Annotated in this window: 55 protein-coding genes and 4 tRNA genes (2 of these 59 cut by a window edge); 34 read left to right on the top strand and 25 right to left on the bottom strand. The window is 66.1% G+C overall.

All coding sequences use genetic code 11. The features are described from left to right. Positions 1-2,341: the 3' portion of a BTAD domain-containing putative transcriptional regulator gene (locus tag AB0L82_RS28655; protein ID WP_364642888.1), read on the top strand. Its footprint begins 1,355 nt before the window's first position; the window shows 2,341 of its 3,696 coding nt (coding positions 1,356-3,696); its start codon lies off the left edge, out of view; the stop codon is at positions 2,339-2,341. Positions 2,342-2,391: 50 nt separating this feature from the next. On the opposite strand, the gene AB0L82_RS28650 is transcribed toward AB0L82_RS28655, so the two are convergent. The 5 genes from AB0L82_RS28650 to AB0L82_RS28630 form a co-directional block, all read right to left on the bottom strand. Beyond that, positions 2,392-3,261, bottom strand: coding sequence for a cytochrome c biogenesis CcdA family protein (locus tag AB0L82_RS28650; protein ID WP_364642886.1), 870 nt, complete (start codon positions 3,259-3,261; stop codon positions 2,392-2,394). Then, on the bottom strand, positions 3,258-3,998 hold the full coding sequence (locus AB0L82_RS28645; RefSeq protein ID WP_364642884.1) for a thioredoxin domain-containing protein: 741 nt from the start codon (positions 3,996-3,998) through the stop codon (positions 3,258-3,260). Before AB0L82_RS28645 ends, AB0L82_RS28650 begins: the two co-directional genes overlap by 4 nt. A gap of 74 nt (positions 3,999-4,072) precedes the next feature. Next, positions 4,073-4,462, bottom strand: a complete 390-nt coding sequence (locus AB0L82_RS28640) for a hypothetical protein (RefSeq protein ID WP_364642882.1) — start codon at positions 4,460-4,462, stop codon at positions 4,073-4,075. Between the two features lie 88 nt (positions 4,463-4,550). After that, positions 4,551-5,390, bottom strand: coding sequence for an ABC transporter permease (locus AB0L82_RS28635; RefSeq protein WP_364642881.1), 840 nt, complete (start codon positions 5,388-5,390; stop codon positions 4,551-4,553). Next, positions 5,387-6,397, bottom strand: a complete 1,011-nt coding sequence (locus AB0L82_RS28630) for an ATP-binding cassette domain-containing protein (RefSeq protein ID WP_364642879.1) — start codon at positions 6,395-6,397, stop codon at positions 5,387-5,389. Before AB0L82_RS28630 ends, AB0L82_RS28635 begins: the two co-directional genes overlap by 4 nt. A 280-nt stretch (positions 6,398-6,677) precedes the next feature. Here AB0L82_RS28630 and AB0L82_RS28625 point away from each other — a divergent pair, with 280 nt between their 5' ends. Beyond that, positions 6,678-8,237, top strand: coding sequence for a hypothetical protein (locus tag AB0L82_RS28625; protein WP_364642877.1), 1,560 nt, complete (start codon positions 6,678-6,680; stop codon positions 8,235-8,237). A 13-nt stretch (positions 8,238-8,250) separates the two neighbouring features. On the opposite strand, the gene menE is transcribed toward AB0L82_RS28625, so the two are convergent. The 6 genes from menE to AB0L82_RS28595 all read right to left on the bottom strand — a co-directional run bounded on the left by menE (position 8,251) and on the right by AB0L82_RS28595 (position 12,744). Next, entirely contained in the window at positions 8,251-9,387 is a 1,137-nt protein-coding gene (gene menE / locus AB0L82_RS28620) for an o-succinylbenzoate--CoA ligase (protein WP_364643003.1), read from the bottom strand. 106 nt (positions 9,388-9,493) lie between these two features. Continuing rightward, the gene (locus AB0L82_RS28615; protein WP_364642875.1) at positions 9,494-9,787 is read right to left on the bottom strand and encodes a DUF3349 domain-containing protein; all 294 of its coding nucleotides are present in this window, start codon (positions 9,785-9,787) and stop codon (positions 9,494-9,496) included. 81 nt (positions 9,788-9,868) lie between these two features. Continuing rightward, a complete protein-coding gene (locus tag AB0L82_RS28610; protein WP_364642874.1) occupies positions 9,869-10,138 on the bottom strand; it encodes a hypothetical protein in 270 nt (89 codons plus the stop codon). A 10-nt stretch (positions 10,139-10,148) separates the two neighbouring features. Beyond that, the gene (locus AB0L82_RS28605; RefSeq protein WP_364642872.1) at positions 10,149-11,375 is read right to left on the bottom strand and encodes an inorganic phosphate transporter; all 1,227 of its coding nucleotides are present in this window, start codon (positions 11,373-11,375) and stop codon (positions 10,149-10,151) included. A 75-nt stretch (positions 11,376-11,450) separates the two neighbouring features. Next, positions 11,451-11,837, bottom strand: a complete 387-nt coding sequence (locus AB0L82_RS28600; RefSeq protein ID WP_364642871.1) for a VOC family protein — start codon at positions 11,835-11,837, stop codon at positions 11,451-11,453. A 13-nt stretch (positions 11,838-11,850) separates the two neighbouring features. Continuing rightward, on the bottom strand, positions 11,851-12,744 hold the full coding sequence (locus AB0L82_RS28595; RefSeq protein ID WP_364642869.1) for a 1,4-dihydroxy-2-naphthoyl-CoA synthase: 894 nt from the start codon (positions 12,742-12,744) through the stop codon (positions 11,851-11,853). Positions 12,745-13,098: 354 nt separating this feature from the next. On the opposite strand from AB0L82_RS28595, the gene AB0L82_RS28590 reads away from it, so the two are divergent. Continuing rightward, the gene (locus AB0L82_RS28590; protein ID WP_364642867.1) at positions 13,099-13,542 is read left to right on the top strand and encodes a hypothetical protein; all 444 of its coding nucleotides are present in this window, start codon (positions 13,099-13,101) and stop codon (positions 13,540-13,542) included. A 91-nt stretch (positions 13,543-13,633) separates the two neighbouring features. On the opposite strand, the gene AB0L82_RS28585 is transcribed toward AB0L82_RS28590, so the two are convergent. Then, positions 13,634-14,461 (bottom strand): siderophore-interacting protein, encoded by an 828-nt coding sequence (locus tag AB0L82_RS28585; protein WP_364642865.1) that lies wholly within the window; start codon positions 14,459-14,461, stop codon positions 13,634-13,636. A gap of 88 nt (positions 14,462-14,549) precedes the next feature. Here AB0L82_RS28585 and menD point away from each other — a divergent pair, with 88 nt between their 5' ends. Further along, a complete protein-coding gene (menD, locus tag AB0L82_RS28580; RefSeq protein ID WP_364642863.1) occupies positions 14,550-16,184 on the top strand; it encodes a 2-succinyl-5-enolpyruvyl-6-hydroxy-3-cyclohexene-1-carboxylic-acid synthase in 1,635 nt (544 codons plus the stop codon). 56 nt (positions 16,185-16,240) lie between these two features. Here the strand turns inward: menD and AB0L82_RS28575 are convergent, their stop codons facing one another. Then, complete coding sequence (locus AB0L82_RS28575) at positions 16,241-16,438, bottom strand: hypothetical protein (protein WP_364642861.1); 198 nt, start codon at positions 16,436-16,438, stop codon at positions 16,241-16,243. Between the two features lie 144 nt (positions 16,439-16,582). Beyond that, a complete protein-coding gene (gene rox / locus AB0L82_RS28570; RefSeq protein ID WP_364642859.1) occupies positions 16,583-18,010 on the bottom strand; it encodes a rifampin monooxygenase in 1,428 nt (475 codons plus the stop codon). Between the two features lie 339 nt (positions 18,011-18,349). Here rox and AB0L82_RS28565 point away from each other — a divergent pair, with 339 nt between their 5' ends. Further along, the gene (locus AB0L82_RS28565; RefSeq protein ID WP_364642857.1) at positions 18,350-18,850 is read left to right on the top strand and encodes a hypothetical protein; all 501 of its coding nucleotides are present in this window, start codon (positions 18,350-18,352) and stop codon (positions 18,848-18,850) included. Between the two features lie 20 nt (positions 18,851-18,870). Here the strand turns inward: AB0L82_RS28565 and AB0L82_RS28560 are convergent, their stop codons facing one another. Genes AB0L82_RS28560 through AB0L82_RS28545 form a run of 4 tightly spaced genes read right to left on the bottom strand, consistent with a single transcriptional unit; the run spans position 18,871 to position 20,711 of the window. Then, positions 18,871-19,281: a hypothetical protein gene (locus tag AB0L82_RS28560; protein WP_364642855.1), complete on the bottom strand. Its 411-nt coding sequence runs from the start codon at positions 19,279-19,281 to the stop codon at positions 18,871-18,873. Between the two features lie 4 nt (positions 19,282-19,285). Further along, positions 19,286-19,735: a hypothetical protein gene (locus tag AB0L82_RS28555; RefSeq protein ID WP_364642853.1), complete on the bottom strand. Its 450-nt coding sequence runs from the start codon at positions 19,733-19,735 to the stop codon at positions 19,286-19,288. 48 nt (positions 19,736-19,783) lie between these two features. Next, positions 19,784-20,017, bottom strand: a complete 234-nt coding sequence (locus AB0L82_RS28550; protein WP_364642851.1) for a hypothetical protein — start codon at positions 20,015-20,017, stop codon at positions 19,784-19,786. 55 nt (positions 20,018-20,072) lie between these two features. Then, a complete protein-coding gene (locus AB0L82_RS28545) occupies positions 20,073-20,711 on the bottom strand; it encodes a TetR/AcrR family transcriptional regulator (RefSeq protein WP_364642849.1) in 639 nt (212 codons plus the stop codon). Positions 20,712-20,794: 83 nt separating this feature from the next. Here AB0L82_RS28545 and AB0L82_RS28540 point away from each other — a divergent pair, with 83 nt between their 5' ends. Further along, positions 20,795-21,829 carry an aldo/keto reductase gene (locus tag AB0L82_RS28540; RefSeq protein WP_364642847.1) on the top strand — a complete coding sequence of 345 codons (1,035 nt, stop codon included), beginning with the start codon at positions 20,795-20,797 and terminating at the stop codon, positions 21,827-21,829. A gap of 15 nt (positions 21,830-21,844) precedes the next feature. On the opposite strand, the gene AB0L82_RS28535 is transcribed toward AB0L82_RS28540, so the two are convergent. From AB0L82_RS28535 to AB0L82_RS28520, 4 genes are all read right to left on the bottom strand, one after another. Then, the gene (locus AB0L82_RS28535; protein WP_364642845.1) at positions 21,845-22,891 is read right to left on the bottom strand and encodes an alpha/beta hydrolase family protein; all 1,047 of its coding nucleotides are present in this window, start codon (positions 22,889-22,891) and stop codon (positions 21,845-21,847) included. A gap of 95 nt (positions 22,892-22,986) precedes the next feature. After that, the gene (locus AB0L82_RS28530) at positions 22,987-27,174 is read right to left on the bottom strand and encodes a bifunctional nitrate reductase/sulfite reductase flavoprotein subunit alpha (RefSeq protein ID WP_364642843.1); all 4,188 of its coding nucleotides are present in this window, start codon (positions 27,172-27,174) and stop codon (positions 22,987-22,989) included. Between the two features lie 116 nt (positions 27,175-27,290). Continuing rightward, positions 27,291-28,004, bottom strand: a complete 714-nt coding sequence (locus AB0L82_RS28525) for a demethylmenaquinone methyltransferase (RefSeq protein WP_364642841.1) — start codon at positions 28,002-28,004, stop codon at positions 27,291-27,293. A 9-nt stretch (positions 28,005-28,013) separates the two neighbouring features. Next, positions 28,014-28,445: a DUF3592 domain-containing protein gene (locus AB0L82_RS28520; RefSeq protein WP_364643001.1), complete on the bottom strand. Its 432-nt coding sequence runs from the start codon at positions 28,443-28,445 to the stop codon at positions 28,014-28,016. A 126-nt stretch (positions 28,446-28,571) separates the two neighbouring features. Between AB0L82_RS28520 and AB0L82_RS28515 the strand changes: the two genes are divergently transcribed. Continuing rightward, the gene (locus tag AB0L82_RS28515) at positions 28,572-29,075 is read left to right on the top strand and encodes a DUF2505 domain-containing protein (protein ID WP_364642837.1); all 504 of its coding nucleotides are present in this window, start codon (positions 28,572-28,574) and stop codon (positions 29,073-29,075) included. Positions 29,076-29,310: 235 nt separating this feature from the next. Then, positions 29,311-30,954 (top strand): hypothetical protein, encoded by a 1,644-nt coding sequence (locus AB0L82_RS28510; protein ID WP_364642835.1) that lies wholly within the window; start codon positions 29,311-29,313, stop codon positions 30,952-30,954. A gap of 18 nt (positions 30,955-30,972) precedes the next feature. Here the strand turns inward: AB0L82_RS28510 and AB0L82_RS28505 are convergent, their stop codons facing one another. Continuing rightward, the gene (locus tag AB0L82_RS28505; protein WP_364642833.1) at positions 30,973-32,247 is read right to left on the bottom strand and encodes a geranylgeranyl reductase family protein; all 1,275 of its coding nucleotides are present in this window, start codon (positions 32,245-32,247) and stop codon (positions 30,973-30,975) included. A 197-nt stretch (positions 32,248-32,444) separates the two neighbouring features. On the opposite strand from AB0L82_RS28505, the gene AB0L82_RS28500 reads away from it, so the two are divergent. Both AB0L82_RS28500 and htpX read left to right on the top strand, forming a co-directional pair. Continuing rightward, positions 32,445-33,467 (top strand): polyprenyl synthetase family protein, encoded by a 1,023-nt coding sequence (locus tag AB0L82_RS28500; protein ID WP_364642831.1) that lies wholly within the window; start codon positions 32,445-32,447, stop codon positions 33,465-33,467. Between the two features lie 78 nt (positions 33,468-33,545). Continuing rightward, positions 33,546-34,448: a zinc metalloprotease HtpX gene (gene htpX, locus AB0L82_RS28495; RefSeq protein ID WP_364642829.1), complete on the top strand. Its 903-nt coding sequence runs from the start codon at positions 33,546-33,548 to the stop codon at positions 34,446-34,448. A gap of 100 nt (positions 34,449-34,548) precedes the next feature. On the opposite strand, the gene AB0L82_RS28490 is transcribed toward htpX, so the two are convergent. Beyond that, on the bottom strand, positions 34,549-35,040 hold the full coding sequence (locus AB0L82_RS28490) for a YajQ family cyclic di-GMP-binding protein (RefSeq protein ID WP_364642827.1): 492 nt from the start codon (positions 35,038-35,040) through the stop codon (positions 34,549-34,551). Positions 35,041-35,179: 139 nt separating this feature from the next. On the opposite strand from AB0L82_RS28490, the gene AB0L82_RS28485 reads away from it, so the two are divergent. The 10 genes from AB0L82_RS28485 (at position 35,180) to rplA (ending at position 40,009) form a co-directional block, all read left to right on the top strand. Beyond that, positions 35,180-35,262 (top strand) — tRNA-Tyr (locus AB0L82_RS28485). A 234-nt stretch (positions 35,263-35,496) separates the two neighbouring features. Then, a tRNA-Thr gene (locus AB0L82_RS28480) sits at positions 35,497-35,569 on the top strand. A 73-nt stretch (positions 35,570-35,642) separates the two neighbouring features. Next, positions 35,643-35,715, top strand: a tRNA-Met gene (locus AB0L82_RS28475). A 46-nt stretch (positions 35,716-35,761) separates the two neighbouring features. Further along, positions 35,762-35,932, top strand: coding sequence for a 50S ribosomal protein L33 (rpmG, locus tag AB0L82_RS28470; RefSeq protein ID WP_029925945.1), 171 nt, complete (start codon positions 35,762-35,764; stop codon positions 35,930-35,932). A 257-nt stretch (positions 35,933-36,189) separates the two neighbouring features. Continuing rightward, positions 36,190-37,197 (top strand): fused (3R)-hydroxyacyl-ACP dehydratase subunits HadA/HadB, encoded by a 1,008-nt coding sequence (locus tag AB0L82_RS28465; protein WP_364642999.1) that lies wholly within the window; start codon positions 36,190-36,192, stop codon positions 37,195-37,197. A 174-nt stretch (positions 37,198-37,371) separates the two neighbouring features. Next, positions 37,372-37,444, top strand: a tRNA-Trp gene (locus AB0L82_RS28460). A gap of 31 nt (positions 37,445-37,475) precedes the next feature. Then, positions 37,476-37,850 carry a preprotein translocase subunit SecE gene (secE, locus tag AB0L82_RS28455; RefSeq protein WP_364642825.1) on the top strand — a complete coding sequence of 125 codons (375 nt, stop codon included), beginning with the start codon at positions 37,476-37,478 and terminating at the stop codon, positions 37,848-37,850. A 113-nt stretch (positions 37,851-37,963) separates the two neighbouring features. After that, complete coding sequence (gene nusG / locus AB0L82_RS28450) at positions 37,964-38,743, top strand: transcription termination/antitermination protein NusG (RefSeq protein ID WP_364642823.1); 780 nt, start codon at positions 37,964-37,966, stop codon at positions 38,741-38,743. A gap of 41 nt (positions 38,744-38,784) precedes the next feature. Beyond that, the gene (gene rplK / locus AB0L82_RS28445) at positions 38,785-39,219 is read left to right on the top strand and encodes a 50S ribosomal protein L11 (protein WP_364642821.1); all 435 of its coding nucleotides are present in this window, start codon (positions 38,785-38,787) and stop codon (positions 39,217-39,219) included. 79 nt (positions 39,220-39,298) lie between these two features. Continuing rightward, a complete protein-coding gene (gene rplA, locus AB0L82_RS28440; RefSeq protein ID WP_364642819.1) occupies positions 39,299-40,009 on the top strand; it encodes a 50S ribosomal protein L1 in 711 nt (236 codons plus the stop codon). Positions 40,010-40,085: 76 nt separating this feature from the next. Here the strand turns inward: rplA and AB0L82_RS28435 are convergent, their stop codons facing one another. Further along, complete coding sequence (locus AB0L82_RS28435; RefSeq protein ID WP_364642817.1) at positions 40,086-40,334, bottom strand: hypothetical protein; 249 nt, start codon at positions 40,332-40,334, stop codon at positions 40,086-40,088. Between the two features lie 385 nt (positions 40,335-40,719). On the opposite strand from AB0L82_RS28435, the gene rplJ reads away from it, so the two are divergent. From rplJ to AB0L82_RS28365, 14 genes are all read left to right on the top strand, one after another. Further along, positions 40,720-41,286, top strand: a complete 567-nt coding sequence (gene rplJ / locus AB0L82_RS28430) for a 50S ribosomal protein L10 (protein WP_364642815.1) — start codon at positions 40,720-40,722, stop codon at positions 41,284-41,286. 63 nt (positions 41,287-41,349) lie between these two features. Next, the gene (rplL, locus tag AB0L82_RS28425; protein ID WP_364642813.1) at positions 41,350-41,727 is read left to right on the top strand and encodes a 50S ribosomal protein L7/L12; all 378 of its coding nucleotides are present in this window, start codon (positions 41,350-41,352) and stop codon (positions 41,725-41,727) included. 350 nt (positions 41,728-42,077) lie between these two features. Further along, the gene (locus AB0L82_RS28420; RefSeq protein ID WP_364642811.1) at positions 42,078-43,136 is read left to right on the top strand and encodes an ABC transporter ATP-binding protein; all 1,059 of its coding nucleotides are present in this window, start codon (positions 42,078-42,080) and stop codon (positions 43,134-43,136) included. Positions 43,137-43,233: 97 nt separating this feature from the next. Further along, entirely contained in the window at positions 43,234-43,941 is a 708-nt protein-coding gene (locus AB0L82_RS28415; protein ID WP_364642997.1) for an ABC transporter permease, read from the top strand. Between the two features lie 105 nt (positions 43,942-44,046). Then, positions 44,047-44,811: an ABC transporter permease gene (locus AB0L82_RS28410; RefSeq protein ID WP_364642995.1), complete on the top strand. Its 765-nt coding sequence runs from the start codon at positions 44,047-44,049 to the stop codon at positions 44,809-44,811. Beyond that, positions 44,808-46,163 carry an MCE family protein gene (locus tag AB0L82_RS28405; RefSeq protein WP_364642809.1) on the top strand — a complete coding sequence of 452 codons (1,356 nt, stop codon included), beginning with the start codon at positions 44,808-44,810 and terminating at the stop codon, positions 46,161-46,163. The genes AB0L82_RS28410 and AB0L82_RS28405 overlap by 4 nt, the downstream gene beginning before the upstream one ends. After that, a complete protein-coding gene (locus AB0L82_RS28400) occupies positions 46,160-47,248 on the top strand; it encodes an MlaD family protein (protein ID WP_364642807.1) in 1,089 nt (362 codons plus the stop codon). Before AB0L82_RS28405 ends, AB0L82_RS28400 begins: the two co-directional genes overlap by 4 nt. Beyond that, on the top strand, positions 47,248-48,255 hold the full coding sequence (locus AB0L82_RS28395; RefSeq protein WP_364642805.1) for an MCE family protein: 1,008 nt from the start codon (positions 47,248-47,250) through the stop codon (positions 48,253-48,255). The genes AB0L82_RS28400 and AB0L82_RS28395 overlap by 1 nt, the downstream gene beginning before the upstream one ends. A gap of 2 nt (positions 48,256-48,257) precedes the next feature. Then, a complete protein-coding gene (locus AB0L82_RS28390; protein WP_364642803.1) occupies positions 48,258-49,517 on the top strand; it encodes an MCE family protein in 1,260 nt (419 codons plus the stop codon). Further along, a complete protein-coding gene (locus AB0L82_RS28385) occupies positions 49,514-50,776 on the top strand; it encodes an MCE family protein (protein WP_364642801.1) in 1,263 nt (420 codons plus the stop codon). Before AB0L82_RS28390 ends, AB0L82_RS28385 begins: the two co-directional genes overlap by 4 nt. Next, on the top strand, positions 50,773-52,035 hold the full coding sequence (locus AB0L82_RS28380; RefSeq protein WP_364642799.1) for an MlaD family protein: 1,263 nt from the start codon (positions 50,773-50,775) through the stop codon (positions 52,033-52,035). Before AB0L82_RS28385 ends, AB0L82_RS28380 begins: the two co-directional genes overlap by 4 nt. A gap of 138 nt (positions 52,036-52,173) precedes the next feature. Next, a complete protein-coding gene (locus tag AB0L82_RS28375) occupies positions 52,174-53,184 on the top strand; it encodes a hypothetical protein (protein ID WP_364642797.1) in 1,011 nt (336 codons plus the stop codon). Between the two features lie 12 nt (positions 53,185-53,196). Then, the gene (locus AB0L82_RS28370) at positions 53,197-53,958 is read left to right on the top strand and encodes a hypothetical protein (protein ID WP_364642794.1); all 762 of its coding nucleotides are present in this window, start codon (positions 53,197-53,199) and stop codon (positions 53,956-53,958) included. Between the two features lie 652 nt (positions 53,959-54,610). Further along, positions 54,611-56,875 carry the 5' portion of a DNA-directed RNA polymerase subunit beta gene (locus tag AB0L82_RS28365; RefSeq protein WP_364642791.1) on the top strand. The gene runs 1,221 nt beyond the window's last position, so the window shows 2,265 of its 3,486 coding nt (coding positions 1-2,265); it begins with the start codon at positions 54,611-54,613; its stop codon lies off the right edge, out of view.

The following is a 56,875-nucleotide window of genomic DNA, read 5'->3' as shown; positions in this document are numbered from 1 at the left end:
GGCGCACGAATGCACGGTGGCGCTGGTCGAATTGGCTTCGCTGCGGGCGGATCCGGCGGGGGACGCGGAGACCCGGGCGGAGATCGAAGCCGCCATCGCCACCACGCTCGGGGTCGGCGAGTTCAGCCGGGACACCAATATTCTGCGGGCGACGCGCACCCGGGATCTGGGGCAGCGGCTGCGGGAGGCGTTGTCCGCGCGGCCGATCCTGCTGATTCTCGACAATTGCGAACACCTGGTGGACGCGGTGGCCGAGCTGGTCGCGGATCTGGTGGGGGCCAGTGATCAGCTGACGGTGCTCACCACGAGCCGGGCTCCGCTGCAGATCACGGCGGAAACGGTATACCCTTTGCCGCCTTTGACCATCGACGCGCACGGTTCACCGGCCACCGAACTGTTCATGGCGCGGGCCCGCGCGGTCCGGCCCTCGGTGCGGCTGGACCCGGAGGTGGTGGCGCGGCTGTGCCGCACCCTGGACGGTCTGCCCCTGGCCATCGAACTGGCCGCCGCGCGCACCCGCACCATGAGCGTCGAGGAGATCGAATCCCGGCTCGACCATCGTTTCGCGTTATTGCGCAGCGGCGATCGCAGCTCCCCCGAACGGCATCGCACCCTGCACGCGGTGATCGAATGGAGTTGGAACCTGCTCGACGGCGAACAGCGCACCGCGCTGCGCCGACTGTGCAGATTTCCGGCGGGTTTCACCCTCGCCGCGGCCGAGACGGTGCTGGCCGGGGCCGATATCGCCGATGCCGCCGCGGCCGTGGACGGCCTGGTGGGGCAATCGCTGCTCACCGTGCTGGAATCCGACGACCCGGATTACGACGGCACCCGCTATCGCATGCTCGAAACCGTTCGCGAATACGGTGAGGAGCAATTCGCCGTGGCCGGGGACGCGGATCTGGTCATGGACCGGATGTCCTGCTGGGCAAGGGAATTCGCCCTGACATCGGCGCGCAGGTATCACGGCGACGATCAGGTCGCGGTGGTGCTCGGCGTGGCCGCCGAGGTGGACAATCTGAACGCGGTGCTGCGGTACGCCGTCGACCATCGTGATATCGCCACCGCGCACGCGGTGTATCCGGTGCTGGCCACGCTGTGGATGATGCGCGGCGCGCATCTGGAACTGATGAGCTGGTCGTCCCGCATGCTGGGTATGCCGCTGCGCACGGGTCCGCTCGCCGCCGAGGCAGCCGACCTGCAGATGTTCGGGCAGCTGATGCTCGGCCTGCATCTGACTTTCCTGGGCGGCGGTGGCAATCGCGATGCCCTGCGCGTCCGCGCTCGCATCCGGCACCTGTTGCGGGTGGGCGGCGCACTGAGTCCGGCTTTCCGCTTCCTCGGCGAAGTGGCCGCGCTGACCAGGACCGGGGTGCAGTTGGGTCGCAAGTTCTGCGATGGCGTGCGGTCGGCCGACGCGCACACCCGGGTGGTGGCGCTGCTGTTGCGCGCCAATGTGCGGGAGAACTCCGGGGACGTGTACGGCTCCATCCGAGATGCGGTGCGCGCCTTGGCAACCGGAGCGCAGGACGATCTGTGGGGCACCGCCATGGTGTGCCAGCATCTGGGCGGTATGTACGCGCAGTCCGCGCGCTATACCGATTCGGTGGAGTACTACCGGCGGGCCGCGGAGCTGCTCACCACGCTGCGCGCGTACGACGAGAGCGTGGAGATTCGCAGTTATCTGGCGGTCTCGCTGACCGGGGCCGGGCAGCCCGAGCAGGCGCGCCGGGAGCTGATGCCGCTGCTGCCCGGCGTCGGCATCGATCCGGCCATGGTGCACACCGACGTCCCACCCAATCACCGGCGTGCCACCGTGGCCTCCGGGCTCGCGGAACTCGAACTGGCCGAAGGCGATATCGATACCGGGCTGGCTCGCTTCCGGCAGGCCCTGACGCTGATGGCGTGGCCGCACGGGACGGTGGCGCCCGGACCTGGCGATCTCATGGTCGCCGCGGCCGTGATCGACGCGCATGTGCTGCACGGGCATGCGCCGGAGGTCGACGAATTGGTCGGTCAGTTGGTCGAAATGGCGGTGCTCAAACTCGGCCAGTTCTGGGATCTGCCGCAGATCGGCGCCGCGGCGAACGCCCTCGGCAGTCATCTGCTCGCCTCCGGACGCGATCTCGACCGGGCGCTGGAGATTCTCGTGCTCGCGCCGAAAGTCTTCGCGCGCCAGGACTATCCGTCGATGAACTGGCGTCGCCATATCGAACTGCACCTGCCCGTGGTGGGCGCGGACCGGCTGGACGCGGCCATGCGCGCGGCGACCCGCTGGAATCGGCGGGGAGCTTCCGAGCGGATCATGGAACTGATGGGCGAGGTGCACGAAAACCTCTGACTCCGAGACGATCCGGCGGCGTTCGCGCCGGATCGTCCCCGAGTATCTGCTCAGTCCCGTTCGGCGAATTCGGGGGCGGGGGTCTCGGCCGGGCCGCTGTCGTCGGTGCGCAGCAGTCGCCAGCCGACCAGTCCGAGCGCGATCGCGCCGAGGACCAGCAGCACGGTGGTGTCGGAGACGGCCCCGCTGAGGCGTTGCACCGTTGCCTCCACATGGAATTCGGTCTCCGCGCCCAATAGTCCCGGCAGCGCCGAGGTGCCGTCGAAGATCAGGAACACCGCGCCGAGCAGGATGAAGAACAGTCCGGAGAGCAGCGACGTGCTGTGCAATTCCAGCTTGCCCACACTGAAACTCTTGCCGCGCAACAACTTTCGCTGCCCCAGGCCGAAGCGGTCCCAGCATGCCGCCAGCGCGAACAGCGGAGCCGCCATCCCGAGGGCGTACACCGCCAGCAGCAGTCCGCCCTGCACCGGCGATCCGCCGACCGCCGCCACCGCCAGAATCGAGCCCAGAATCGGCCCGGCGCAGAATCCGGCCAGGCCGTAGACCAGGCCCAGCAGATACACCGCACCCGAGCGTTCCGGACGCCCCTGTTTCGCCGCCGCGCGCCGGGCGAAGCCGAAACTGAAACCGCGCCCGAGGATCTGCAGCACGCCCAGGCCGATGATGGTCCACCCGCCGATGGTGATGAGCAGTTCGCGATTGTTCGAGAACAGCTGTCCCGCAAACGATCCCGCGATGCCGAGCGGTACCAGCGTGGTGGCCAGGCCCAGATAGAACATGCCGGTGCGAGCCAGCAGTCTGCCGCTCGAGGTGAACGAGTACGCGAAGAAGCTCGGCAGCAGCAGTGCGCTGCACGGGCTCAGCAGTGCCAGCAGGCCGCCCAGGAAGGCCGCGAAAAAGCCTACGGTGCCGCTCATTCCGCGTGTCCAGACGCGATATTCGCGGCCGCCTCGATCACCGCGGCGAACTGTTCGATGGGTTGCGCGCCCAGTACCGGGCGGCCATTGACCAGGAAGGTCGGCGTGGAGGACGCGCCGAGCGAATACGCTTCGGCGGCATCGCGCTGGACGGCCGCGGTGGCGGCGGGGGAGTCCTGATCCGCGCGGAATTTCGCGATATCCGGTACCCCCGCCTGTTCGGCGAATTCGGCCAGCCGGTCCGGGGTCAGCACGCCGGTGTTCTTCTTCTCGGGCGCGTTCGCCTGCACGGTGTCGTGGAATTCCCGGAATCTGCCCTGCTGGGCGGCCGCCCACGCGGCACGGGCCGCGTTCTCCGATTCCGCGCCGAAGATGGGGAAATTGCGCCATTCGATGCGCAGCACACCCTGATCCACATATTTCGCGATGAGCTTGGGTTCGATGGTGCGGCCGAAGGTGCGGCAGAACGAGCACTGGAAATCCGAGTACTCGATCATCACCACGGGGGCGTCGGCGCGGCCGAGCGCGAGCGGATCGCCAGCATCGCGGCGCGCCAGTTTCGCGAGTTCGGCGAACATGGGATTGGTGGTGGCGGCCGCCGCTTCCGGCGTGGATTTCTTTTCGCCGCCGAGCATTTGGAAACCGGCGATGGCGAGCAGGCAGGCCGCCGCGAACAATGCGAGCCCGGCGAACATCTTCCTAGTGCCGCTCGGACGCTTCTTACGAGTTTTGGACATGCGAATACCCCTGGACGACTCGGGTCCTGATCGATGTGAAATGTGCTGGAAGACATGGCTGTACGCCGGGTCTCCTAAATGATCAGCACCGTCGTCAGATGGGGGGATGTCACGGGCAGCGTCGGCCCGCGCGGCTGGATGTCATAGGAAAGCCACTGGGTGGCGGGGAGTTCCGGAATCACCGCGAATACCGGCGTGAGCAGCTGATCCGCCGCGGCACGCGGTGGTGCGGCGACCTGGCCGATCGGGTCCGAACCCTGCTGATCCCGGCGCTCGCAGAAGGGTGAGTGAATGGTCGTCACGGTATCGGCGGGCGCTACCGCCGCCTGTACCGAAACCTGTTGCGTCGAACCCCAATCCGCGACCGCGGCGAGTAATCCGACAATGGCGAAAAGGCCCATCAACAGCGCAGCACACGACAGCCGGAATGACTTCCGGCTGTGCGGGGCAGGATGGGAATTCACCGCCCCGACCATAACAGCCGAACTCGCGGGCACGGCAAAATGCCCGCCCACCGGGGATTCGGCGGACGGGCATTCGGCGTGATTCAGGTTATGCGTGCCGCATGTAGGCGCGCAGTGCGAGCGGGGCGAACACGATGATCACCACGACGCCGCCGATGAGCGACCAGGCCAGGTTGGCGCTGACGCCGGTCCCGTTCATGAGCTCGCGGGCCGTATTGACCATGTAGTAGACCGGATTGGCCTTGTTGATGCCCTGCAACCAGCCCGGCATCTTGTCGACCGGTGCGAAGGTGCCGCCCATGAAGGTCAGCGGGAACATGATCATCATCGAGATGCCCTGCACCGAGGCCGCGCTCTTACCGGTGACGCCGACCAGCGCCCAGATCCAGCTGATGGCGAAGGAGCAGAACACCACGACCAGTCCGGCCGCCACGACACCGAGCACGCCGCCCTCGGGACGGTAGCCGAGCGCGAGACCGACGATCACGGTGAGCGTGGTCGCCAGGCCGTAGCGCACCATATCGGCCAGCAGTGCGCCCGCCAGCGCCGAAATACGGGCGATGGGAAGGGATTTGAAGCGATCGAAGACGCCCTTGTCCATATCCTCACGCAATTGGGTGCCGGTGGCGACCGAGGTCAGCACCACCGTCTGCACCAGGATGCCGGGAATGAGCAGCGGCAGATAACCCGAGACGCTGCCTCCGATCGAGCCGCCGAAAATGTAGGCGAACAGCGCGGTGAACAGGATCGGCTGCACGGTGACGTCGAACAGCTGTTCCGGATTGTGCCGGATCTTGAGCAGGCCGCGATACGCCATGGTCAGCGAGTTCTGCACCGTCTTCTTCAGACTGATGTGATTGCTGACCTCGGGAATCGGGGCCGGGGTGACCTGTTTGGTCAGGCCGGGGGAGGTGAGTGTGGTGGTCATGCCGCGCTCTTTTCGGTATCGGCGGAGTCGTCTTCGGCACCGTGTCCGGTGAGCGCGAAGAACACCTCATCCAGGCTGGGCTTGCTGACATTGATTTCTTCGACCCGAATGTCGTGCTCGCGCAACCGGATCAGGATGTCGGTGGTGATGGCGGGATCGGGCAGCGGTGCGGTGATGCGGCCCGCCTCGGGGGAGACGGTCGCCTCGACGGTCTTGCCCTCGGCGCGGGACAGATACTCCGAGACCAGGGCGCGGGCCTCATCGATGCGGCCGCGGTCCTCGAGGGTGAGCTGCAGCGCGGACAGGCCGACCGAGCCCTTCAATTCATCGGAGGTGCCGTCGGCGATGACCTTGCCGCGATCGATGACCGCGATCCGGTCGGCCAGTTGATCGGCCTCGTCCAGGTACTGCGTGGTGAGCAGTACCGTCGAGCCCTCCCGCACCAGGCGGCGGATGGTCTCCCACATCTGGGCGCGGGTGCGCGGATCCAGACCGGTGGTCGGCTCGTCCAGGAACAGCAGCGGCGGGGTGGAGATCAGGCTGGCGGCCAGATCCAGGCGACGCCGCATACCGCCGGAGAAGTTCTCCAGGGCCTTGTTGGCGGCCTCCTCGAGTCCGAACTCCTCCAGCAGTTCGGCGGCCTTGCGCCGGGAGTCGGCCTTGGACAGGCCGAGCAGCCGCGAGAAGATAATGAGATTCTCGGTGGCCGTGAGCTTTTCGTCGACCGAGGCGTACTGCCCGGTCACGCCGATCAGCGAGCGCACCGCGGTGGGTTCGGTCAGCACATCGCGGCCGAAGATGCGGGCGCTGCCGCCATCGGGCTTCAGCAGGGTGGCGAGCATGCGAATGGTGGTGGTCTTCCCGGCGCCGTTCGGGCCGAGTACGCCGTACACCGCGCCGCGCGGAACCGCCAGGCTCACGCCGTCGACAGCCCGCTGCTCCCCGAAGATCTTGACCAGGTCATTCGCCTCGATGGCGAGCGCCTCAGCAGGTGTGTATGAAGTCATGACCCATACTCTGCGGACCCGGACTTACACGCCCCTTGCATGACGATTGCGCGCCGACGCAAGCCGGTGACGGCACTCACGCAAGCCGGTCGTGCGAGCGCGCAGGCTGGCGTGGCGAGACCCGCTCGAGCCTACGGTGACCCTCATGAGCAGCGCATTCGTCACCGCCGCCGCGCGTTCCCAGGCATTCGGACCCGCGCTTGTTAGCCTGGCCACACGTTCTTGCTCGACCTGCTTTTCGTTCCCGGTTCGTTCCGTGCGTATGGATTGCGAGGTTCCGTTGAGAGTCGTTCCCGTCGCCCTGACCACGGCCCTGGCCGCGCTGACCGCGGTCGTGACCACCGTCACCGCGCATGCCACGCCGCTCGCGGTGGACGCCCCGGATTCGCCTGCCGCGCAAGCGGAACAGCCCGGGTCGAATCAGCTGCTGCTGACCTGCCCGCCGACGCCGGACGCCGACGACCCGCTCGCGCCCATCCCGCCGCGCGATCCGCTGTGCGGTGAGAACGATATGCAGCTGACCGGGGACGTGTACCTGCGCAGCAACGCCTATCGGCGATTGTCGACCATCTACGGGCCCGATGTCGCGGTCAGCCTGATCGGCAACAATCACTATCAGCTGCGCGATCATTCGGGGAATCTGATCCTCGGCGAAGACCGCAGCACGCTGCACCATGTGCCGTTCGGGCGGGAGATCCCGCCGCCACTGCCGGGCAATACCGCCGATCTGACACCGCATGAGCAGGCGGTCCGGGAAGGCATGTCCCGGGTGACGGTCGGGCTCATGCAGGGTGTGGTCTACACCGGCGATCTCACCGATATGTCCGCCTATCTGACCACGCCGATCGGCTCGCTGATCGTGCAGGCGCCGGGTACCGGAGCCGATCCGTTGCAGCCGGGACCCGGCGGTGAACGAGAGTTGCAACTGCTCAACAACTTCCAGGTGCTGGACGCGCACGGTCGCTACGTCATGGGCAATACGCTCACGCTCGGTTCGCCAATGGCATTGTGGCCCAACGCCGCGGTGCCCTGCCCCGTCGGCACCGTCCCCATCTCCCAGCTGCCCTCGGCAGACAAGCCGCCCCGCAATGCGGCGGACCTGCCGGATCCGGTGTGCAAGGCCCCGGCCACCGTCCCGATCACCGGATTCATCGACGATCCGGCGGCGGACCCGGCCGCCCCGCCCGCACCCGGGACCAAGCCGAATCCCGATCCGGTGCAGCGGCAGAAGGACATCAACGACGCCTACAGCGCGGTGGGCACCCAGTTCGGTCTCGCGGTCAGCGTCGGCGGCCTGGTCGGCGGTATGACCGGGCTCATCATCGGTTGTCTCGCAGGCGGAATCGGCGCGGGCACGGCGGGCACCTTCTCCGCCGCGCTCGCGGGCACCGCCACCGGATTCGCGGGCGGCTGCCTCACCGGCGCGGCCCTGCTCGGCGCGATGGGCGGCACCATCGGCAGCCTCGCGATCGGCGTTCCGGTCGGCATCATCTCGGGCGTGAACGCCTACAACACCCTGCGACTCCAGGGCGATGTGGCGCGCAACCCGATCGCGGACCTCGCGCCAACACCCAAAGCACCCGAGGTGTCACCGCTCATCACGGCGGGCGTCCCATCCGAACTCGCCGCGGCCGTTCCGCCGCAACTGATTCCGGCGGTCGCCGACTTCATCGCTCCGGTCGCCCCGCAACTGGCGGCTGATCTCAAAGCCCCGCAGGACGTTCCGCCGATCGCACCGATGGACGGCCTGACCCAACTCGCCGCCTCGGTGGCTCCGATGATCGCGAACGCGATACCCGCGCTCTTCGGCCAGCCCGCCGAGCCCGCCCCGGCGGCGTAGACCCCCGGAACGGTCAGTTGGGGGAGGTGCTGAGGAGGTATTCGCGGAGCGCGGCGCGGTCGGGCTTGCCGACGCCGCGCATCGGGAGTTCTTGCAGCACAGCCAGTTCGCGCGGGGCGGCGATGGCGTCGAGTTCGGCGACCACGTGGTCGCGGAGCTCGTCCAGGGTGGGGGCGGTCGCGCCGGGGGCGGTGACGATCGCGGTGACCACGCGCTGACCCAGGCGGGAATCGGGCAGGCCCAGGACCACGCATTCGGAGATGGCCGGATGGGTGATCAGCACCGCCTCGACCACCTGCGGCAGCACCAGCAGGCCGCCGGTCATGATGGCCTCGTCCAGCCGCCCGGTGACGGTGAGGACGCCGTCCTCGAAGCTGCCCGCGTCCTCGGTGCGGAACCAGCCGGGTTCGGCGAAGGCCGGATGGTCGGGCTGATTGCGGTAGCCCTTGGCCAGGGTCGCGCCGCCGAGCAGGACGCGGCCGTCCTCGATGCGGACCTCGGTGCCGTCCAAGGGGATTCCCTCGTAGACGCAGCCGCCGCAGGTTTCGCTCATACCGTAGGTGCGGAAGATGGTGATGCCCGCCGCGCGGGCGCGTTCCAGCACCGGTTTCGGGGTGGCCGCGCCGCCGATGAGCACGGCGTCCAGCTGTGCCAGCGCCGCGGTGGCGGCGGGTTCGTCCAGGGCCTTGATGAGTTGGGTCGGCACCAGCGAGGTGTACCGGCGCGGTCCGCGCATGCCCGCGATGGCCGCGGCCAGTCCCTCGGGCAGGAAGCCGCCGGACACATCGAGCACGGCCGGTTCGGTCCCGGCCTGAATGCTGCGCAGCAGCACCTGGATGCCCGCGATGTGATGGGTCGGCAGCGCCAGCAACCATTGTCCGGGCCCGCCCAGGCGGGTGTGCGTGGCCTCTCCGCTGGCGCGCAGCGCGGCGGCGGAGAGCATGGCGCCCTTGGGGATTCCGGTGGTGCCGGAGGTGGTGACGACCAGCGCCACCTCGTCGTCGATCTCCTCGCCGGGCCGCAGGCTGCCGCTGAGCCGCTGTGCCTCGCGGCGGTCGGCGGTGGGTATGGGCAGCCAGGCGGGGGCGTTGCCCTCGAGGGCTTCCCGCAGGTGCGGCAATACGTCGCCCACCGATGCACCGGTGGGCATGGGGAGGGTGCGGAGGGTATTGCTCACGTTCGCGATCGTGTCATGTGATGGGGTGGCCGCGCACCTGTGGGGGTCCGAGGCCGGGGGTCGATGGTGGTCGGTTCGGTCAGTCGGACGTCGGTGTCGCCAGTGGCCATCCACCGGCTGCCAGCCGGGAGGCCACTCGGGCGATATCGTCCTCGCCGGGTTGTTCCTTGGCAACTCGGGAAATGGCGGCCTCGATATCGGCGCGTTCGATCTCGCCGGTGGCGACGCGTTCGCTCACCAGCTCCTCGACGACCAGGTGTACTTCGTAATCGGTGAGCCGCCGGTGCAGCACCGCGAGCAGCGCCACGTAATCGGACTGCGGAATGCCCTGTGGATACCCGGCTTTGAGCCAGTCCAGGACTTTTTGCAGCACGTTCTGGCGCGGCGGGGTGCGCGCCGGATCGGTGTTCGGCTGTTCCGGAGTAGTCAGCTGCGTGCCTTTCTTCCCGTGGCGTCAGGCGCCGAGCAGATGGATGCCGAGCCGGCTCGCGAGGAAGCCGCGTGCGATGAAGAGCACACCGACCACCACCGCGATCATGACCACGGCGAAGCAGAGCGCGGAGATGGCGACCGCGGTGGTGCGCGCCGCTCCGGTCGCGCCGTCGTCCAGTCGCGAGCGGTAGCGAATCCCGAACGCGAAGATGACGGGCAGTCCGGCCCCGAAGACCAAGGCGGCCAGCGTGACCCGCCATAGATCGCTGATATTGGACAGGAAGGTGTGCACGGCGTCGCTCCTATCCGATTCCGTTGCCGACGGTGTCATCGCTGCGCAACGCGGCGCTCGGTGGCGCGGCGTCGCCGGTGGGTCCGGCCGCCGTGTGCTCGGCCTTCCAATCGGCGTTCACGTTGTGCGAGTTGACCTCGGTGCGCTTGGAGCGTCGCCAGATCCCTCCGGCCGCCGCGAGCAGCAGTGCGAACACCACCAGTACACCCGCGGTGCCGCCGATGGCGTTCAGGATGGCCCAGCACAGCGCGCCGACCACACCGGCCAGCGGCAGCGTCAGCACCCACGCCACCACCATGCGGCCGAGCACGCCCCAGCGCACTTCCGCGCCGGGCCGTCCGATGCCGGAACCCAGGATGGATCCGGTCACGGTCTGCGTGGTGGACAGCGGCAGGCCGAAGTGCGCGGAGGTGAGAATGATCGCCGCACTGGTGGATTCGGCCGCGAAGCCCTGCGGCGGCGCGATATCGACCAGGCCCTTGCCGAGCGTGCGGATGATGCGCCAGCCGCCCAGGCAGGTGCCCGCGGCGATGGCGACCGCGCAGGACACGATCACCCACAGCGGCAGCGGATCGCTGGCCTTGGCCGAACCGTGCGCGATCAACGCCAGGAAGATGATGCCCATGGTCTTCTGCGCGTCATTGGTGCCGTGCGCGAGCGAGACCAGCGAGGCGGAACCGATCTGCCCCCACCGGAATCCGCCCTCGACGGTCTTCTCATTGCTGCCGCGCGTGATTCGGTACACGGCCCACGAGCCGAGCGCGGCGACCAGCGCGGCGACCACGGGCGCGGCCAGCGCCGGAATGATGATCTTGGCGAGTACGCCCTTGCTGCCCGCCGCCCAGATGACGCCGTCCCAGCCCAGCGCCGCGATGGTCGCGCCGATGAGCCCGCCGAACAGCGCGTGCGAGGAACTCGACGGCAAACCCAACAGCCAGGTGAACAGATTCCACAGAATGCCGCCGACCAGTCCCGCGAAGACGATGTCGAGCAGGGCCCGGCCGCTGACTTCGGAGAGGTCGACAATGCCCTCGGCGACCGTCGCGGCGACCGCGACACTCAGGAAGGCGCCCACGAGATTGAGCCCGCCGGAAAGGAGTACGGCTGTTCGAGGGGGGAGCGCACCGGTGGCGATCGAGGTGGCCATCGCGTTCGCGGTGTCGTGGAATCCGTTGGTGAAGTCGAATACCAGGGCCGTGAGAACAACGATCAGCAGAACGAGCAGTTCGGCAGACACACCGTTCAGTTTGCGCTACGGCATTCGTCCGTTGTTAACCGGTGCCCCCCGACACGCCTCACAGTTACTCGCGTGCTAAGGCTTTCGAACATCCCGGCGAATCGGATGGTCGGCGGGGATCTCCACCAGCACGATCGGCACGTCATCCGGATCGCGCACCCACATTTCGATCAGGCCCCACGGTTCGCGAGTCGGCTTGCGGTCGATGGCGACTCCCGCGAGCGCGAGTTCGGCGGCGGCGTCCGAACAATCGCGCACCTGCAACCAGATCGCCCCCGCGAATCCCGCCGGTCCCTCGCCGCGCCCGTGCCCCGCGACTTCGAGCAGGCCCTGTCCCGCGAAGAACACGGTGCCGCCCGGATACTCCCGGGCAATCGCCAATCCGAGCGTGTCCCGGTAGAACTCCAGCGTCCGCTGATAGTCCGCGGGCCGCAGGATCAAGCGACTGCTCAGGATCTCCATGGCTTCTACAGTGTCAGAAGTAGTACGGGTACGGGGACCAGTCCGGGTCACGCTTCTGCAGGAACGAATCGCGGCCCTCGACGGCCTCATCGGTCATGTACGCCAGGCGGGTGGCCTCACCGGCGAACAGCTGCTGTCCGACCAGACCGTCATCGCTGAGGTTGAAGGCGTACTTGAGCATGCGGATCGCCTGCGGCGACTTGCCGAGGATCTCCCCGGTCCATTCCAGCGCCACATCCTCGAGCCGATCGTGATCCACGACCTCGTTGACCGCGCCCATGAAATGCATCTCCTCGGCGGTGTACGGCCGACCCAGGAAGAAGATCTCGCGAGCCCGCTTCTGCCCCACCATCTTCGCCAGGTACGCGCTGCCGTAGCCGCCGTCGAACGAGCCCACATCGGCGTCGGTCTGCTTGAACCGGGCGTGTTCGCGGCTGGCGAGGGTGAGATCGCAGGTGACGTGCAGGCTGTGCCCGCCGCCCGCGGCCCAGCCGTTCACCAGTGCGATGACCACCTTGGGCATGAAGCGGATGAGCCGCTGCACCTCGAGGATGTGCAGGCGGCCCGCGCGCGCCGGGTCGACGGTGTCCGCGGTCTCGCCCTCGGCGTACTGGTAGCCGCTGCGCCCGCGAATCCGCTGATCGCCGCCGGAGCAGAAGGCCCAGCCGCCGTCCTTGGGGCTCGGGCCGTTACCGGTGAGCAGCACCGCGCCCACATCGGAGGTCATGCGCGCGTGATCGAGCGTGCGGTACAGCTCGTCGACGGTGTGCGGGCGGAAGGCATTGCGCACCTCGGGCCGATCGAACGCGATCCGGACCGTGCCCTGCTCCACATGCCGGTGGTACGTGATGTCGGTGAGGTCTTCGAATCCAGGGACGGGTTTCCACAGCGCTTCATTGAAGGTCACGCTCAAGAACATAGCGGGGCCCTATGGACGTAACGCAAGGTGACAACTTATTTCGGATCGGTCGGCGGTTACTCCGGGGTAAGCCCGAAACTCGCTGGCTACGCGATCGCGAACATGCGGTGCGGCGTGATGGGGTACCCACGAAAGGCGCTGAAAAACCTGCGGGGGCACCGGAGGTGGTCGCTTGTTCGAGTGAATGGTGCGAATGTGAAACGCTGCCAAGGGATTGCGGAGGCTTTACAGTGCAGTAGCTGCCCTGGCAGTCGAGGCGCGTCTGCATCATGTGTGCGGGCACATCGGTGCGTATAGTTCTGTGCGCTCGTTCATCGAAAAACTATCCGGAGGAACCTGAAAGTGGTTGCAGCACTGTCTGAATCCCTGCTCGATGACGCCAAGCGTCCGGCCTTCCTGGCCGACGCCAAAGAGGTTCTGGATGCTGAGGTGTCGGACAAGGGCGGCGCGTCGGGTCTGGCCGTCAAGGGCGGCTACGCCGCGGTGAAGAAGGTCAGCCCGACCATCGTCGGCGATGCGCTGGAGTCCTTCATCCCGAAGTTCGTCGCGTCCCTGGAGCCGTTCTGGTCCGAGTACCAGGCTTCCGGCGCCGGCTCGTTCGCCGACCTGCTGGTTTCCAAGCAGGACGAGGTTTCCGAGGCGCTGCTCTCGGTCACCGATGAGCGTGCGGCCGCCTCCTCGCGTCCCGCGCTGACCAAGGTCTACAACTCCATGCGGTCCTCGGCGAAGAAGCATGTGGCCGAGGCGCTTCCGCGCGTCGGCGCGCTGGTCCAGCGTCACGCCTGATCAACCGTTGATCAAACGACCGGTTCGCGGCCCGTGTTCGGGCCGCGAACCCGGTTATCGGTAGTGCTGTCCGAGCCGAGCTCGGACAGGCTCACCCCGCGGCTTTGCCGACCCGCCAGTAGCCGGTGAAGGTGATGTCCGCCTTGGGGATTCCGCGTTCCTGCGCCCAGTGCCGGCGCAGGCCGGAGGCCAGTTTCTGTTCGCCCGCGACGAAGGCGTAGACGCCCGTGGCGGGAATCTCCTGTGCGCGCACCGCTGCCGCGACCACCGAGCCGACTTCGGCGTTCGAATCCGTGCGAATCACCCAGTGCACCTCGACGCCTTCGGGCGCGTCGAATTCCTGGGCATCGTCCGGATTCGGGATCTCCAGGTAGGCAGCGCCTTTCAGATCGCGGGGCGCGGAGCGCAGAATGCCCGCGATGCCGGGGACCGCGCTTTCATCGCCCACCAAAAGAGACCAATTGGTATTTTCCGGGGCCTGATAGGTAATGCCCTCATCCAGCAATCCGACTTTGTCGCCGGGCGTCGCGCCGCCCGCCCAGTTCGAGGCCGGGCTGTCATCGCCGTGCGAGAAGAAGTCGATATCGATCTCGGCGGTGCTGCCGAATTCGCCGAAGCCCGCGGCGCGGTAATCGCGCACGGTGTAATTGCGCACCAGCGGCCGATGTTCCTTGCCTATCATGAGGTACTGCGCATACCAGCCGAGCGTGCTGGCGGAGGTGGGCAGTTTCAGGCTGCCGTCGCGGCCGGGCAGGAACAGCCGGAACCACTGGTCGAATCCCATCGCGGTGAAGCCCGCCAGCCCGTCGCCGCCCAGGGTGACGCGCACGAAGTTCGGGCTGATCCGTTTGCTCGCCAGCACCTGTGCGGTGAGGATCTCCCGGTGCTCGGGCTTGACGTATTTGGGTCGCTTCGACATTGGCTTAGGTTAGCAAACCCTAAGTATAGATGACAGGTGTGAGCGGGCTGACGCAGCGCGGAATTCGACTGTCTGAGAGGCTGGGAGGGTGAATCCTTCGACAGCACAGGCGCACGTCATCGTGGACGAGCTCGCGCGCGGCGGAGTCCGAGACGTGGTCCTGTGCCCGGGATCGCGAAATGCCCCACTGGCCTTCGCATTACAGGCCGCCGACGCCGCCGGGCGGATCCGGCTGCATATGCGCATCGATGAGCGCAGCGCCGGATTCCTGGCCATCGGCCTCGCCTCGTCCAGCGGCCGCCCGGTTCCGGTCGTGATGACCTCCGGCACCGCCGTCGCCAACCTCGGCCCCGCGGTACTCGAAGCGAACTACGCGCGACTGCCGCTGATCGTGCTCAGCGCCAACCGGCCCTACGAGATGCTCGGCACCGGCGCGAATCAGACCGTCGAACAATTCGGGCTGTTCGGCAGCCAGGTGCGCGCCGCCATCAGCCTCGGACTCGCCGAGGCCGAAGCCGGTGAGCCGCTCTACCCCACACAGAACAGCGTGTGGCGCTCCGCGGTCTGCCGGGTGCTCGCCGCCGCGCGCGGCACCCGCTCCGGCAATGCCGGACCCGTGCACTTCGATATCCCGCTGCGCGAACCGCTGGTGCCCGATATGGCCGCCGGTGATCCGCTGCCGCTCGGCCGGGACGGCGATAAGCCGTGGACCGCAACGCAGTACGCCACCCTGGATGTCCCGCTCGATATCGATCTGAGCCCGGACACCGTGGTCATCTCCGGTCACGGCGCGGGGCATCGGGCCGAACTCGCGGCGCTGCCGACGGTCGCCGAACCGACCGCGCCCATGCACGGACCCGCACTGCATCCGCTGGCGCTGGGACTGCTGAAGCCGAAGCAGGCCATCATCACCGGGCGGCCGACGCTGCATCGGCAGGTGTCCAAGGTGCTCGCCGATCCCGAGGTGACGGTGTTCGCGCTCACCACCGGCCCGCGCTGGCCCGATGTGTCGGGCAATGTGGTCGGCACCGGCACCCGGGCGGTCACCACCGGCGCACCGCGTCCGGAATGGCTGGAACAGTGCCGCGATCTCAATGAGAAGGCCGTCGCGGTGGTGCGCGCGGAACTCGCCGGACATCCGAAGCCGACCGGGTTGCATGTCGCGGCCGTCGTGCTGGACGCACTGCACGAGGGTGATCAGCTGCTGCTCGGCGCGTCCAATCCGGTGCGCGACGCGGCACTGGTCTCGCACCCCCGCACCGGGATTCGCGTGCTGTCCAACCGCGGTGTCGCGGGCATCGACGGCACCGTCTCGGCCGCCGTCGGCGCGGCCCTGACCCATCCCGGCCGCACGGTGGCGCTGATGGGCGATCTCACCTTCCTGCACGACGCCTCCGGACTGCTGGTCGGACCCGGCGAACCGCGGCCCGAGGACCTCACCATCGTGGTCGCCAATGACGACGGCGGCGGCATCTTCGAACTTCTGGAACAGGGCGATCCGCAGTACGCGGGCGTCTTCGAACGGGTCTTCGGCACCCCGCACGGTATGGACCTGGCCGCGCTCTGCGCCGCCTACCGCGTCCCGCATCGCCAGGTCGACCCGGCCGAATTGGCCGAGGCGCTGACCGGTCACGCGCACGGCATCCGGGTGCTCGAAGTCGCCACCGAACGCTCCAGCCTGCGTGAACTGCACGCCACCGTGCGCGCGGGCATCTCCGCCTGAGACGCTGAAAACCGTTGTGGCGGTGCGTAATCGCACCGCCACAACGAGTCCTTCGATCAGGCTTCGGCGGTGTCCGGCCCGTCGTAGTCATCGTCCATCGGGACGGAAATGGACTGTTCCACCAGATCCGCCTCATCGGCGGTCCAGCCGAGATCATCCTCCGGGAGCGGTGTGACCTCGGCTTCCGGCTCGATCACCTCGGTCTGCTGCTCCAGAAAATCGGCCTCGGGCACAGCGTCGATTCGATCGGTCATCACATGCTCCTCTCCGCCATATCGGCAAAGCCAGGTGAAGTCGGGCACCTCCGAGCCTGCCCCGCATCGCCCGGCACGGCAACCCCGCCCGCGCGTCGGCCGCCCGGGCGCGGGCGGATCGCGGTCGGCGCACCGGGTGCGAATTCAGTTGGTGGGTGCACCGAACCACGTGTTCAGGTGGGTATTCAGCGCCGGCTGATCCGCGCCGGCCCATGCCACATGGCCGTCCGGTCGCAACAGGACGGCTGGGGCGTCGAGTTCCTCGCTGACATCGGCGATGTGATCGACGCGATCGGTCCAGCCCGCCGCCGAGAGCTGCCCGGTCTGATCCAGCAGCAGGCCGCGGCCGGTGTGCATGAGGTCGTAGAGGCGGCCGCGTTTGAGCGGGATATCGCGCAGGCGACGGCCGATCAGATCGTCATCGACGCCGAAGTCGTAGCGGATATCGACGGCGATGATGCCCTCGAGCAGGCGGCGGTTCACCTCGTCGATGGTCATCAGCTTCGTCAGGAGCCGGCGCAGCGCAAGGGCATTCGGGTCCAGGGACATCAATTGCATTTGGGCGCGGGTGTTGTCGAGCACATCGGCGGCGACGGGCCGGCGTTCGGCGGCATAGGTGTCCAGCAGACCCGCGGGGGCCCAGCCGTTCACGACCGCGGCCAGTTTCCAGCCGAGGTTGAACGCGTCCTGTACACCGAGATTGAGACCCTGCCCGCCCATCGGCGGATGGACGTGCGCGGCATCGCCCGCCAGCAGCACCCGGCCGGATCGGTAGTCGTCGGCGAGGCGGGTGCCGTCACCGAAGCGGGAGAGCCAGCGCGGGGAGTGCACGCCGAAATCGGTGCCCGCGGTGGCGCGCAGCTGCCGCCGGAATTCATCCAGGGTGGGCGAGACGGTGCGATCCTCGGCCACCCCGGCGGCGGGGGCCACCACCCGGTACGCGCCGTCGGCCAGCGGCATCGCGCCGAACAGCCGCTGGGTCTTGCGCACCTCGGCCACAATCGCATTCAGTGTTTCCGGCGGTTCGGTCAGTTCGACCTCGCCGACCAGGGTGTCGACCCGGCTGGGCTCGCCGGGAAAACCGATGCCGAGCAGCTTTCGCACCGTGCTGCGGCCGCCGTCGCAGCCGATGAGATAGCGCGAGCGCAGCCGGGTGCCGTCGGCGAGGTCGATATCGACGCCCTCGGCATCCTGATCGAATCCGATCAGCTCACTGCCGCGCCGGATTTCGACGCCGAGTTCGGCGGCGCGTTCGGCGAGCAGGCGTTCGGTGACGGGCTGCATGATGCTGAGCACATAGTCGTGCGAAGTGTCGAGCAGGCCCGGCTGCGGTGCGGGAATGCCCGCGAAGAAGCCGCCGAGCGGATACCGCTTGCCGAGCGCCAGGAATCGATCCAGCAGCCCGCGCTGGTCCATGATTTCGATGGTGCGCGCGTGGATTCCCATCGCGCGCACGATCACAGTGGGCTCGGGCTCGCGTTCCAGTACGACCGTGCGCACCCCGTGCAGTCGCAGTTCGCTCGCCACCATCAATCCGGTCGGTCCGCCCCCGGCCACGATCACGTCGATCATGTGCTCTCCCATCCGATCATTTGCGCTGGTACTGGCTTCGGCCGACGATTGTGCGGCATCGATGGGGTCTTGCCGCAAGCCCCGGGGTGCGCTATATGTTGAATGGGGCAAGAGAGTGACGTAACCTCCTTGCCTTTTCTCATGACCTCCGCTCATAGCCGCCGCGCCGCACGTGTGACCAGGTCTTATGGCACGCGCCCGGGGACGCGGCTAACCTCGGAACCGGGACAATCGCGGCGCTCGCCGGACAACGCAGGTCAGGGGAGTGGCTGCGCTGTTTCCGAAATCCAGCGGGATTGGGTTTGAAAGGCACTGCAGGACAATAGGTTTGGAGCTCACGTGGTAAAGGCAACGCATCCGGCATCGACCGTCGCACCCCACCCGCACCCCGAGACCCCGCCCCCGAGTCCCAGTCCCTGGTACGAAGGCTCCCTCTGGTGGGACGCCAAGAGCGTCGTGGTGACCCGGGCCGTCGAGCCGGGCGTCATCGCCACCACCCCGCACCTGGTGGTACCCGCCGAATTCGGCCGCTTCGCCTTCCTGCTCTCCTCCTACGGCGAGGAGGCCATGCAATTGGCCCGCGACCCCCGGGTGGTCATCCAATCCGGTGATTGGCGCGGCCGCCCCGCCATCGGCTCGCGCCAGCACTACGGCACCGCCCGCATAGTCGGCGATCCGGGTCTGTCGCACCGCATCCAGGACGGTATGCGCATCAAATACGGCGCCCGCACCAAACTGGCCCGCATGGCACACCGTTTCGCCAACGGCTCGGTGCCCTACGGCGATGTGGTGGCCCTGGTGGAGTTGCACCCGCACCGCCCGCTCATGATCGCCCCCTGACGTCGATCCGATTCCGATGATCAGTGGCTGCTGCCGGGAGTCAATCGCCGCAGTATGCCCGCCAGTGAGTTGGGGTCGATGATGTCGACGCCGAGGGTGGCGGTCCGGGTGCCCTGCTGTGCGGAGACCATGTGATGCCCGGCCGTTTTCGGTGTCCACAGCAGCCAGGGGATCGAGCAGCATCCGGTCGGCGTGATGGTGCCGAGCGCCGTTCCGTCGACACTCAGCGTGATGGGGGTCGTGTAATCAGTGACTCGCGGGCTGATCTCGCAGGTCACCCCGGTGTACACGCAGTCGAAGGTGCCGGGCCCGGCGTTGGTGACCGAAATGCTGAGATCGGACTCGGCTCCTGCGGTTCCGGGCGACAGCGGCAGTATTGCCGCCAGTAGTGCGGTTCCGATGATCGCGCTGCGGATGCTGTTCGATGTCATCGGACTATCCACCCACTTTGTTGTTGGCCGAACCGCTGGTCAGGCGGCTGGTTATGCGCTTGTTCAGCGCTTCGAGTGAGTTGTTGTCGATGATGCGAATGCTGCGGGAGTCACTGGCGGCACCCTGCTGAACGGTCAGCGTGTAGATGCCCGCCTTGGGTGGAATCCAGGCAACCGAGGCTTCCCCTGCATCGCGATTGGGTGTCGCCAGCTTCGTGGCGATCGTCTTACCGTCGACGCTGAACGTGATCGGGACGGTGAGATCGTTGACATAGCCGGAGATCACGCATTCCAACTCTGTTGCTTCACAGGCGAGATCTGCGGAACCACCGCCCACCCAGATCCAGATAGGGACCGAATAGTTTGCTTCGGCGGTCCCGGCCGACAACTGAATTGCCGTTGCCAGTAATGCCGATCCCACCAGCGCGTAGCGCCCCACCCTCATCGTGCTCATGGTCACAGTATTTGTGAAGTGGCTATATTTCACAAGTACTTTCGACCGTCATTCGCCAGGCAGTAGACCGTTATCCGCCGGGTGCTCCACGAGTGCGAGTACCCGGCCCGCCATGAACCTGGCGGTTCGGACCGAGGTGCCGGTGCGGGTCACCTCGCTGACTTCCACGACGCCGCGCGCGATGCGCACCTCCACGCGGCGGCCCGCTCGGCTGGCTGTTATTTCGTAATTTCTGGTTCCGTCGCCCATATCGACGACGATCTCCACGCGATCACCCTTCATCTATCAATTCTCCTCGCTACCAGGGCTTTTCGCGAGGAAAGCGGCTCGAAATCGGCTAACGAACGGGTTGCGAATCGGTGCCTTCGGTGGTGAAAACTCCTGCCTCCGCGGCGATTACGGCCGCCGCCACGGCTGCGGTGGCGGCAGCTTCGTCGGGGGGTGCGGCGCTGGTGAGCAGGCGATAGTAGAGGGGGGCGGACACGGCGGACAGGACCGCGCGCGGGTCGGTGCCGGATGGGATTTCGCCCCGGGTGACGGCGTATTCGACGCAGGGGGACCATTCGACGAGGCGGGTGTCGTAGAAGGCGTGCAGGGCGGCCGCGGCCGTGTCGTCGGTGGTTCCGGCGGCGATAAGGGCGCGGAAGAGGCGGCCCTGGCGGGGGTCGGTAAGTGTCTTGGTCACCAGGCGGGCGTTGGCCAGCAGATCGCCGCGCAGGGAACCCGTATCGCTGTGCGGCAGTGAGGTTTCCGCCATATCCACGAGCAGATCGGCGACCAGTCCGGCGGGGGTGCGCCAGCGGCGGTAGACGGTGGTCTTGCCGACCTCGGCGCGGGCGGCGACCTCGCCCAGATCCAGGTGCGCGTAACCGCGTTCGGCGAGCAGATCGCCGGCGGCGTGCAGGACCGCTTCGCGAACGCGGGCGGTGCGCCCGCCGGGGCGGATCGAACCGGGTGCGGTGGTGTCCGAGGTCATAACGGGGCTCCAGTTCCATTTGCGTCCATGCGAGTGTACTGTCTGTTTTGTTAATGAAACTGTAGTTTCGTTAGGGGTTGGTCATGGAATATCGTCGGCTCGGTGCGTCAGGTCTGCTGGTTCCGGCGTTGAGCTTCGGCGCGGGCACCTTCGGTGGGCGCGGTGAACTGTTCAGCGCGTGGGGGGACACCGATGTGGCGCAGGCCCGCAGGCTGGTGGATATCAATCTGGAGGCGGGCGTCACCATGTTCGATACCGCCGACGTCTACTCCGACGGTGCGTCGGAAGAAGTCCTCGGACAGGCCATCTCGGGTCGTCGCGACCGGGTGCTGATCTCCGCCAAGGCGGGCCTGCCGACCGGTCCCGGACCGAATGACGCGGGCGCCGGCCGGGCCAGGCTGATCGGCGCGGTGGAGGGATCGCTGCGGCGGCTCGGCACCGAGTACATCGATCTGTTCCAGCTGCATGCCTTCGATGCGGGTACCCCGGTCGAGGAAACCCTTGCGGCACTCGATGATCTGGTCCGTGCGGGCAAGATCCGGTATGTCGGCGCATCCAATTTCGCGGGCTGGCAGCTGATGAAATCCCTTGCGGCAGCAGATAAGAACGGCTTCCCGCGCTATGTCGCGCACCAGGTCTACTACTCGCTCGCCGGACGCGACTACGAATGGGAGCTGATGCCGCTCGGTGTCGATCAGGGCGTCGGCGCGGTGGTGTGGAGCCCGCTCGGCTGGGGCCGTCTCACCGGCAAAATCCGTCGCGGGCAACCACTTCCGGCGGGCAGCCGACTGCATCGGACCGCGGCGGCCGGACCGCCGGTGGATGACGAGAAGCTCTACGACATCGTCGATGTCCTCGACGAACTCGCCGCCGAGACCGGCCGCACCGTGCCGCAGCTCGCACTCAATTGGCTGCTGTCCCGCCCCACCGTGGCGACCGTCATCGTCGGCGCGCGCAATGAGGAGCAGCTGCGGCAGAACCTCGGCGCTGTCGGCTGGAGCCTGGACGCCGAGCAGATCGCCCGCCTGGACAAGGCCAGTGCGGTGACCCCGCCGTATCCCTACTACCCGTACTACCGGCTGCCGGATTTCGCGCGGCTCAACCCGCCCGCCGTCTGAAACCCGCCGCCCGAATCACGGCGCGGAGTACAGTCCCGCCGCCAGCACCGGCCAGGACGTCTTCAGATCGTCTTGCCAGTAGCCCCACGAATGTGTCCCGGTGGGACGGTAATTGAAGGTGGCGGGAATGCCGAGCGAATCCAGCTTCTGCTGCAGCGTGAGGGTGGACAGTTCGACATTCGCCTCGATGAAGCCGCCGAGCGCCACCGTCTGCGGCGTCTCCGACGGCTTCTCCATCCGGAACTTACCGCCCGGGACATCCCAGATACCCGGAATTCCGGTGCCGGACGAAATGAAAAGTTTGGTGCCGCGCAGCTTTTCGGCATTCAGCGTGGGGTCGTTGGCCGCCCACAGCGGATCGTTCTCCGGCCCCCACATATTCGTGACATCGCCGCCGCCGTACAACTCGGTGACGGCCTTCACGGCTTCGCGCGCGATGGGCGTGGTGGTCTGATACAGGCCGCTGTAGGACGCGGCGCTGCGGAACATGCCGGGATGCGCGATGGCCATGTTCAGAATGGGCAGTCCGGCCATGGAGATTCCGGCAATCGCGTTGACCCGGTTGGTATTCAGCGCGGCATCGATGAGCGGCGGCAGTTCCTCGGCGAGATAGGTGCTCCACCGGTTGACCCCGAGCGCGGGATCGGTCTTGACCCAGTCGGTGTACCAGGCGAAGGCGCCGCCGACGATCTGCACCACATTGATGTTCTTATCGGACAGGAATTCCAGTGCGTCCGTGCGCAATTGCCAGGTGGCGTCGTCGACGCCGCCACCCGCGCCATTGAGCAGGTACAGGGTGGGACGCGGTGCGGAAGTGTCCTCGGGGCGCAGCACGTCCACCGGGAAGGTCTGGTTCATGGCGGCGGAGAACACCGTGAGCCGGATATTGCGGGCGTCTTTGATCTCGACGTTCTTGATATACGAACCGTCGGCCGATTTCGCCGTGCTGTTCAACGCCGCTGCGGCCGGGGTGTCGGCGGTGGCGGGATATCCGCCCAGCCCGATCGATACGGTCGCCGCCAGGGCCGCCACTGCGATACGCCCGGTGATTCGTGGGTTCAAGACCTGCCCCTCCATGAAAAACGCAACGTTTCACATCGTAGGGGCGGGACCCCGGGGAATCCACCGCCGCGCTGCCCCGAGAAATCCGGGCGCGATCAATAGACGTCGCGCACGTACCGTTTCTCGGCGACGAGCTGCTTCTTGAACGCCAGCGCGCCGTCCTCGCTCAATTTCCCGTGAATGCGAGCGATTTTCAGCAGGGCGTCATCGACATCCTTGGCCATGCGCGCGGCATCACCGCAGACGTAGAAGTGCCCACCGTCGCACAGCCACGACCACAATTCCGCTCCGTGCTCGATCATGCGGTGCTGCACATAGATTCGCTCCCGCTGATCCCGTGAGAATGCCAGATCCAGCCGGGTCAGGAAACCCGAGCGGAACATATCCTCCAGTTCGGTGCGGTAGTAGAAGTGCTCGTGCGCGTGCTGATCGCCGAAGAACAGCCAATTGCGGCCCTTGCAGCCCAGCGCCCGTCGCTCGTGCAGGAAACCGCGGAACGGTGCGATACCGGTGCCCGGGCCGACCATGATCATCGGCGCGTTCGGATCCAGCGGCGGCCGGAAATGCGGTGCGCGCTGCAGGAAGATCGGCACCTCGGCATCCGCGCGGTCGGCCAGGAAGGTCGAGCAGACCCCGCCGCGGCGCGCCGAATCCGCGGTCACCGGAGCGCCGTAGCGCACCACGCCGACGGTCAACTGCACCTCGTGCGGGCTCACCAGCGGACTCGACGAAATCGAATACTGGCGCGGCTGCAGCCTTTTCAGCACGCCGAGCCACTCCACCAGATCGGCCCGCACCGGGAAATCGCGCAGCACATCCACCGGCTGCCGATCCCACAGATACCCGTCCAGCTCATTGCGATTGTCCCGGCGCAGCAACTTCGCCAGTCGCACACTGGAATTGCGTTCCCCGATGAACGACAGCAGATCCGTGCTCACCTTGGTGATATCGAATCGGGTGCGCAGCGCCTCGGCGAGCGGGATCTCCCGATCATCGGCCTCGATGGTGCGGCGACCGTCCAAACCGGTGGCGTGCAGCCATTCCGCCACCAGCGCATCGGAATTGGACGGCCGAATACCCAGTGAATCCCCGACCTCATAGCTCGCGTCGAGTCCGCGCAGATCGAAGCCGAACTGCCGCACCTCTTTTCCGGATCCCCGTGAGAGCAGCTCATTGCGCGCGAGCCGCGCCGGAGCCGGTGCGGTGCGGGTGAACTGCGCGGTGGCGGTGGCCGTCACCGTGGACCCGCCGTTCCGGCGCGTGCTCGCCGGTGCCGGTGCGGGCGCCGGTGCCGGTCCCGGGTCGGCCGGGGCGTCCACCAGCGCGGCGATCACCTCGGTGAGCCAGCGCTCGGAGAGCTCTTCGTGATCGGGCTCGCTGTCCACCCGGGGGAGCAGGCGGGTCGCGCCACGCTTGGCGAACAATTCATCGAGTTTGCGGCCGTGACCGCAGAAATCGTCATAGGAGGAGTCGCCGAGGGCGAAGACGGCGTAGCGCATGCCGTTCAGCCGAGTTTCGCTGTCGCGCAATCGATCCCAGAAGTCCGAGCCGTTATCGGGCGGTCCGCCGTCGCCGAAGGTGCTGCTGATCACCAGTACGTCGCCGGTCAGATCGCTGAGTTGCGCGGCATTCATATCCAGCAGTCGAGGCGTGAAATCGGCGTCGGCCAGTGCGGTCGCGACACCGGCCGCGAGTTCTTCCGAGGTGCCGGTCTGCGAGGCCCAGAGCACCGTCACGGTCCCGGTGCCGGCGGTGATCCCACCGGCCGCGCCGTCCACGGCGCCGCCGTCATTTCCCGAGGGTGTCGAGAGGGTGTGCGGGCCACGGGAATACATGCCCGCGAGCAGCCCGTCGATCCACATCCGGCTGCCCGCCGAGATCGGCGCGGTCTCCGGCAGCACCGGCACCCCGCTCACCGGAATCGATTGCAGCGCGGCGAGATAGCCGCCGAGATAGATCCGCTCGGTCTCGCTCAGCGTCGGTGCGGTGGCGCGCTCCAGGCCGAGTATCGCCGACAGCGGATGCACACCGGCATCGGGTGCGGTGACCGTCGTGGTCACGGGTTCGGGCCGCGCCGGTGCCGAGACCACGGCGACCTTGCGCAATCGCACCGCGCACGCCTTGAATTCGGGCTGCAGCGAAGCCGGATCGACGGCGTCATTGGTGACCGCGTTGATGGTCAGGTATTCACCCTGCTCGTCATTCCAGTGGAACGGCGCGAAGCAGTTGCCCGGCAGCACCCGATCGCTGATTCGCACCGGCAGTACGGCTCGCCCACGGCGGGAGGCGATTTCGAGCTGATCATCCTCGCGGACCTCCAGTGCGGCGGCGTCCTGCGGATGCACCTCCAGGAACGGTTCACCATTCAGCTTCACCAGTTTGGCGATCTTGCCGGTCTTGGTCATGGTGTGCCACTGATGTTGCAGGCGACCGGTATTGAGCACGAACGGGTGATCCTCGTCCGGCATCTCGGCGGGCAGCAGATGCGGGCGCGGATAGAAGACCGCGCGGCGACTCGGGGTGGCGAACGCCAGCCGGGGCCGATGCCCCTCGGCATCGGTGTACAGCTCCTGGCTGACACCGTCGTTCACATAGCGAATCGGATTGCGCCGCTGTGCCGGATCCGGGCACGGCCACTGCATCGGTCCTTCGCGCAGGGCGTCATAGGTGATGCCGCGCAGATCGTATCCGGTGTTCGGATTCGTGAATTGCCTTATCTCCTCGAAGATTTCCGAGCTGTCGGCATAGTCGAATCCCGGAAATCCCATGGCCGTGGCGACCTGTGCGATCAATCGCCAATCCGGTCGCGCGTCACCGACCGGCGGCACCGACTGCCGCAGCAGGGTGAGGTTGCGTTCCGAATTCACCATCACCGCATCGGATTCCGCCCACAGCGTGGCGGGCAGCAGCAGATCGGCGTAGGCGTTGGTGGCGGTATCGGTGTACACGTCCTGGGCGATCACCAGCTCCGCGGCTTCCAGCCCGGCGATCACATTGCGCCGATTGGCCATGGAGGCAACGGGATTGCTGCACACGATCCAGCACGCCTTGATATCGCCGTCGGCGAGACCGCGGAACATCTCGACGGTGCCCGGTCCGGCCGCATCGCGAATGGTTCCGGGTTCGAGCCCCCACGCGGTCTCCACGAAGGTCCGGTCCGCGGCCGACAGCAGGTTGCGCTGACCGGGCAAGCCCGGGCCCATATAGCCCATTTCGCGCCCGCCCATGGCATTGGGCTGCCCGGTCAGCGAGAACGGTCCGGAGCCGGTGCGGCAGATGGCTCCGGTGGCCAAATGCAGGTTGATGATGGCATTGCTGGTCCAGGTGCCGTGCGTGGACTGATTCACGCCCATGGTCCACAGCGACATCCATTCGCCCGCCGCGCCGATCCATTCGGCGGCGGTGCGGATATCGGCCTCGGGCACCCCGGTCAATGGCGCGACCAGATCGGGGGAGTAGTCGGCCAGGAATTCCGGCATCGACTCCCAGCCCTCGGTGTGCTCGGCGATGAATTCGGCGTCCACGTCACCGTTTTCGACCAGCAGATGCAGCAGCCCGTTCAGCAGCGCCAGATCGGTGCCCGGCTTGATCTGCAGGAACAGATCCGCGCGGGCCGCGGTATCGGTGCGGCGCGGATCGACCACGATGAGTTTCGCGCCCGCCTTGAGCCGATCGGCCATGCGCAGGAACAGAATCGGATGGCAGTCGGCCATATTCGCGCCGATGGCGAAGAACAGATCCGCGTGATCGAGATCGTCATACGATCCGGGCGGCCCGTCCGCGCCCAGGGACTGCTTGTAGCCGGTGGCCGCGCTCGCCATGCAGAGCCGGGAATTGGCCTCCATATGCACGGTCCGGATATGGCCCTTGGCCAATTTCGTCGCCAGATACTGGGCTTCGATGGACATCTGCCCGGAAACGTAGAGCGACACCGCATCCGGGCCGTGCGCGTCGAGGATCTCGCGCAGTCGCCGCCCCGCCTCCAGCACGGCCTCGTCCACCGGCACCGGTACCGGCGGCTGTCCGCGTTCGGGACGCCGGTAGGCCGATTCCATCCGCCCGTCCGCGCGCATCATCTCCGCGTGCGTGGCGCCCTTGGTGCACAATCGGCCCGCGTTCACCGGATGCAGCCTGTCGCCGCTCACCTTGGCGATCACGGGTGCGCCCGCGGCATCGAGCGTGGTGTGCACGGTCATACCGCAGCCGACCCCGCAGTACGAGCACGCGGTCCGGACGCTCGTCGAGGGTGCGCTGGAATCCGGCATGGTTCCGATCTTCGTCATCCCCGATTGCGCCGGATTTACCGAAGGTTATCTCCAGGTGACTTTTACCCTCACAATCGTTCACCGCCGCCGTGAGGTGCGGAAACAGTGTGAAAACGGCCACACGGCCCGGCGGCTCAGCCCAGCTTGTAGCCGCGATGCAGGGCCACCGCGCCACCGGAGAGATTGCGCCACTTGACCTGCGACCAGCCCGCGTCCGCGATGCGCAGCGCCAGCTGCGACTGGGTCGGCCAGGCCCGAATGGAGTCGGCCAGATAGATGTAGGCCTCCGGATTGCTGGACACCCGCTTGGCGACCGCGGGCAGCGCCTTCATCAGGTACTCCATGTAGACCGTCCGGAACAGCGCGAAGGTCGGTGTGGAGAACTCCGCCACCACCAGCCGCCCGCCCGGCTTGGTCACCCGCAGCATCTCGCGCAGCGCGAGATCCGGATCGGACACATTGCGCAGGCCGTACGAGATGGTCACCGCGTCGAAGGACTCATCCGCGAACGGCAGCGCCATGGCATCGCCCGCCACCATCGGCACCCTGCGGAACCGCCCGGCGGACAGCATGCCCTGCGAGAAATCGGTGGCCACGCACCACGCCCCGGACTTGGCGAGCTCCAGGGTCGACACCCCGGTTCCGGCCGCCAGATCCAGCACCCGCTCACCGGGCCGCAGCGCCAAGGCTTTCCGGGTCGCCCACCGCCAATAGCGGTCCTGACCACCGGAAATCAGCGTATTGGTGAGGTCATAGCGCTTGGCCACCCCGTCGAACATGGAAGCGACCTCATGCGGCTGCTTATCCAACGAAGCCGTAACCAATTCCCGCCGCTCTGTATTCGCCACACCCGCACATTAGCTCGCGTCGCGCGTGCGCGACCAACGCCTGCGCGCCGCGCCGAACCAGCGCGCCGGAGGGGATCCGAGCAGCCACAGCGCGGGCAGTGCCACCAGCCACGTCACCACGATCACCGAGGCCGCCGGGATGATCGCGACACGGGCGTCGCGGCCCGCGACACGCACCAGGTCCGGATCGCCGCGCCGGTACTCGACATTGATGCGCTCACCCGCGGTCAGCTTGGTCGGGTAGAGCACGCCGACCTTCGGATTGTGGGTCTCGCCATCGGGCGTCACGAAGGTGACCGCGGAACGCAGCCGCCCGGCCGACAGCACCTCACCGCTGGTGGTGCCCATATCCGAGCTGATCAGATGGTCATCGCGCCAGGCCGCGAGCACCAGCAGCACCGAGAGCACGCTGATCGCGCAGGCCGCGACGGCGATCACCATACGGGTGCGCCGGAAGCGACTCGCCGATGGCTGCGCCTGTGCGCCGCTCGTCTCCGGCGCGGTGACAGACTGGCTGGTTTCCGACACTTCACCAGGCTATTCCATGACTGGACTACGGTAGCCGCCATGTCCCGTAAATTCAGCTTCACCGTGCAGTACAGCGTTCCGGTAGAAGAGCTTCACCGGGCACTGACCAACGACGAGATGTGGAACGCCCGCTTTGCGGACGCCACCACGGCAACACTGGACCTGTCCCACCCGGACGGCCCGGGCACGATTCGCATCCATATGACCGAAAAAGCACCCGAAGACAAGATTCCCGGCCTCGTGAAGAAGGTTCTCAAGAGCGACCTCGTGCTCGAGCGCACCGACACCTGGGGCGCACTGGAAGGCGATATCGCCAAGGGCACCTTCGCGGGCGCCTCCGGCGGCATCACCACCGAAATGGAGGGCACCTTCGAATTGCGGCCCACCGCCGAGGGTTCCGAGCTCGAGGCCGCCGGCGTCGTGACCGTCAAGGTCCCGCTGGTCGGCGGCGCCATCGAGCCGCTGGTGGAAAACCTGCTGGAGAAGGTGATGAACAGCGAGCGCAAGTCCGTCGAGGCCTGGTTCGCCGCGCAGAACGCCTGATCGGCTCGTAACTGTTCCAACCGAGAACCGTTGATAGCGGCGGTTTCTCATGTTCGAGGGGTACCCCGTGGCTGCGCCCACCCGCAGCCACGGGATTCCATGACCGCCCAGCCCGCGCCGGGCGGTGAGTGTGACGTAACCCGCGGGAAATACTTCGGCAAAGCCAGCTCTACATGAGCCGACCAGTCTCGATCACGAAAACCGCTCACCCACGAGCCTGATCGAGGAGTTATCGGTGGTCGAAGTACAAACCCGCGCGGCGAATTCCGTCGCGGCGACCAAGGAGACGCTGGAGGACTACACCCTCCGGTTCGCCCCGCGCAGTTACCGCACCTGGAGTCCGGCGGTGGTGGGCGTCTCGGCGCTCGGCGGTATCGCGTACCTCGCCGACTTCTCCATCGGCGCGAATATCGGCATCGCCAACGGCACCGGCAACGCGCTGCTCGGCATCGGCATCTTCGCGATCGTCATCATGCTGACCGGTTTCCCGCTCGCCTACTACGCCGCGCGCTACAATATCGACCTGGATCTGATCACCCGCGGCAGCGGATTCGGATACAAGGGGTCGATCGTCACCAATGTGGTGTTCGCGTCGTTCACCTTCATCTTCTTCGCGCTCGAGGGCTCGATCATGGCGCAGGGCCTGAAACTCGGCCTGCACGTACCACTTCCGCTCGGCTATCTCGCTTCGACGCTGCTGATCTTCCCGCTGGTCATCTACGGCATGAAGACACTCACCAAACTTCAGGTGTGGACCACCCCGCTGTGGCTGCTGCTGATGGTGCTGCCGTTCGTATTCCTGCTGGTGCGGCATCCGGATTCGGTCGGCACCTTTCTCGCTTACGGGGGCAAGGACGGACAGGGCGTGAGCCTCACCGGCGCGCTGCTCGCCGCCGGAGTGTGCCTCTCGCTCATCGCGCAGATCGCCGAGCAGATCGACTACCTGCGCTTCATGCCGCCCAAAACCCCTGAGAACAAGCGCAGTTGGTGGGGCTGGATGCTGCTCGCCGGGCCCGGCTGGGTGCTGTTCGGCGCGATCAAGCAGGTCGTCGGCCTGTTCCTCGCGGTCTACCTGATCGCGAATCTGCCCGGCGCACAGGACATCGCGAATCAGCCCGTGCACCAGTTCCTGGAGATCTACCGGGATATGATGCCCGCCTGGCTCGCCATGACCCTCGCGGTCGTGCTGGTCGTCATCAGCCAGATCAAAATCAATGTCACCAACGCCTATTCGGGCTCGCTGGCCTGGACCAACTCCTTCACCCGCATCACCAAGAACTACCCCGGCCGACTGGTCTTCCTCGGACTGAATCTGCTCATCGCGCTGATTCTGATGGAAGCCAATATGTTCGACTTCCTGAACAATATCCTCGGCTTCTACGCCAACTGCGGCATCGCCTGGATCGTCACCGTCGCAACCGATATCGCGGTCAACAAGTACCTGCTGAAGATCTCGCCCAAGCAGCCGGAATTCCGGCGCGGCATGCTCTACGACTACAACCCGGTCGGCCTGGTCGGCTTCGGACTGTCCGCGGTGCTGTCGATCATGACGTTCTTCGGGATCTTCGGTGAGACGCTGAAGCCGTACTCGCCGATCATCGCGGTCATCGTGTCCTTCGTGGCGACACCGCTGACCGCCATCCTCACCAAGGGCAAGTACTACCTGCGCCGCACCGACGACGGCATCGACGCGCCCATGTTCGATGAGCACGGCAATCCGTCGGGGGAGACCCTCACCTGCCACATCACCGGTATCGACTTCGAACGACCGGACATGATCGCCTCGCCGGTGCCCGGACCCGAAGGGGAGATCCAATACATCAGCTCACTGGCGCTCTCGACCGACAAGACGGGCGTTCACGTACTGCCGCCGCAGTGAAACCCGCCGCCGGAGCGGTCACGCGAAGGGCCGGAGCCTATCGAATCGCATCGAGGCCCGGCCCGCACCGCGCCACAACCGCGCGGTCAGATCCAGATCCTCATCGGTGACCAGATTGCCCATCACCCGGACCGCGGTGCGCTGCAACAGCTGTGAGCGCATCACCGGCGGACCACCGAACGGCACCGCGCGCGGATGCGTGGCCAGCGCCGCCAGCCGCCGCGCCACCGAATAGGTGCGGCCGTAGCGCTCGCGCAGCATATCCGGCCAGATACGGGTCAGATCCGGCTCGTCCAGCAGGCCCGAAAGCATATGGCCGCCTTCGAGTCCGTAGTCGATGCCCTCGCCGTTGAGCGGATTCACACAGCCCGCTGCATCGCCGACCAGTACCCAATTGCGGCCCGCCACATTGGATACGGCACCGCCCATGGGCAACAGCGCCGAAGCCACCGCGCGCGCTTCACCTTCGAAGCCCCACTCCTCCCGGCGCAGCGAGACATAGTGCTGCAAAAGCGGTTTCAGCGCGATATGCGAGGGCCGCTTTTCCGTCGCCAGCGAACCGACGCCGATATTGACCTCGCCGTTGCCGAGTGGGAACACCCACCCGTAGCCGGGCACCAATTCATTGTTCGCGTCCCGCAATTCGAGATGCGAGGAAATCCACGGATCATCGTGCCGCTCGGACCTGATGTACGCCCGCGCCGCGGTCCCGTACGCGTATTCGCGATGCCAGGTGCGCCCCAGCAGTTTTCCGACCGGCGACCGCACCCCGTCCGCCACGATGAGCACCTTGCAGGACACCGCCCGCAGCCCGCCCTCGGTCTTCACGGTGACCCCGGTGACCCGATCCCCGTCCCGCGCCACCTCCACGACCTTCGCGCCCTCGACCATGCGCGCGCCGAACTTCACCGCGGTATCGCGCAATTTGTCATCGAGTTCGGTTCGCGGAACGGCGCTTCCGTACACCGGGAACGATCCGGCGGGCCACGGCAGCAACGCCTCGTGCCCGAACCCGGCCATCCGCAGCCCGTGATTGACCGTATGCCCGCGCACCCACTCCCCGAGCCCCAAATGCTCCAGCTCGGCTGTGGCACGCGGAGTCAGCCCATCCCCGCACGTCTTGTCCCGCGGAAACACCGCCGAATCCAGCAGCAGCACATCACGCCCCGCCTGCGCCGCCCACGCCGCCGCCGCCGACCCCGCCGGGCCCGCCCCAACCACCAGCACATCGGCATGCGCGGGCAGAACATCCGAGGTGTGCCCCTGCTCCGGCGCGATTTCCGCTGAACCCATGGCGTCAATACTTGCAGCCCATCGTGATCGGTGTCGATGCGGCTGCGCCTTGTGCACGTGCATATCGTCACCCGCGACGGCGACCGACGCCATACTGCAGTGTTCTATTCATCGCACTACGGTGGTGTCCATAGGGGGCTGGGTGTCTACACGCTAGGTTCTTTGGCGTGGGGTCGGACGCGGCACTGGGAGATGAAATGAGCGCATCGGCTGTGAGCGATGAGAGCACGGTGGTGGCGGGGGTGGATCTCGGCGATCCCGAGCTCGCGGTGACAGTGCGTAAGGGCCTGGTCCAGGTAGAGGATCTGCTGATCACCGAACTGTCCGACGGCGAGGATTTCCTGCAGGAGGCGGCGCTGCATCTGGCCAAGGCCGGAGGTAAGCGCTTCCGGCCGCTGTTCACCATTCTCACCGGACAGCTCGGCCCGAATCCGGACAGCCCGGACCTGATCACCGCGGGGACGGTGGTCGAACTCGTGCACCTGGCGACCCTCTACCACGACGACGTCATGGACGAGGCCCCGATCCGGCGCGGTGCACCCAGCGTGAACTCCCGCTGGGGCAACAGCGTCGCCATCCTGGCCGGCGACTACCTGTTCGCACACGCCTCGCGCCTGGTCTCCACCCTCGGCCCGGACGCGGTGCGCATCATCGCCGAAACCTTCGCCGAACTGGTCACCGGCCAGATGCGGGAAACCATCGGCGCCCGGCAATCGCAGGATCCGGTCGAGCACTACCTGCGCGTGGTGTGGGAGAAGACCGGTTCGCTCATCGCGGCCTCGGGTCGCTTCGGCGGCACTTTCTCCGGCGCGGACCTGGACCATGTGGAGCGCCTGGCCCGGCTCGGCGACGCGGTCGGCACCGCCTTCCAGATCTCCGACGACATCATCGACATCTCCTCGGTGTCCGAACAGTCCGGCAAAACCCCCGGCACCGATCTGCGCGAGGGCGTGCACACCCTGCCCGTGCTCTACGCGCTGCGCGATGAGGGTTCCGAGGGCGATCGCCTGCGCAAACTGCTGGCCCGCCCGCTGGAGACCGACGCCGAGGTAGACGAGGCCCTGGATCTGCTCTCCCGCTCCCGCGGCATGGTGCTGGCCAAGGAGAAGCTGCACGGCTACGCCGATATCGCGCACGCCGAACTGTCCGCGCTGCCCGGCGGCCCGGCCAACGAGGCCCTCGAGCGGCTGGTCCGTTACACGATCGAACGAGTCGGCTGACAGGGGAACTTCGGAGCCGCCTTCCATCGTTGAGCAGGAGTAACGCAACGATGGAGGGGGCGCGGCAAAGGAGATCGGATGCACTCGCACGGGTATGCCAACGGCCTGAAGACCTTCGGGCTGTTGGTGGGCATGTCGGCGCTGATCGTGTTCGCCGGGGCCCTGTTTCGCAGTCCGACGATTCTGATCCTGTCGATCCTGATCGCCGTGGGCATGAACGCCTACGCGTATTTCAACAGCGACAAGCTGGCTCTCAAAGCCATGCACGCACAACCGGTGACCGAACTCGAGGCGCCGGTCATGTATCGCATCGTGCGCGAATTGGCCACCGCCGCAAGGCAACCCATGCCGCGGCTGTACATCAGTCCCACCAACGCGCCCAATGCCTTCGCCACCGGGCGCAATCCGCGCAATGCCGCGGTCTGCTGCACCACGGGCATTCTGCAGATCCTGGACGAGCGCGAATTACGCGCGGTGCTGGGCCATGAACTCTCGCACGTGTACAACCGCGACATCCTGATCTCCTCGGTCGCGGGAGCGCTGGCCTCGGTCATCTCCGGTCTGGCCAACCTCGCCTTCTTCGCCAGCGCCTTCGGCGGCAATCGCGATGGCCAGGGCCCGAATGTCATTGGCATTCTTCTGGTTTCGCTACTCGGGCCGATCGCGGCCTCGCTCATCAAGCTGGCCGTCTCGCGATCCCGCGAATATCAGGCCGACGAGGACGGCGCGGCCCTCACCGGCGACCCCCTGGCGCTCGCCTCAGCGCTCCGCAAGCTCGAACGCGGGGTGCAGGCCGCCCCGCTCCCGCCGGAGCCGCAGCTGACCGCACAGTCGCACCTGATGATCGCCAACCCCTTCCGCGCCGGCGACAAAATGGCGCGCTGGTTCTCCACCCACCCGCCCATGGCCGACCGCATCGCCCGCCTGGAAGCCATGGCGGGCGGCGCGAGCGGGCCGACCCCGGGTCCCCGCGAGTACTGATTCGAGGCGCGCCGGGCACGAAAAAAGGGGTCCGGAGGCTTGGGGCTCCCGGACCCCCTCTCCGGGGGTATGGGGGCGTAGCCCCACGGTTCCCGCTGCTCTAGCGGTAATTCACGAACTGCAGCGCGACCTCGAAATCGCCGTTGCGCAGCAGTGATTGGACCGCCTGCAAATCATCGCGGCTCTTGGAGCTGACCCGCAGCTCCTCACCCTGAATCTGCGCCTTGACGCCCTTGGGCCCCTCGTCGCGGATCTTCTTGGTGATCTTCTTGGCCTGCTCGGTGGTGATGCCCTGCACGAGCTCACCTGTGATTTTGTACACCTTGCCCGACGCCTGCGGATCGCCCGCGTCGAACGCCTTCATGGAGATATCCCGGCGAATCAGCTTCTCCTTGAACACATCCAGAGCCGCCTTGACGCGGTCTTCGGAATCGGCGGTGAGGATGATCTTCTCCTCGCCCGACCATTCGATGCTCGCGCCGGTGCCGCGGAAGTCGTAGCGGGTGGCCAGCTCTTTGGCCGCGATGTTCAGCGCGTTGTCCACCTCCTGACGGTCGACCTTGCTGACGACATCGAACGACGAATCGGCCACGCGTGTGCTCCTGTCCGAGATCGGAAAGTTGGGGGTTGCCCCGCCGAAGGTAGTCCGTCCGGCACCGCGTTTTCCAGCCGGTTTGCATTCCGGGCGGGTGTTCGATGTATTCTCGTCACCGCGCTGCAAGGCGTACCCAGGCAGATTGCCCGAGCGGCCAATGGGAGCGGACTGTAAATCCGTCGGCGAAAGCCTACGTAGGTTCGAATCCTACATCTGCCACCGCGAAACCCCCCGCGACCGGATCCGGTCTCGGGGGGTTTCGTGTTTTTCACCCTCGGTCGCGGGTGTGGTCGACGCCGTTGTCGACCAGCATGCGGCCTTGAGGTGGGAGTACCCACTCCAAACGCAGTAAAAACCTCTGATGACCAGCCGGTTTGGAGAGTGGGTGAGATGTTGTGTAACCTCGTTCAAGTCTTCAGCGCCCGGTTCGAAAGACCGGAGCAACGCAGACATGCCCCCTTAGCTCAGTCGGCAGAGCGTTTCCATGGTAAGGAAAAGGTCAACGGTTCGATTCCGTTAGGGGGCTCGCCGGATTGCCGGTGGTGTCACTCGGCATCCAGATCGATGGACCGGGCTCGCGCCGCCGCGAATCCTCGCATGGCGGTGTAGCTCAGTTGGTAGAGCAAACGACTCATAATCGTTGTGTCGCCGGTTCAAGTCCGGCCATCGCTACCCATACTGATTAACCACATCAGGCTTACCGGAAAGAGGGCGCATCGTGGCCGCGAAGTCCACTGATATCCGGCCAAAGATCACCTTGGCCTGCGAGCAGTGCAAGCACCGTAATTACATCACCAAGAAGAACCGGCGTAACGACCCGGATCGTCTCGAGCTCAAGAAGTTCTGCCCGAACTGCGGTACCCACCGGGCCCACCGCGAGTCTCGCTAACTTAACCCCGCGCGTTCTACCGCGTGGAAGAAGTGCCGGATCGGCTCGTCACTACGTCCTCCCTACCAGGGGTCAGTGGCACTCGGTCCGGCACTTGGTGTATATAGCGGTGGTTCAGCGCTCTGCCGATTCCGGTGACGGGATCAGATAGGTGACTTCCTGCCGTGACAATCAACACCGAAATCGAGATCGAATTGGGCAACTCCGAGGCGCTCGACCCGAGCGAGGTTTTCGACCCCGCCGCGCATGCCGCCGCCATGGTCGGCCACCACTACCGGGTGGAGGACTACTACGAGGTCGGCCGCGAGAAGGTGCGTGAATACGCCCGCGCCGTGCAGGACTACCACCCCGTGCACTGGGATGAGGACATCGCCCAGGAATACGGCTACGACAGCCTGGTCGCCCCGCTCAGTTTCATCTCCCTGGTCGGAATCCTGGCCCAGCGCAAGCTCTTCGAGCAGATCGTCACCGGCTACGACCTGAGCCAGATCATGCAGACCGATCAGATCCTGGAATTCCACCGCCCGATCAAGGCCGGCGACCAGTTGACCTGCATCGTCTACCTGCACTCGTTCCGCCAGGCGTTCGGCGGCGACATCATCGTCACCAAGAACGATGTGGTCGACCAGCACGACGAACTGGTGCTCACCACCTACACCACCCTGATCGGCCGCAGCGGTGGTGATATCGATCCCAATGTCGGTGACGCGGTACGCAATGTGCTCATGCACGGCGTCGGCCCGGAGGAGACCCCGGATCACAAGCCGCGCACGCTCGCGGTCGCGGATCTGCGGCCCCAGCCGGTGCCGGTCACGCTGCCGGGCAAGATCGTGCCGAGCAAGCACGCGCTGCGCTTCGAGGACGTGACCGTCGGCGATCCGCTGCCCACCCGCGTGGTGCGCCTCACCCGCGGCGATCTGGTGAACTACGCCGGCGTCTCCGGCGATGCCAACCCGATCCACTGGAGCGATGAGGTCGTCAAGCTCGTCGGCCTGGAAAACGTTGTGGCGCATGGCATGTTGACCATGGGCCTGGGTGGCGGCTTCGTCACCTCCTGGCTCGGCGATCCGGGCGCGGTGAAGGAGTACAACGTCCGTTTCACCAGTCCGGTGTACGTGCCCATCGACCAGGCCGCGGAGATCGAGTACACCGGCAAGGTGAAGTCGGTCGATCCGGAAACCCGCACCGCGGTGATCGCCATCGTCGCCAAATCACAGGGTCGCAAGATCTTCGGCCGCGCCACCGCGACCGTCCAATTGGCCTGATTCGACCGGTGACCCCCGATTGGCGATTGCCGCGCGAGGTAACGTAGACTCGGCAATCTGGGGTCACCAGCCGCTGCGCGCTGCTCCGAGGAGCGGCGCGTATGTATGTCAGGGCCCTGCTGTACAACTGAAGAGATACTGTGGTCGGACATTGAGCAATCGGCGTCCAACCGAAGGGGCGTAGCTCAATTGGCAGAGCAGCGGTCTCCAAAACCGCAGGTTGCAGGTTCAAGTCCTGTCGCCCCTGCCCTTAATGCCAGCGACGAGGAAGGATCGACGTGAGCGACGAGCGGGATACTCGCCACGAAGATGGCGATGACACCGCCGCAGTGGCTCGTCCGAGCGGCAAGCGGTCCGCCCGGCGTCGAAATGCGTCGGCCACGACCGTGGCGACGATCGATCGGCCCACGTCATCGGCGAAGGCAAGCAAGAAGTCCGGCAAGGCCGGTCGTGGCGGTACGGGCAATCCGTTCAAGCGCCTGGTGAAGTTCCTCAAAGAAGTAATCGCGGAACTGCGCAAGGTGATCTGGCCGAACCGCAAGCAGATGGTCACCTATACGAGCGTTGTTCTGGTGTTCGTGATCTTCATGATCGCGTACATCAGCGGGTTGGATCTGGCGTTCATCAAGGGTGTCAACTGGCTGTTCGGCTAGCTGACCGTCGGCGCCGGTAACCGTTCCCCGAGCAGAGGCGGGGCGCGGGGCCATCCGCCGGGTACCCCCCGGCGCGCACAGGATTACGTGACGACAAGGAAGCGAGTGCCCCAGTGAGCACCCCGGAGAACGGCACAACCGACGAATTCCAGGTCGACGAGCTGGTGGAGGAGACCACCGACGTCGATGAATTCGTGGACCCCGCCGACACGGAGGACGCTGAGCCGACCGCCGCAGAGCTGGCCGCACCCGTCGATGCCGAACCCGCCGATCCCGTCGCCGAAATGAAGGCCGCGCTGCGCCGCGCCCCCGGTGACTGGTACGTGATCCACTCCTACGCCGGTTACGAGAACAAGGTGAAGACCAATCTCGAGACCCGCGTGCAGAACCTCGGTCTCGAGGACTACATCTTCCAGGTCGAGGTTCCGACCGAAGAGGTCACCGAGATCAAGAACGGCCAGCGCAAGAACGTCAATCGCAAGGTGCTGCCGGGTTACATCCTGGTCCGCATGGAGCTGAACGACGAGTCCTGGGGCGCCGTCCGCAATACCCCCGGTGTGACCGGTTTCGTCGGCGCCACCTCGCGCCCGTCGCCGCTGTCCATCGACGATGTGGTGAAGTTCCTGGTCCCGGCCGCCAAGCAGCAGAAGCCCACCGCGGCAGCCGCTTCCGGCTCCGGCGAGACCTCGGGCGAGACCCCGATCATCAAGCCCACCATCGATGTGGACTTCGAGGTCGGCGAGTCCGTCACGGTCATGGACGGTCCGTTCGCCACCCTTCCGGCCAGCATTTCCGAGATCAATGCCGAGCAGCAGAAGCTCAAGGTGCTCGTCTCGATCTTCGGCCGTGAGACCCCGGTCGAGCTGGCGTTCACTCAGGTCGCCAAGATCTGACACCGACTTGCAAACCGCAAGAACCTAACCAAGGAAGAAAGATGCCCCCGAAGAAGAAGAAGGTCTCTGGGCTTATCAAGCTCCAGATCAAGGCCGGTGCGGCCAATCCGGCTCCGCCCGTCGGCCCCGCGCTGGGTCAGCACGGCGTCAACATCATGGAGTTCTGCAAGGCTTACAACGCCGCGACCGAGTCGCAGCGCGGGAACATCATCCCGGTCGAGATCACGGTCTACGAAGATCGTTCTTTCGATTTCAAGCTGAAGACCCCGCCTGCCTCGCAGCTGCTGCTCAAGGCCGCCGGTGTGCAGAAGGGCTCCGCCGAGCCGCACCGCAACAAGGTCGCGCAGGTCACCATGGATCAGATCCGTGAGATCGCCAAGACCAAGGCCGAAGATCTGAACGCCAACGATATCGATCAGGCCGCCAAGATCATCGCCGGTACCGCTCGCTCGATGGGTATCACCGTCGCGGAGTAGCCCTTTCGGCTGCAACTCCCGTGGGAGGGCCCGCCTGGCCCGAAAACCACGTCTGAACTTACGAACAGGACAGAACAACATGGCAAAACGAAGCAAGGCTTATCTCGAGGCGGCCGCCAAGGTCGACCGCGACTCGCTGTACGCACCGCTGGCCGCCGCGCGGCTCGCGAAGGAGACCGCCACCACGAAGACCGACGCGACCGTCGAGGTCGCCGTCCGTCTCGGTGTCGATCCCCGCAAGGCCGACCAGATGGTCCGCGGCACCGTCAACCTGCCGCACGGCACCGGTAAGACCGCCCGCGTCATCGTGTTCGCCGTCGGTGACAAGGCCGCCGAGGCCGAGGCCGCCGGTGCGGACGCCGTTGGCGCCGAGGACCTGATCGAGCGCATCCAGGGCGGTTGGCTGGACTTCGACGCCGCGATCGCCACCCCGGATCAGATGGCCAAGGTCGGTCGTATCGCTCGCGTGCTGGGCCCGCGTGGCCTGATGCCGAACCCGAAGACCGGCACCGTCACCCCCGATGTGACCAAGGCCGTCAACGACATCAAGGGCGGCAAGATCAACTTCCGCGTCGACAAGCAGGCCAACCTGCACTTCGTCATCGGCAAGGCGTCCTTCGACGACAAGAAGCTGGCGGAGAACTACGGCGCCGCCCTCGACGAGATCCTGCGCGTCAAGCCCTCCACCGCGAAGGGCCGCTACCTCAAGAAGGTGACGTTCTCGACGAACACCGGACCGGGCATCCCGGTGGATCCGAACCGCACCCGCAACTTCGCCGAAGAAGACTGATTTCTTCGACGGGCGAGCGTAGCAACGCATGAAGCCTGAAGGGCCGGTACGAATTTCGTACCGGCCCTTCGCTCGTTCACAGATCGTGGAGATTGCAGACGCCGCTGCCCGGAGCGAGCCCGCACAGCAGACGTGAGAACAATGACGGCAGTGGATTGACGGAGGCGGCCGATCCGGCTCGGAGCAGGCTGGATCCCGCGTCGACCCCGGCCGAACCGGTGCTTGCCGGCGGTATGACGTCGGCGTTCGCGGGGGCGATGGCCATTCCCGCGATGCCTGAGCAAAGTACTACGGCGGCAAGGGATTTGGTGAGTATGTGGCTCATGATGAGGACCTCCGGGGGTTCGTGTTCCGAACTCTAACGAGTCTCCACCAGATTGAAATACTGCAGTTTCACTGTCTTGTCACGGACCCGTTTTGGCGGATAGATGCACGTCCGCTATGCTGGTCCACGGTCACCGACCCGTTCGATGGCCACCCAATCGTTCTACCGAAGACCGTTGGTTGCTGCCGCGAGGCAGTCGAAGGTCCAGCGTTACTGCTGGCGGCCCACGCAGGGAGAGCCGAGGTTGGGAAACCGCTGCGAGTAATCGCCTTGTGTTTCTTATGCGCCCCGGGACTCTGCGTCCGCGGGGCGTTTGCTTTATCGCTGGCCCCTGGCGGAAGTCGGTAGTTCATCACGAACCGACCATCCAGAGAGGAGGCGAAGTATGGCAAACGCAGAGAAGGTCACCGCGGTAGCGGAGATCACGGAGCAGTTCAAGAGCTCGACGGCGACTGTCGTCACGGAATACCGTGGCCTGTCGGTCAGCAAGATCACCGAGCTGCGTCGTGCGCTCGGCAGCAATGTCAGCTACTCCGTCGCCAAGAACACCCTGGTCAAGCGTGCCGCCGCCGAGGCGGGCGTCGAAGGCCTGGATGACTTGTTCGTCGGTCCGACCGCTATCACCTTCATCAAGGGTGAGCCGGTCGACGCCGCGAAGGCGCTCAAGGCCTTCGCCAAGGACAACAAGGCGCTGATCATCAAGGGCGGCTACATGGACGGCGTCGCGCTGTCCGTTGCCGAAGTTGAGCGGATCGCCGACCTGGAGTCCCGCGAGGTCCTGCTGGCCAAGCTGGCCGGCGCCATGAAGGGCAACCTGTCGAAGGCCGCGGCGCTGTTCGCAGCCCCCGGCAACCAGCTCGCCCGCCTGTTCGCGGCGCTCGAGGAGAAGAAGGCGAACGAGGGTGGCGCTGCCGCTCCCGCCGCCGAGGCTCCTGCGGCCGACGCCGAATAAGTCACCACCCCAAACCTATTCGTCACCGCTCGCGCGGGGATGAACCACCGAAAGGAAACATCAATGGCTAACGTTGACGAGCTGCTCGAAACCTTCTCCGGCATGACCCTGCTCGAGCTCTCCGAGTTCGTGAAGGCGTTCGAGGACAAGTTCGAGGTCACCGCGGCTGCCCCCGTGGCCGTCGCCGCCGCCGGTGGCGCTGCCCCGGTCGAGGCCGCCGAAGAGCAGGACGAGTTCGATGTTGTCATCGAGTCGGCCGGCGACAAGAAGATCCAGGTCATCAAGGTCGTTCGCGAGATCGTCTCCGGCCTGGGCCTGAAGGAAGCCAAGGACCTCGTCGAGAGCGCCCCGAAGGCCATCCTGGAGAAGGTCAACAAGGAGGCCGCCGACGCCGCCAAGGCCAAGCTCGAAGAGGCCGGCGCCAAGATCACCGTCAAGTAAGAAATCCCCAACTCTCGGGACTCTCAGGGGCTTCGCCCCTGAAACCCCAAGAGCGGTTCGGGGCCCGGTCCCGAAGCCCGGATTCTGTTCGGGCGGCTTACTTGAAAAAGAGCGGTTCCCTTTGGGGGACCGCTCTTTTCGCGTATTCCAGTCCTCGTAATAACGTCGTTATTGCCCGCTCCGGAATGTTTCGTTACTGACCGGTCAGGTCTCGGTGTCCGAGACGGGGCTTATGCGATACAGTGACCGGACCTACTGTGATGCGCCACACCGCGCAATGCATCAGTGCAATTAGTGCAAGTGAGGGTCGCCGCAGTGGGGCGCTCGTCGGAGAAATTGTGGAGGTTGGCGTGGGCGTCGAGGTCAGGACCGAAGGCATCACCAAGTCGTTCGGTTCGCAACGGATTTGGCAGGACGTCTCACTGACGCTGCCGTCGGGGGAAGTCAGCGCGTTGCTCGGCCCCTCCGGTACCGGTAAGTCGGTGTTCCTGAAGTCGCTGATCGGCCTGTTGCGGCCGGAGCGCGGTTCCATCTACATCGACGGCACCGATATCACCACCTGCTCCAACAAGGAGCTCTACGAGATTCGTAAGTTGTTCGGCGTTCTGTTCCAGGACGGCGCGCTCTTCGGCTCGATGAACCTGTTCGACAATGTCGCGTTCCCGCTTCGTGAGCACACGAAGAAGAGTGAATCCGATATCAAGAAGATCGTCATGGAGAAGCTCGAGCTGACCGGTCTGCTCGGTGCCGAAGGCAAGCTCCCGGGCGAGATCTCCGGTGGTATGCGCAAGCGCGCCGGCCTGGCTCGCGCCCTGGTGCTGGACCCGCAGATCATCCTGGTCGACGAGCCGGACTCCGGTCTGGATCCTGTTCGTACCACCTATCTTTCGCAGCTGTTGATCGATATCAACGCGCAGATCGACGCGACGATCCTGATCGTCACGCACAACATCAACCTGGCGCGTTCGGTGCCGGACAACATCGGCATGCTGTTCCGCCGCAACCTGGTCATGTTCGGCCCCCGCGAGGTGCTGCTGACCTCGGACGAGCCGGTGGTGAAGCAGTTCCTGAACGGCCGCATGCAGGGCCCGATCGGTATGTCCGAGGAGAAGGACGAATCGCAGATGGCCCGCGAGCAGGCCATGTTCGACGCCGGTCACCACGCCGGTGGCGCGGAAGAGGTCGAGGGCATCATCCCGCAGATGAAGGCGCAGCCGGGTATGCCCGTGCGTGCCGCCGTGGGCCGTCGCCGCGAGCGCGTTCGCCAGATCCTGCACACCCTGCCGCCCGCCGCGCAGGAGGCGATTCGGCACTCCATGGAGGAGAACGGCGACGCCGACACACAGGTGATGCCCGCCTACACGGGCGGGTATGACGCCACCGTTCGCCACAACCTGACTAACGGGTAACATACCGCCCGTGAATCAAACCCTGACGCGGCTGCGCACCCCGGTCGAGTCGGGTCTTGCCCAGGCCGGCAACATCTTCGCGCTCCTATTGGATGTTATGCGGAAGACTTTCCGCCGGCCCTTCCAGTGGCGGGAATTCATCGAACAGTCGTGGTTCATCGCGAGTGTGTCGATCCTTCCCGCCGCCCTGGTGGCAATCCCGTTCGGCGCAGTGGTAGCCCTGCAGACCGGCTCGCTCATCAAGCAGCTCGGCGCAGAAGCATTCACCGGTGCCACCAGCGTGCTCGCAACCGTGCAGCAAGCCGCTCCGGTGGTCACCGCCCTGATCATCGCCGGTGCCGCCGGCTCCGCCGTGGCCGCCGATCTCGGCTCGCGCACCATTCGCGAGGAGATCGACGCCATGGAGGTGCTGGGCATCGATCCCATTCAGCGCCTGGTGGTTCCGCGCGTGCTCGGCATGATGCTGGTCGCGCTGCTCATGAACGGCTTGGTCGCGGTCGTCGGCATCTGCGGCGGCTATTTCTTCAATGTGGGTCTGCAGGGCGGTACGCCCGGCGCCTACCTGGCTTCGTTCTCCGCGCTCGCCCAGTTGCCCGACCTTTGGATCGGCGAGATCAAGGCCCTCATCTTCGGACTCGTGGCCGGCGTTATCGCCGCCTACAAGGGTCTGCATCCAAAAGGGGGACCGAAAGGAGTAGGTGACGCCGTGAACCAGTCCGTGGTTATCACGTTCCTGGTGCTGTTCTTCCTGAACCTGGTGCTGACCCTGATTTACCTTCAGGTCGTCCCGGCCAAGGGCGCGTGATCCATGGTTGTTTCGCAGCGCACCAACGCGATTCAGCGGGGGGCGCGCCGGTTCTCCGGTGTCGCCAAAGCGCCCATCAACCTGGTCGATCGCGCGGGCGATCAGATGTCGTTCTACACCCGGGCCGTCACCTCGATCCCGAAGACGCTGGTGCACTACCGCAAGGAGGTCATGCGGCTGCTGGCCGAGGTGACCTTCGGTTCGGGTGCGCTGGCGGTCATCGGCGGCACCATCGGCGTCATCGTCTTCATGTCGGCGTCGGTCGGTGTGGTCGTCGGCCTGCAGGGTTTCAAGGCCCTGGATTCGCTGGGTTCCGGTGTGCTCACCGGCTTCCTGACCGGGTACATCAATACCCGTGAACTCGCGCCCCTCGTTGCGGCGCTGGCACTTTCGGCCACGGTGGGTTGTGGTTTCACCGCGCAATTGGGCGCCATGCGCATCTCCGAGGAGATCGACGCGCTCGAGGTGATGGCGGTGCCCGGTGTGCCGTTCCTGGTGTCCACGCGCGTGATCGCCGGTTTCATGGCGGTGATTCCGCTGTACATCGTCGGCCTGCTCGGCACCTATGTGGCGTCGCGGTTGATCAGCATCTACTTCAACGGGCAGTCGAGTGGTTCCTATGACCACTACTTCCAATTGTTCCTGCCACCCGAAGATGTCATCTATTCATTCCTGAAGGTGCTCGTCTTCGCGTTCGTCATCATTCTGGTGCACTGCTACTACGGCTTCAATGCCAGTGGCGGCCCGGCGGGCGTGGGTGTCGCGGTGGGCCGCGCGGTGCGCGCCGCCATCGTGCTGATCAATGTGCTCGATTTCTTCCTCAGCCTTGCCATTTGGGGCACGACCACGACGGTGCGGGTGGCCGGATGAGTAATCCAGAGCGCGTGCTTTTCTGGCGACGGACCGAGAAGCTGCGCAAGCGCACCATGGGCGTGCTGTTCTTCGTGGTGGTCGCGGTGTTCCTGTGGAGCACCATCGCCATCTACAACAAGCAGTTCGTGGATACGGTCCGGGTGAACCTGCTGACCGATACCGTCGGAAACGCCTTGACCCGCAACGCGGATGTGAAGGTCCGCGGTGTGACGGTCGGCGAGGTGCGCTCCAGTTCCTATGACGGCCATCAGGTGAAGCTGGACCTGGCGCTGGATCCGGCCAAGGCCGACAAGATCCCGGCCAATGTCACCGCGCGCCTGCTGCCCAAGACGCTCTTCGGTGAGCGCTATGTCGAATTGGTGTGGCCGCAGCAGCCGGACGGCAAATTCATCACCGAGGGTATGACCCTGCATCAGGACACCAGCGGGCACGCCATCGAGGTGAGCCAGCTGCTCGATCATCTGCTGCCGCTGCTGCAGGCGCTGCCGCCGCAGTACCTGGCCTCCACGCTCGGCGCGATCTCGCAGGCGCTGCAGGGGCAGGGCACCGAACTCGGCAAGACCATCGATCGCCTGGACGACATCTTCACCCAGGTGAATACCGAACTGCCGACGCTGCAGGAAGACTTGAAGAGCTTCGCCGATGTGGCCGCGGTGTATTCCGATGCCGCACCGCAATTGGTGGACGCGCTGGACAATCTGCGCACCACCAACGCGACCATCATCCAGAAGCGGCCGCAGATCGATCAGCTGCTCGCCACGCTGACCCCCAGCTCCTCGGATCTGGCGGACTTCCTGCAGGCCAACCGCGACAACATCATCGATGTGGCGGCGGATTCGCGGCCCGCGCTGGAAGCGCTGGCCAGGTATTCGCCCGGCTACACCTGTGCGCTGAAGAACTTCGCGCAGATGAAGCCGCGCATCGACGACCTGTTCGGCAAGGGCACCGATCTGCCCGGTTCGCGCGTGACGGTGGAGATCGTCAATCCGCGCGGCCGCTATGTGCCCAATCAGGATGAGCCGCGCTGGTTCGATCCCCGTGGCGCCATGTGCATTCCGGAGTACCCGCTGACGGTCGACCCGGGCCAGTACACCAACGGTTCGGCCAATGACGGCTCCTATCAGCCGCCCAGCCGCACCCCGGGCGATCAGGCCATCGGGCTCATGCCCGCGCCGCAGTACAAGGTGTTCGGCCCGCACGCGCCGACCACCGCCGGATCTCCGCAGGAGCAGCAGACGCTGAACACGATCTACGGTGCGGCCAACGGTGTTTCGCCGGAGCAGGTGCCCAGCTGGATGTCGCGCATCGCGGCCCCGGCCTTCCGCGGCAGCGAGGTGACCATCCGATGAGGGATCTGCTGCGCGGTCTCGGCGGCACGCTGACCAAACTCGTCATCTTCATCGTGGTGACGGTGCTCGCGACCGGCATGCTGGCGCTGACCATCGCCAATTACGGTGGCGGCGGCACCAAGTTCAATGCCCGCTTCACCGATGTGACCTCGCTGAATCCCGGTGACGAGGTGCGCATCGCCGGTGTGCGCGTCGGCAAGGTGACCAAGGTCGCCATTGTCGACAAGCGGCTGGCGAACGTGGAATTCGAAGTGACGGACCGCAATTGGCTGCCCGCCTCGACCACCGCGACGATCAAGTACCGGAACCTGGTGGGCCAGCGCTATATCGCGCTGGAACAGGGTGCGGGGGAGCAGGGGCGCAAGCTCAACAAGGGCGGCACCATCTCGCTCGAGCACACCAAGCCCGCGCTGAATCTGACCGAGCTCTTCAACGGTTTCCGGCCGCTGTTCCAGACGCTCACCGCCGATGATGTGAACAAGCTGTCCTACAACATCATTCAGGTGTTCCAGGGCGAGAAGGGCACCATCACCGATCTGGTCGCCAATACCGCCGCGCTGACCAATAAGCTCGCCGACAAGGACGCCGTCATCGGTGAGGTGGTCAAGAACCTCAACGCGATCCTGGACGCGGTGAATCAGCATGACGGACAGCTGGATCAGCTGATCGTCAATACCGAAGCGCTGGTCACCGGATTGAACGCGGATCGCGGCACCATCGGCTCCGCGGTCACCTCGCTCGGCAATCTGGCCTCGGCCACCGCCGATCTGCTGGTGCCGGTGCGGCCGAATCTGCAGGGCGCGATCGCGGGCCTGAACCAGTTGACCGGGACGCTGAACGATCGGTCCGACGAGGTCAACGAGGGCCTGGCGAATCTGCCGATCAAGATGGACAAGCTGGGCCGCGCCGCGAGCTACGGCTCCTGGTTCCAGTTCTACCTGTGCGGTATCGACATCGTCGCGGGTCCGGGTACGGCCGACGCGCCGCAGCTGAATCTGCCCCCGGCGATTCAGAACATGCCGACCGTCAATCAGCCGATCTACACGAATCCGGCTCCCCGCTGCCATGGAAAGGGAGGCCGCTGATGGATGACCGGGTCGTGCTCGGTAAGCGCAGTCCGGCGTTCATGGGCGGACTGGGCCTGGTCCTGGTGCTGTTGGTCACCATGTCCGCGTTCAGCCTCGACAAGCTGCCCATCCTGGGCGCCGGAACCAAATACACCGCCGAATTCTCCGAGGCCGCGGGCCTGAAGAAGGGCAATGAGGTCCGCATCGCGGGCGTCAAGGTCGGCCAGGTGCAGGATGTGCGCCTGGACGGCGACAAGGTGCTGGTCGACTTCCGCACCCAGGACGCCTGGATCGGCAATGAGACCACCGCGTCCATCCAGATCAAGACGCTGCTCGGGCAGAAGTATCTGGCGCTGGATCCCAAGGGCGCGGATCCCGCCGATCCGTCCAAGGCGATTCCGTTGTCCCGCACGGTTTCCCCCTATGACGTGGTGGACGCGTTCAGCGATGCCGCCGCCGAAATCGAGGACACCAAGACCGATCAGCTGGCGCAGAGCTTCCGGGTGCTCTCGGAGGCGTTCTCCGGCACCCCGGCCGATATCCGCGGTTCCATCGACGGCGTCGCCCGGCTCTCGGAGACCATCGCCAAGCGCGATGACCAGCTCAAGAAGCTGTTCGGCGCGACCAAGAAGACCACCCAGGTGCTCGCGGATCGCAATGCGGAATTCGAGCGGCTCATCGGCAATGGCGGGCAGCTGCTCGCCGAGCTGAATATGCGGCAGCAGTCCATCGCGCAATTGCTCACCGGAGCGAAAACCATTGCGGCCGAACTGACCGCGCTGGTGCACGATAACGAGGAGCAGATCGGCCCGGCGCTGACCAACCTGCGCAAGACCATCGATCTGCTGAACGCGAACCAGGCGAACATCTCCAAGACGCTCACCCTGGCGGCCCCGTTCTACGGTCTCTACGCGAACGTGCTGGGCACCGGCCGCTGGTTCGACGCGGTGATCACCAACCTGATCCCGCCCGCCCTGCCCGATGTGCCGGGCGACCGTGCGCCGATCCGAAAGATGGGAGGCTAGCGATGGCGACCAATCCGCTGACCGCCCTGCGGGCGTCCAGTACCAAGAGCAAGCTCATCGCCGGTGTGGCGGTGCTGGCCGTACTGGCCGCCGGACTGGCGTGGTGGGGGCTGGACAAGCTCAACACCACCACCATCACCGCGTACTTCGATAAATCGGTCGGCATCTACGAGGGTTCGGATGTCCGGATCCTCGGTGTGCCGGTCGGCAAGGTCGCCTCGGTGACCCCCGAGGGCGAGCAGGTCAAGGTGGTGCTGAACGTCGATCGCAAATACGACGTGCCCGCCGACGCCAAGGCCGCCCAGATCACCCCGTCGGTGGTCTCGGACCGGTACATCCAGCTCGCGCCCGCCTACAAGGGCGGTCCGAAGATGGGGCGCAACGCCACCATCCCGAAGGATCGCACCGCGACCCCGGTCGAGGTGGACCGGCTGTACAAGAGCATCACCGAACTCTCCGATGCCCTCGGACCCAATGGCGCGAACAAGGACGGCGCGGTCAACGACCTCGCCCGCACCGCCGCGCAGAACCTCGCGGGCAACGGTGACGCGCTCGCCAACAGCTTCACGCAGCTCTCCAAAGCCGCTGCGACGCTGTCGGATTCGCGTACCGACATCTTCGATACGGTGAAGAATCTGCAGTCCTTCGTGCGCATGCTCTCCGATAACGACGCGCAGGTGCGGACGTTCAATTCGCAGCTGTCCTCACTGGCCGGATTCCTGGCCGATGAGCGCCGCGATCTCGGTGACGCGCTGAGCCTGCTGTCCGTCGCCCTCGGCGATGTGGCCCGGTTCATCGACAACAATCGGGAACTGGTGCAGTCCAACGCCGATGCGCTGACCTCGCTCACCAAAACCCTCGCCGATCAGCGCGACGATCTGGCCAAGGCGCTGCCGCTCATCCCGACGGCGCTGAGCAACCTGATCAACGTCCACAACGGCGAGACCGGCACCCTGGACATGCGGCCCAACTTCACCGATCTGCAGAACCCGTTCGGGGTGATCTGCAAGATGCTGGATCTGGGCAAGCTGCGGCCGGGCGATCCCAAGTTCGACGCCATCTCGCGTCAGCTCAAGCCGATTCTGGACAACTGCGGGATCATCACCGATCAGCTCACCGCGGGCGTGAAGACGCCGTCGCTGGTGCTGCCGTTCGGCATCCTCAGCGGTGACAATGTCCAGCGCAATACGGTGCCCGGATCCGTACCGGGTGTGCCGTCCGATCAGCAGCCGCCGTCGACGCAGGAAGGTGGACAGCGATGAGCCGCAAGCGCATTCCCGCGCGGGCGCGCACCGCCGCCCTGGCGCGCCGCAGCACCGTCGCGCTCGCGGCGACGCTCGGCGCGGCGACGTTCGCGGTCGCGGGCTGCGGCAACGGCGCGTTCAGCGTGCCGCTGCCCGGTGGCGCGGACGTGGGCGATCACCCCATGCACCTGGATATCCGCTTCTCCGATGTGCTGGACCTGGTCCCGCAGTCGACGGTGAAGGTGGACGGCGTCGCCGTCGGCCGGGTCGACAAGATCGAACTCGCGCCGGACGGCTGGACCGCCAGCATCAAGGCCGTGGTGAACAAATCGGTGAACCTGCCCGCCAACGCGCGGGCCGAGGTGCGCCAGTCCAATCTGCTCGGCGAGAAATTCGTCGAATTGTCCGCTCCCGCAAACGATCCCGATCAGGCGCGGTTGCAGGACGGTTCCACCATCAAGGTCGAGAACACCCGCACCGCCACCGAGGTGGAGCAGGTGCTCGGCGCGCTCTCACTGCTGCTCAACGGCGGCGGCGTGGCCCAGTTGCAGCCCATCGTGGTCGAGCTGAACAAGGCCCTGGACGGCCGCGACGCCAAGGTGCGCTCGCTGCTGGAACAGGCCAACACCCTCATCAACGGGTTGAATCAGCAGGTCGACGACATCACCCGCGCGCTGGACGGGCTCAACACCCTCGGCAGCCGGGTCGGTCAGCAGACCGAGCAGATCGGCAAGATCCTCGACGAGCTGCCGCAGGGCATCAAAATCCTCGAGGAGCAACGGCCGCAACTGATTCAGCTGCTCACCCAGCTGGATCGGGTGGGCCAGGCCGGGTTCGACGTGCTGGATCACTCCAAGGAGAACCTGATCACCGACCTGAGCTCGCTGCGGCCCACGCTGCAGGAACTCGGCAAATCGGCGGGCGATCTGGTGACCGCGTTCCCGCTCATCCCGACCTATCCGTTCCCGGACGAGGCGATCAAGTCCGCGTTCGGCGGTCAGGTCAACACCTGGCTGTCGGTGGACCTCGAGGTCGGCACCCTGCTGTCGAATCTCGGTGTGGGCAAACCGGATCCGGTGTACCTGCCGCCCAACGGCCGTCAGGTCAACGTCGATCCGAGCAACCCGTACTACAACGGCAACGGACCGCGCGGTGGCTGGCCCACCGTCTCACTGCTGCCGCTGCCGCCCACCGTGGCCCGCCCGACCGGGGCCCCCGCACCGTTCGATCCGCTGGGATCGATTCTCGACCAGCTGGGAGTGGGTGGTCCGCGATGAGCCGTCTGGTACGCAACCAGCTGATCCTGTTCGTGATCATCGCGGTACTCGGCGTCACCTTCGTGGGCGCCAAGTACGTGCGGTTGAACAATATGCTCGGCTTCGGGCTGTACAAGGTCACGCTGCAGATCAACAACACCCCCGATCAGCCCGCGGGCACCGGCAACCTGTCCAAGGGCGCGGAGGTCACCTACCGCGGTGTGCCGGTCGGCCGGGTCGGCGATCTCGACATCACGCCCGACGGCGTCATCATCACGCTCGAAATGGACTCCGGTAAGCCGAAAGTCCCGCTCAGCGCGAAGGCCGTCATCGCGGACCGCTCCGCCATCGGTGAGCAGTACGTGGATCTGCAGCCCACCAACAACGGTGCGCCGTACCTGAAGGACGGTTCGGTCATCACCGGCGCGGTGCTGCCCATCCGGGTCGAGGAACTGCTCGCCAGCGTCGACCACTTCGCCCAGACCACCGACCTCGCGGCGCTCAGCACCGCGGTCACCGAACTGGGTAAAGCCTTCGACGGCAAGGGCAATGACCTCAAGGTGCTGGTCGAATCGCTCAACAAGTTCACCGCCACCGGCGTGGACTCGCTGCCGCAGACCCTGGCCCTGATCCGGGACGCGCGCGGCGTGCTCGCCACCCAGTCCGAGCAGGGCCCGGCCATCCGCAATTTCAGCGACGGCCTGGACAAGCTCTCCGCGCAGCTGCGCTCCAGTGATCCGGATATCCGCCGGCTCATCGGCACCAGCACCAGCGCGGGCGCGCAATTGCAGAAGCTGATCCAGGAATCCGGCCCGGCCCTGACCCAGGACCTTACCAACCTGCGCACGCTGCTGCTCACCATCTCGCCCAAGTTCTACGCCCTCGGCCCGGTGCTGCAGATGCTGCCGCTGCTGTCCATCGGCGCGTCGGCCACGGCCCCCGGTGACGGCACCACCCACTTCGGCCTGGTGCTGGAAACCAACAACCCGCCCGCCTGCACCGTCGGCTACGAGGGCACCCAGGCCATCATCGACCAGATGAAGGCGCAGAACCCCAACTTCGACGATTCGCGCGACGACTTCCCCTTCAATACCGAGGCGAAATGCGCTGTCCCGCAAGGCAGTGAGACCGCCGTCCGCGGCGGCGCGCACGCCGAGACGGCCGATCCCAGTGTCCCGCAGCCGTGGGATGACAAGCCCAAGTACGACCCGGAGAAGCTCAACCTGAACCCGGTCGCCAATCAGTTGGCCACGCTCATGGGCGTGACCACCAAGCGGTGACGCGCCGCGCCGTAATCCGGCCGCGCGTCCGCCGTCAGTACCCCGGCGTGTGCCATCGACCACGATGGCGCACGCCTCAGGCGTGGAAATGCGCATAGCCGACGTGGTTCGGCGCGGAGAGGAAAGTATGGTGGCGGCGTGAGCCAGCAAAAGGACAGCAACCAGGGAGAACGCCCCGGCGACCCGATCGGGACCCCGGCCGGACCGACCCTGGAGCCGAACTCCCCAGCTGGCTCCGCGCCCGCGGACGCCCCCGTCGACGCGGCGGCGGGCGATGCCACCGTCGCCCTCGGCAAGGCCGAAGCCGCCGATGTCGCCGACGACGGTGACTCCGACGCTGCCACCGCGGCGGCCGACGCCCCTGCCGATGCGGCGGATGCCGACGTGGATTCGGCGGCCGCCGCGGACCGGGCCACGCCCGATGCGGACGCGGTTCCGCTCGGCGAGTCCGGCGATGCGCCCGGTGCCGGAGCCGCCCGCGGCAAGGGTGCGGGAAAGAGTGAAACCGCCTCTGCTGCAAAGGAATCCAGCATTTCGGCGGCGAATTCGGCTGCGGCCGAGGCGAGTACCCCGCGCCGGGTGATCACCCTCGCGTCCATCGCACTGCTGGCCGTCGCGGCCGTCGCCGCGGCCTGGTTCGGCGGCACCTGGATCGTGGGCGGGCTGCTGCGGGACAAGCCGCGCGCCGACGCCCGCGATGCCGCGCTGGCGGCCGCACAGCAGGCCGCCATCAACATCACCTCGATGAACCTGAACGACATCGACGGATCGCTGGCGCTGGCCCGCTCCTCGATGACCGGTGATCTGCTGGACGCCTCCACCAAGAACGAGGCGCAGATCAAGAAGACCGCCGCCGATTCCAATGTCAACACCACCTCCAAGGTGGTGGGCGGGGCTATCACCGAGCTCAACTCGGAGCGGGATCAGGCCGGTGCGCTGGTCGTGCTGGAGGTGACCGAATCGGGGGCCGGTAAGCCCACCGGCCGCCTGCGCTACACCTGGTCGGTGGACGTCGTCCTGAAGGATGGCGTCTGGAAGGCCGATCAGGTCGAGGCGGTGGCCGATCCGGTCTCGGTCGGCGGCAGCGCCCCCGCCCAGCAGGCCCCGGCCGACCCGACCACCCCGCCTGCCCCGCAACCGGGTAACTAGGAGACCGCGATCATGGCCAATCGACGCCCCGTCAATCGCGTCAGCTCCAAGCGCCGCCCCGCCGCCCAGCGCGGCAGCGGTAACCGCACCACTGCCGCCGACGTCCAGAAGACCGAATCATCGCGCGGCGCAACGGGTTCCGGCCGCGGCGCGATCACTTCCGCGCAGGGTGGCAGCACCCGCGCCACCGGCCGCCCCGGTGCGCCCCAGCGCGGTCCCGGCCTGTCGAAGAACCAGTCCGCGCCCGCGCGGCGCCCTCCGGCCCGTCCTGGCGATTTCTGGCGCAACTGGCGGGTCGCGATCATCTGCGGTACCGCGGCGGTCCTGCTGGCCGCCCTGGCCGTCGTGGGGGCCCTGAAACCGGGTGTGGACGACGGCAACCGGGCCTATGTCGACAACTCCTCGACCGATGAGGTGAAGGCGGCCGCCCGCAACGCCCTCACCACGATCTACGGCTACAACGCCAAGGACATCGACAAGTTCCGCGATACCGCCCGCGGGGTGATGACCGGCAAGATGCTCGAGGAGTTCGACAAGGACAAACTCCTGGACACCGGTATCGACGCCATCAAGCAGACCCAGACCGACACCAAGGCCACCGCCGACCCGATCGGGGTGACCCTTCTCACCGGCGACCATGCGGAACTGCTGGTCAACCTGAATATCGCCGCCATCAAGGACGGCAAACCGCAGCCCCTGGCCGCGGGTCCGATCGTGCTGCGTATGCAGAAGGTCGGCGGTAAATGGCTCGCGGCCGAGATCGCCGACCGCTGACCGCCCCGCTCCGGCGAACGCGCCGGTGAGGGGTGGTATCCGGTGACCGGACATGACATACCCGGCGACGGCCCCCGATTTCCGGGGGCCGTCGCGCCGTTTCCGGGCCCATTGCGCGACGTAGCCGGGTGATCTTGTACTGGGGCAGGGGATCTCGCGGTTTGTCAACTTCTCGCGCCACTTGACGAGTTTCGTCCGACCCGTCACGCTATTCACAACAGCGGCGGCTGTCACAGGGGACAAGACGCCGACGAGGGCCTCGAGGAACGCAGCCAGCGGACACCGAGCCCGGTCGGCAGAAGGTTTGGCACCGCCTCTATGCGGCACCGATCTCATCGCGGTAGCGGTGTTCGATCCGGCCGCGACGTGGTCTTCACATCGCAGCGATGCGGTGTGGTCACCACCGCGACACGCTTCGGCGCGTTAGCCCTCCGGGGCTCGCCACGGGTGGTACTTTGACACCCCCGTAGGTTTGGGTGTAGTTTTGGACGTTGCGCTGGCTGCCTCCTGTCCATACCTTGATCGCATCGACGAAAGTTCCACCTTCCGGTGTTACTTCCGCTGTTTGCTGCCTCGGTTTCGGTTGGGTCGTCACCAGCGGAATTCGTAGCAGACAAGCGACGGTCGCGGACCACCACGCGACGCGCGTGAGGTGCTGGAAGGACGCATCTTGGCAGTCTCCACCCAGACCAAGGCCGGTATTCCCGGAGCCCCGAAGCGGGTGTCTTTCGCGAAGATTCGTGAGCCCCTCGAGGTTCCGGGTCTTCTCGATCTACAAACCGATTCGTTCGCCTGGCTGGTCGGTGCACCGACTTGGCGGGAAAAGGCAGTCGCCCGAGGCGACGTCAACCCCTTCGGCGGGCTCGAGGAGGTGCTCGAGGAGCTCTCGCCGATCGAGGACTTCTCCGGTTCCATGTCGCTGTCCTTCTCCGACCCGCGCTTCGAAGAGGTCAAGGCCTCCATCGAGGAGTGCAAGGACAAGGACATGACCTACGCGGCGCCGCTCTTCGTGACCGCGGAGTTCATCAACAACAACACCGGTGAGATCAAGTCTCAGACGGTCTTCATGGGTGATTTCCCGATGATGACCGACAAGGGCACGTTCATCATCAATGGCACCGAGCGTGTTGTCGTTTCGCAGCTGGTCCGTTCGCCGGGCGTGTACTTCGACGATTCCATCGACAAGTCCACCGAGAAGACGCTGCACTCCGTGCGCGTCATCCCGTCCCGTGGCGCGTGGCTGGAATTCGATGTCGACAAGCGCGACACCGTCGGCGTGCGTATCGACCGCAAGCGCCGGCAGCCGGTCACCGTGCTGCTCAAGGCGCTGGGCCTGACCACCGAAGAGATCGTGGAGCGCTTCGGCTTCTCCGAGATCATGATGTCCACCCTGGAGAAGGACAGCACTCCGGGTCAGGACGAGGCGCTGCTGGATATCTACCGCAAGCTGCGTCCGGGCGAGCCGCCGACCAAGGAGTCCGCGCAGACCCTGCTGGAGAACCTGTTCTTCAAGGAGAAGCGCTACGACCTGGCGCGCGTCGGTCGCTACAAGATCAACAAGAAGCTCGGCCTGAACCTGGACAAGCCCGTCACCGGTTCGACGCTGACCAAGGAAGACATCGTCGCGACGATCGAATACCTGGTCCGTCTGCACCAGGGCGATCGCATGATGACCGCTCCCGGCGGCTCCGAGGTCCCGGTCGACGTCGATGACATCGACCACTTCGGCAACCGTCGTCTGCGTACCGTCGGCGAGCTGATCCAGAACCAGATCCGCGTCGGCCTCTCGCGTATGGAACGCGTCGTGCGCGAGCGCATGACGACCCAGGACGTCGAGGCGATCACGCCGCAGACCCTGATCAACATCCGTCCCGTCGTGGCCGCGATCAAGGAGTTCTTCGGAACCTCCCAGCTGTCGCAGTTCATGGACCAGAACAACCCGCTCTCGGGTCTGACCCACAAGCGCCGCCTGTCGGCGCTCGGCCCGGGTGGTCTGTCCCGTGAGCGCGCCGGCCTGGAAGTCCGTGACGTCCACCCGTCGCACTACGGCCGCATGTGCCCGATCGAGACCCCGGAAGGCCCGAACATCGGCCTGATCGGTTCGCTGTCGGTGTACGCGCGGGTCAACCCGTTCGGTTTCATCGAGACCCCGTACCGCAAGGTCGAGAACGGCCGCGTCACCGATGAGGTCAAGTACCTCACCGCTGATGAGGAAGACCGTCACATCCGCGCCCAGGCGAACTCGCCGGTCGACTTGGACGGCAACTTCCTCGAGGCGCGCGTCCTGGCCCGCCACGGCAACGAGGAAATGGAATACGTCGCCGCGCAAGAGGTCGACTACATGGACGTCTCGCCGCGCCAGATGGTGTCGGTCGCGACCGCCATGATTCCGTTCCTCGAGCATGACGACGCCAACCGTGCCCTCATGGGCGCGAACATGCAGCGTCAGGCCGTGCCGCTGATCCGTTCCGAGTCGCCGCTGGTCGGCACCGGTATGGAGCTGCGCGCCGCCGTCGACGCCGGTGACGTGGTCGTGAACCAGAAGGCCGGTGTGGTGGAAGAGGTTTCGGCCGACTTCATCACCGTCATGCATGACGACGGCACCCGCCGCTCGTACCGCATGCGCAAGTTCGAGCGCTCCAACCAGGGCACCTGCGCCAACCAGCGTCCGATCGTGGACGAGGGCATGCGCGTGGAGGCCGGGCATGTGCTCGCCGACGGCCCCTGCACCGAGAACGGTGAGATGGCGCTCGGCAAGAACCTGCTCGTGGCGATCATGCCGTGGGAAGGCCACAACTACGAGGACGCGATCATCCTGTCGCAGCGCCTCGTGGAGGATGACGTGCTCACCTCGATTCACATCGAGGAGCACGAGATCGACGCTCGCGACACCAAGCTCGGTGCCGAGGAGATCACC

Origin of the sequence: Nocardia sp. NPDC052001, assembly GCF_040680615.1 — a bacterium.
Lineage (GTDB): Bacteria > Actinomycetota > Actinomycetes > Mycobacteriales > Mycobacteriaceae > Nocardia.
The sequence above is the reverse complement of the archived record's forward strand: the minus strand, read 5'-3'. Positions and strand labels throughout refer to the sequence as shown.

What these genes read in the sequence shown, in the direction of transcription:
- AB0L82_RS28550 (WP_364642851.1), bottom strand. Translation starts at nt 20,017, where the DNA reads ATGAAGGGTGATCGCGTGGAGATCGTCGTCGATATGGGCGACGGAACC.
- AB0L82_RS28540 (WP_364642847.1), top strand. Translation starts at nt 20,795, where the DNA reads ATGGAATATCGTCGGCTCGGTGCGTCAGGTCTGCTGGTTCCGGCGTTG.
- rplJ (WP_364642815.1), top strand. Translation starts at nt 40,720, where the DNA reads ATGGCAAACGCAGAGAAGGTCACCGCGGTAGCGGAGATCACGGAGCAG.
- AB0L82_RS28500 (WP_364642831.1), top strand. Translation starts at nt 32,445, where the DNA reads ATGAGCGCATCGGCTGTGAGCGATGAGAGCACGGTGGTGGCGGGGGTG.
- AB0L82_RS28545 (WP_364642849.1), bottom strand. Translation starts at nt 20,711, where the DNA reads ATGACCTCGGACACCACCGCACCCGGTTCGATCCGCCCCGGCGGGCGC.
- htpX (WP_364642829.1), top strand. Translation starts at nt 33,546, where the DNA reads ATGCACTCGCACGGGTATGCCAACGGCCTGAAGACCTTCGGGCTGTTG.
- AB0L82_RS28370 (WP_364642794.1), top strand. Translation starts at nt 53,197, where the DNA reads ATGGCCAATCGACGCCCCGTCAATCGCGTCAGCTCCAAGCGCCGCCCC.
- rox (WP_364642859.1), bottom strand. Translation starts at nt 18,010, where the DNA reads ATGATCGACGTGATCGTGGCCGGGGGCGGACCGACCGGATTGATGGTG.
- AB0L82_RS28530 (WP_364642843.1), bottom strand. Translation starts at nt 27,174, where the DNA reads ATGACGAAGATCGGAACCATGCCGGATTCCAGCGCACCCTCGACGAGC.
- AB0L82_RS28520 (WP_364643001.1), bottom strand. Translation starts at nt 28,445, where the DNA reads ATGGTGATCGCCGTCGCGGCCTGCGCGATCAGCGTGCTCTCGGTGCTG.
- rplL (WP_364642813.1), top strand. Translation starts at nt 41,350, where the DNA reads ATGGCTAACGTTGACGAGCTGCTCGAAACCTTCTCCGGCATGACCCTG.
- AB0L82_RS28400 (WP_364642807.1), top strand. Translation starts at nt 46,160, where the DNA reads ATGAGGGATCTGCTGCGCGGTCTCGGCGGCACGCTGACCAAACTCGTC.
- AB0L82_RS28415 (WP_364642997.1), top strand. Translation starts at nt 43,234, where the DNA reads ATGCGGAAGACTTTCCGCCGGCCCTTCCAGTGGCGGGAATTCATCGAA.
- AB0L82_RS28390 (WP_364642803.1), top strand. Translation starts at nt 48,258, where the DNA reads ATGGCGACCAATCCGCTGACCGCCCTGCGGGCGTCCAGTACCAAGAGC.
- AB0L82_RS28435 (WP_364642817.1), bottom strand. Translation starts at nt 40,334, where the DNA reads ATGAGCCACATACTCACCAAATCCCTTGCCGCCGTAGTACTTTGCTCA.
- menE (WP_364643003.1), bottom strand. Translation starts at nt 9,387, where the DNA reads ATGCCCACCGGTGCATCGGTGGGCGACGTATTGCCGCACCTGCGGGAA.
- rplK (WP_364642821.1), top strand. Translation starts at nt 38,785, where the DNA reads ATGCCCCCGAAGAAGAAGAAGGTCTCTGGGCTTATCAAGCTCCAGATC.
- AB0L82_RS28630 (WP_364642879.1), bottom strand. Translation starts at nt 6,397, where the DNA reads ATGACTTCATACACACCTGCTGAGGCGCTCGCCATCGAGGCGAATGAC.
- AB0L82_RS28560 (WP_364642855.1), bottom strand. Translation starts at nt 19,281, where the DNA reads ATGACATCGAACAGCATCCGCAGCGCGATCATCGGAACCGCACTACTG.
- AB0L82_RS28635 (WP_364642881.1), bottom strand. Translation starts at nt 5,390, where the DNA reads ATGACCACCACACTCACCTCCCCCGGCCTGACCAAACAGGTCACCCCG.
- AB0L82_RS28515 (WP_364642837.1), top strand. Translation starts at nt 28,572, where the DNA reads ATGTCCCGTAAATTCAGCTTCACCGTGCAGTACAGCGTTCCGGTAGAA.
- AB0L82_RS28650 (WP_364642886.1), bottom strand. Translation starts at nt 3,261, where the DNA reads ATGAGCGGCACCGTAGGCTTTTTCGCGGCCTTCCTGGGCGGCCTGCTG.
- rplA (WP_364642819.1), top strand. Translation starts at nt 39,299, where the DNA reads ATGGCAAAACGAAGCAAGGCTTATCTCGAGGCGGCCGCCAAGGTCGAC.
- AB0L82_RS28555 (WP_364642853.1), bottom strand. Translation starts at nt 19,735, where the DNA reads ATGAGCACGATGAGGGTGGGGCGCTACGCGCTGGTGGGATCGGCATTA.
- AB0L82_RS28410 (WP_364642995.1), top strand. Translation starts at nt 44,047, where the DNA reads ATGTCGTTCTACACCCGGGCCGTCACCTCGATCCCGAAGACGCTGGTG.
- AB0L82_RS28380 (WP_364642799.1), top strand. Translation starts at nt 50,773, where the DNA reads ATGAGCCGTCTGGTACGCAACCAGCTGATCCTGTTCGTGATCATCGCG.
- AB0L82_RS28505 (WP_364642833.1), bottom strand. Translation starts at nt 32,247, where the DNA reads ATGGGTTCAGCGGAAATCGCGCCGGAGCAGGGGCACACCTCGGATGTT.
- AB0L82_RS28645 (WP_364642884.1), bottom strand. Translation starts at nt 3,998, where the DNA reads ATGTCCAAAACTCGTAAGAAGCGTCCGAGCGGCACTAGGAAGATGTTC.
- AB0L82_RS28575 (WP_364642861.1), bottom strand. Translation starts at nt 16,438, where the DNA reads ATGACCGATCGAATCGACGCTGTGCCCGAGGCCGATTTTCTGGAGCAG.
- AB0L82_RS28585 (WP_364642865.1), bottom strand. Translation starts at nt 14,461, where the DNA reads ATGTCGAAGCGACCCAAATACGTCAAGCCCGAGCACCGGGAGATCCTC.
- AB0L82_RS28405 (WP_364642809.1), top strand. Translation starts at nt 44,808, where the DNA reads ATGAGTAATCCAGAGCGCGTGCTTTTCTGGCGACGGACCGAGAAGCTG.
- AB0L82_RS28385 (WP_364642801.1), top strand. Translation starts at nt 49,514, where the DNA reads ATGAGCCGCAAGCGCATTCCCGCGCGGGCGCGCACCGCCGCCCTGGCG.
- AB0L82_RS28395 (WP_364642805.1), top strand. Translation starts at nt 47,248, where the DNA reads ATGGATGACCGGGTCGTGCTCGGTAAGCGCAGTCCGGCGTTCATGGGC.
- AB0L82_RS28465 (WP_364642999.1), top strand. Translation starts at nt 36,190, where the DNA reads ATGGTCGGCCACCACTACCGGGTGGAGGACTACTACGAGGTCGGCCGC.
- AB0L82_RS28600 (WP_364642871.1), bottom strand. Translation starts at nt 11,837, where the DNA reads ATGGAGATCCTGAGCAGTCGCTTGATCCTGCGGCCCGCGGACTATCAG.